At 48.4% G+C, this 57,286-nt stretch carries 36 protein-coding genes (1 of these 36 cut by a window edge); 15 read left to right on the forward strand and 21 right to left on the reverse strand.

Annotated elements, in window-relative coordinates:
* The 4 genes from FHW36_RS24695 to FHW36_RS24710 form a co-directional block, all read right to left on the reverse strand.
* A protein-coding gene (locus FHW36_RS24695; RefSeq protein WP_145673117.1) for a SusC/RagA family TonB-linked outer membrane protein crosses the window boundary here: on the reverse strand, positions 1 to 3,137 show its 5' portion. 22 nt of this gene lie to the left of the window's left edge; only the first 3,137 of its 3,159 coding nucleotides appear in the window; its start codon is at positions 3,135 to 3,137; its stop codon lies off the left edge, out of view.
* A 73-nt stretch (positions 3,138 to 3,210) separates the two neighbouring features.
* Positions 3,211 to 5,265: a beta-L-arabinofuranosidase domain-containing protein gene (locus FHW36_RS24700; protein WP_145673119.1), complete on the reverse strand. Its 2,055-nt coding sequence runs from the start codon at positions 5,263 to 5,265 to the stop codon at positions 3,211 to 3,213.
* A gap of 2 nt (positions 5,266 to 5,267) precedes the next feature.
* Complete coding sequence (locus tag FHW36_RS24705; protein ID WP_145673121.1) at positions 5,268 to 7,112, reverse strand: glycoside hydrolase family 2 protein; 1,845 nt, start codon at positions 7,110 to 7,112, stop codon at positions 5,268 to 5,270.
* Between the two features lie 19 nt (positions 7,113 to 7,131).
* The gene (locus FHW36_RS24710) at positions 7,132 to 8,154 is read right to left on the reverse strand and encodes a glycoside hydrolase family 43 protein (protein WP_145673123.1); all 1,023 of its coding nucleotides are present in this window, start codon (positions 8,152 to 8,154) and stop codon (positions 7,132 to 7,134) included.
* Between the two features lie 183 nt (positions 8,155 to 8,337).
* On the opposite strand from FHW36_RS24710, the gene FHW36_RS24715 reads away from it, so the two are divergent.
* The 5 genes from FHW36_RS24715 to FHW36_RS24735 all read left to right on the forward strand — a co-directional run bounded on the left by FHW36_RS24715 (position 8,338) and on the right by FHW36_RS24735 (position 15,758).
* Positions 8,338 to 11,505 carry a ligand-binding sensor domain-containing protein gene (locus FHW36_RS24715; protein WP_145673125.1) on the forward strand — a complete coding sequence of 1,056 codons (3,168 nt, stop codon included), beginning with the start codon at positions 8,338 to 8,340 and terminating at the stop codon, positions 11,503 to 11,505.
* Positions 11,487 to 12,266, forward strand: coding sequence for a response regulator transcription factor (locus FHW36_RS24720; protein ID WP_145673130.1), 780 nt, complete (start codon positions 11,487 to 11,489; stop codon positions 12,264 to 12,266). Before FHW36_RS24715 ends, FHW36_RS24720 begins: the two co-directional genes overlap by 19 nt.
* A gap of 128 nt (positions 12,267 to 12,394) precedes the next feature.
* On the forward strand, positions 12,395 to 12,943 hold the full coding sequence (locus FHW36_RS24725) for a hypothetical protein (protein ID WP_145673132.1): 549 nt from the start codon (positions 12,395 to 12,397) through the stop codon (positions 12,941 to 12,943).
* Positions 12,940 to 13,299 (forward strand): helix-turn-helix domain-containing protein, encoded by a 360-nt coding sequence (locus FHW36_RS24730; RefSeq protein ID WP_145673135.1) that lies wholly within the window; start codon positions 12,940 to 12,942, stop codon positions 13,297 to 13,299. Before FHW36_RS24725 ends, FHW36_RS24730 begins: the two co-directional genes overlap by 4 nt.
* Positions 13,300 to 13,511: 212 nt before the next feature.
* Positions 13,512 to 15,758, forward strand: coding sequence for a cation:proton antiporter (locus tag FHW36_RS24735; protein WP_145673138.1), 2,247 nt, complete (start codon positions 13,512 to 13,514; stop codon positions 15,756 to 15,758).
* Positions 15,759 to 15,799: 41 nt separating this feature from the next.
* Here the strand turns inward: FHW36_RS24735 and acnA are convergent, their stop codons facing one another.
* Complete coding sequence (gene acnA, locus FHW36_RS24740) at positions 15,800 to 18,526, reverse strand: aconitate hydratase AcnA (RefSeq protein WP_145673140.1); 2,727 nt, start codon at positions 18,524 to 18,526, stop codon at positions 15,800 to 15,802.
* A 221-nt stretch (positions 18,527 to 18,747) separates the two neighbouring features.
* Here acnA and FHW36_RS24745 point away from each other — a divergent pair, with 221 nt between their 5' ends.
* The gene (locus tag FHW36_RS24745; RefSeq protein WP_145673145.1) at positions 18,748 to 19,395 is read left to right on the forward strand and encodes a class I SAM-dependent methyltransferase; all 648 of its coding nucleotides are present in this window, start codon (positions 18,748 to 18,750) and stop codon (positions 19,393 to 19,395) included.
* A gap of 114 nt (positions 19,396 to 19,509) precedes the next feature.
* On the opposite strand, the gene FHW36_RS24750 is transcribed toward FHW36_RS24745, so the two are convergent.
* Positions 19,510 to 20,526, reverse strand: coding sequence for an MBL fold metallo-hydrolase (locus FHW36_RS24750; protein WP_145673147.1), 1,017 nt, complete (start codon positions 20,524 to 20,526; stop codon positions 19,510 to 19,512).
* A 125-nt stretch (positions 20,527 to 20,651) separates the two neighbouring features.
* On the reverse strand, positions 20,652 to 22,451 hold the full coding sequence (locus FHW36_RS24755; protein ID WP_145673149.1) for a chloride channel protein: 1,800 nt from the start codon (positions 22,449 to 22,451) through the stop codon (positions 20,652 to 20,654).
* Between the two features lie 111 nt (positions 22,452 to 22,562).
* On the opposite strand from FHW36_RS24755, the gene FHW36_RS24760 reads away from it, so the two are divergent.
* Entirely contained in the window at positions 22,563 to 23,234 is a 672-nt protein-coding gene (locus tag FHW36_RS24760) for a Crp/Fnr family transcriptional regulator (protein ID WP_145673151.1), read from the forward strand.
* Here the strand turns inward: FHW36_RS24760 and FHW36_RS24765 are convergent, their stop codons facing one another.
* Entirely contained in the window at positions 23,235 to 23,927 is a 693-nt protein-coding gene (locus FHW36_RS24765; RefSeq protein WP_145673153.1) for a Crp/Fnr family transcriptional regulator, read from the reverse strand.
* Positions 23,902 to 24,696, reverse strand: a complete 795-nt coding sequence (cobA, locus tag FHW36_RS24770) for a uroporphyrinogen-III C-methyltransferase (RefSeq protein WP_145673155.1) — start codon at positions 24,694 to 24,696, stop codon at positions 23,902 to 23,904. Before cobA ends, FHW36_RS24765 begins: the two co-directional genes overlap by 26 nt.
* Before the next feature lie 184 nt (positions 24,697 to 24,880).
* Here cobA and nirB point away from each other — a divergent pair, with 184 nt between their 5' ends.
* From nirB to FHW36_RS24810, 8 genes are all read left to right on the forward strand, one after another.
* On the forward strand, positions 24,881 to 27,376 hold the full coding sequence (gene nirB / locus FHW36_RS24775) for a nitrite reductase large subunit NirB (protein ID WP_145673157.1): 2,496 nt from the start codon (positions 24,881 to 24,883) through the stop codon (positions 27,374 to 27,376).
* Positions 27,377 to 27,401: 25 nt separating this feature from the next.
* Positions 27,402 to 27,779: a nitrite reductase small subunit NirD gene (gene nirD, locus FHW36_RS24780; RefSeq protein WP_246121224.1), complete on the forward strand. Its 378-nt coding sequence runs from the start codon at positions 27,402 to 27,404 to the stop codon at positions 27,777 to 27,779.
* Positions 27,780 to 27,860: 81 nt separating this feature from the next.
* Positions 27,861 to 29,183 (forward strand): alginate export family protein, encoded by a 1,323-nt coding sequence (locus tag FHW36_RS24785; protein ID WP_145673159.1) that lies wholly within the window; start codon positions 27,861 to 27,863, stop codon positions 29,181 to 29,183.
* A gap of 17 nt (positions 29,184 to 29,200) precedes the next feature.
* Positions 29,201 to 30,490, forward strand: coding sequence for a NarK family nitrate/nitrite MFS transporter (locus FHW36_RS24790; protein ID WP_145673161.1), 1,290 nt, complete (start codon positions 29,201 to 29,203; stop codon positions 30,488 to 30,490).
* 20 nt (positions 30,491 to 30,510) lie between these two features.
* Positions 30,511 to 34,014 carry a nitrate reductase gene (locus FHW36_RS24795; protein ID WP_145673162.1) on the forward strand — a complete coding sequence of 1,168 codons (3,504 nt, stop codon included), beginning with the start codon at positions 30,511 to 30,513 and terminating at the stop codon, positions 34,012 to 34,014.
* On the forward strand, positions 34,011 to 35,468 hold the full coding sequence (locus FHW36_RS24800) for a rubredoxin (RefSeq protein ID WP_145673163.1): 1,458 nt from the start codon (positions 34,011 to 34,013) through the stop codon (positions 35,466 to 35,468). The genes FHW36_RS24795 and FHW36_RS24800 overlap by 4 nt, the downstream gene beginning before the upstream one ends.
* Positions 35,469 to 35,544: 76 nt before the next feature.
* The gene (locus tag FHW36_RS24805) at positions 35,545 to 36,702 is read left to right on the forward strand and encodes an MFS transporter (protein ID WP_145673164.1); all 1,158 of its coding nucleotides are present in this window, start codon (positions 35,545 to 35,547) and stop codon (positions 36,700 to 36,702) included.
* Positions 36,703 to 36,789: 87 nt separating this feature from the next.
* Positions 36,790 to 37,647 carry a class I SAM-dependent methyltransferase gene (locus FHW36_RS24810; RefSeq protein WP_145673166.1) on the forward strand — a complete coding sequence of 286 codons (858 nt, stop codon included), beginning with the start codon at positions 36,790 to 36,792 and terminating at the stop codon, positions 37,645 to 37,647.
* Between the two features lie 369 nt (positions 37,648 to 38,016).
* Here the strand turns inward: FHW36_RS24810 and FHW36_RS24815 are convergent, their stop codons facing one another.
* The 12 genes from FHW36_RS24815 to FHW36_RS24870 all read right to left on the reverse strand — a co-directional run bounded on the left by FHW36_RS24815 (position 38,017) and on the right by FHW36_RS24870 (position 57,163).
* Positions 38,017 to 39,552, reverse strand: a complete 1,536-nt coding sequence (locus FHW36_RS24815) for a right-handed parallel beta-helix repeat-containing protein (RefSeq protein WP_145673167.1) — start codon at positions 39,550 to 39,552, stop codon at positions 38,017 to 38,019.
* Between the two features lie 61 nt (positions 39,553 to 39,613).
* Positions 39,614 to 40,912 carry an IPT/TIG domain-containing protein gene (locus FHW36_RS24820; RefSeq protein WP_145673168.1) on the reverse strand — a complete coding sequence of 433 codons (1,299 nt, stop codon included), beginning with the start codon at positions 40,910 to 40,912 and terminating at the stop codon, positions 39,614 to 39,616.
* Between the two features lie 31 nt (positions 40,913 to 40,943).
* Complete coding sequence (locus FHW36_RS24825) at positions 40,944 to 42,785, reverse strand: RagB/SusD family nutrient uptake outer membrane protein (RefSeq protein ID WP_145673169.1); 1,842 nt, start codon at positions 42,783 to 42,785, stop codon at positions 40,944 to 40,946.
* A gap of 23 nt (positions 42,786 to 42,808) precedes the next feature.
* Positions 42,809 to 46,252 (reverse strand): TonB-dependent receptor, encoded by a 3,444-nt coding sequence (locus FHW36_RS24830; protein WP_145673170.1) that lies wholly within the window; start codon positions 46,250 to 46,252, stop codon positions 42,809 to 42,811.
* A 180-nt stretch (positions 46,253 to 46,432) separates the two neighbouring features.
* Positions 46,433 to 47,572, reverse strand: coding sequence for a FecR domain-containing protein (locus FHW36_RS24835; RefSeq protein ID WP_145673172.1), 1,140 nt, complete (start codon positions 47,570 to 47,572; stop codon positions 46,433 to 46,435).
* Positions 47,573 to 47,587: 15 nt separating this feature from the next.
* Positions 47,588 to 48,130 (reverse strand): RNA polymerase sigma factor, encoded by a 543-nt coding sequence (locus FHW36_RS24840; RefSeq protein ID WP_145673173.1) that lies wholly within the window; start codon positions 48,128 to 48,130, stop codon positions 47,588 to 47,590.
* Between the two features lie 293 nt (positions 48,131 to 48,423).
* Positions 48,424 to 49,536, reverse strand: a complete 1,113-nt coding sequence (locus FHW36_RS24845; RefSeq protein WP_145673174.1) for an acyltransferase family protein — start codon at positions 49,534 to 49,536, stop codon at positions 48,424 to 48,426.
* 30 nt (positions 49,537 to 49,566) lie between these two features.
* On the reverse strand, positions 49,567 to 50,436 hold the full coding sequence (locus FHW36_RS24850; protein WP_145673175.1) for a PKD domain-containing protein: 870 nt from the start codon (positions 50,434 to 50,436) through the stop codon (positions 49,567 to 49,569).
* Positions 50,437 to 50,448: 12 nt separating this feature from the next.
* The gene (locus tag FHW36_RS24855; protein WP_145673176.1) at positions 50,449 to 51,966 is read right to left on the reverse strand and encodes a RagB/SusD family nutrient uptake outer membrane protein; all 1,518 of its coding nucleotides are present in this window, start codon (positions 51,964 to 51,966) and stop codon (positions 50,449 to 50,451) included.
* 10 nt (positions 51,967 to 51,976) lie between these two features.
* The gene (locus FHW36_RS24860) at positions 51,977 to 55,216 is read right to left on the reverse strand and encodes a SusC/RagA family TonB-linked outer membrane protein (protein ID WP_145673190.1); all 3,240 of its coding nucleotides are present in this window, start codon (positions 55,214 to 55,216) and stop codon (positions 51,977 to 51,979) included.
* Positions 55,217 to 55,420: 204 nt separating this feature from the next.
* Complete coding sequence (locus tag FHW36_RS24865; RefSeq protein ID WP_145673178.1) at positions 55,421 to 56,551, reverse strand: FecR domain-containing protein; 1,131 nt, start codon at positions 56,549 to 56,551, stop codon at positions 55,421 to 55,423.
* Between the two features lie 54 nt (positions 56,552 to 56,605).
* Positions 56,606 to 57,163: an RNA polymerase sigma factor gene (locus tag FHW36_RS24870; RefSeq protein ID WP_186452588.1), complete on the reverse strand. Its 558-nt coding sequence runs from the start codon at positions 57,161 to 57,163 to the stop codon at positions 56,606 to 56,608.
* Positions 57,164 to 57,286: the final 123 nt, after the last annotated feature.

Below are 57,286 nucleotides of genomic sequence, written 5' to 3' on the forward strand. Positions count from 1 at the left end.
ACGTTGATCAACTTATTCTGTGGATACTGTAACCCGTTTTCATCTGCAATCTCAGGTTCTATACCCAGGGATTTCACGTTGTCAATTGAAAACAGGTTATAGGTATTTACATATACCCTGGTCTTCTTGATTTTTACCCTGTCCAGTAAATGCTGTGGCAGCGTATACCCCAGTTCCAATGTTCTTAATCTTACATAACGCACATTGTGCAGCCAGAAAGTAGACGGCTTATTGTAGTTGCTGTGGTCGCCCCGGTTAAACCGCAACGGAGGGTTCTTTCCCGGGATCCATTTGCTGTTCACATCGAAAGGATCTTCGCGGTGCCAGCGATCGTCGTAGAACTGACGAAGCAGGTTACCGCCATTCTGGAATGGCCAGCGCATTTCCCAGTTCTGGTTGTAGGAATACATTGCGCCACCGGAGAAATCGGCTGCAAAGTCGAAACCATTCCATCTTACGCCCAGGTTAAAACCGAAGTTAACGGTAGGATTGCCGGTGGTTTGATAACCAATAGGACGCATATCCCGGTCGTCGATCACATTATCACCATTCACGTCTTTGTAAATAATATCGCCGGGCAACAGGGTTTTATTTCCCTGGCCATCTACGTTAACAGGATACTTACTGATTTCTTCCTGCGACTGGAACTGCCCGATGGCCTCATACCCCCAGTAAATATTGTTCCACCTGTTTTCCTGGGAATTCCGGTAATGATCCCAGGAGTTACCCCACACGGGCTTATAAGATTCCAGGAAACGGCTCCTGGAATAAGAAACGTTACCTCCTACAACAAAATTTACCTTCCTGATATTGGAGGTATAGGCAATGGAAAACTCACCTCCTTTCTGCGCATCGCTGTTTACGTTTTCATCCGGCAGGTTGTAGCCAATTTCACTGGGCACCAGCACATCGTACTTGCGGCCACGCAGCCCGGAACGCTTACGGTTAAACCAGTCGATAGAGCCATATACTTTACCATTCCACAGCTGGTAGTCTATACCTATGTCCGCAATCTTACTTACAAACCACGACAGACGGTTATTAGGCACTCCCTTATCGCGGGAGCCCCTGATCACGGTACCATCCAGTATAACGGTAGAAGTACCGTAAGTATAACCAGGCATATAGTCATACGCGCCAATACCAATATCATCATCTCCCAGCTCACCATAGGAAGCGCGGAGTTTCAATTCTGTCAGCACAGCACTTCCGCCCATCCAGCGTTTGAAGAACTGTTCCTCTGTTAGTCGCCATCCGGCAGAAACAGATGGGAAGAAACCCCATCTTTTATCCGGCGAAAACTTCCAGGAACCGTCGTAACGGCCGGCAAGTTCCAAGAAATATTTATCGCTGAAAGCGTAATTGAAGCGGCCAATATAACCCACGCGGGCCTCGCTCCAGTCTTTGTCGTTATAGGTGTCCATATCGGAGAACTGCAGCAATGGCAACAGGTTGCTTTTAGGTACTGCGTGTACCCATACATCCAGCTCCCGGCGCTTAATGCGCTCAGACACCACGGTAGCGCCGATGGTATGTCTGCCGAAAGTATTGTTATAGTTAATTTGCCCCTGCACTACGTTTTCCAATACTTTGTGTGTACCCCTCTCCCGCCATGGATTGGAGCTTCCCCCGGTACGCAGGTAGGTATCTGTTTGCGGCTGGTAAGTATACGTATCATACGTATATTCGTGTCCGTTCATCAGCTTATCTGCAAAGTAGTACGAGTACATACCTTTCAGCGTCAGTCCTTTGACAGGTGTTTCATAAGAGGCGTTGAAGTTGGTTTGCAACACCCGCCAGTCTTCCGTCCAGTAGCCGGAGATGGCTTTGGTTTGCACGGCCCAGTTCTCTGTATTATGACCTATATCATTTGGGTAAAGTGGGTTATCGTTGGCGTAAGGCCGCTCTGTAGGGCGGTTGCGGAATAAGGCGAAACGTGGAGCCCAGTAGTCATCGCCACCAGGTACGCCGGGATTATCCCTTTCTTCAATACGCCCGTTGATCTGTACGCCTACTTTGATCCGTTTGGCAACCTTGGCGTCCACATTACTTTGTATGTTGGTACGGTTGAAGTCGAACTCTCTGCCCAGCACAGATTTCTGATCCAGGCGGGTAACGGACAAATAGTAGTTAATATTTTCTGTTCCCCCGGTGGCATTTATGTTTACAGCATACTGAGGCGCATTTTTTTTGATGATAAAATCATACCAGTCGAAGCTGCGGTAGCCTTTTTCTGTACCGGCTTTCCACTTGTCCAGTTCTGCCTGGGTAATATCGGTATGCGGGTTCTCCGCATTCATTTCTGCGTCGGCCTTGGCCAGCATCCACTCGTAGGCGTTTACTGTTTTGGGGAAGCGCGACCAGTTTTGCCACCCTGTATAGGCGTCTACGTTAATGGTATTGCTACCGGCCTTTCCTCTTTTAGTGGTAACCACCACTACGCCATTGGCCGCTCTCACCCCGTAGATGGCTGCGGAAGCGTCTTTCAGCACAGAAATACTTTCAATGTCATTGGGGGAGATGTTGTTAAACTGACCGGCATCCTTCTGGATACCATCAATCACATACAATACGTTTCCGAAGTTACGCACCTGGATATTGGCGCTGGCGCCGGGGCGGCCATCGGGCATACGAAAACTCACGCCGGGTATTTTACCCGCCAGTGTAGCGCTCACCGTGGACGCATGTACCCGCTCCAGGTCTTTGCTGGTAACGCCGGAAATGGCGCCTGTGACTGATTCTTTTTTCTGGGTACCATATCCTACCACAATCACTTCTCCTAATCCCTTACTATCTGTTTCCAGTTTTACATGCTGTACATTTTTGTCGCCCGCGGGCATCTCCTGTTTGACGTAACCTACGTAAGAAAAAACCAGTATGGCATTTTTGTCGGGCACCGACAGGCTGAAAGCACCGTTAGCATCGGTGGAAGTGCCTTTGGACGTGCCTTTTACACTTACCGTAACGCCAACCAGGGCCATGCCCTTGTCATCTGTTACTTTACCGGAAACAATGATATCTGCCGGAGCAGCGTGGCCCGTAAGGGCGCAGAAGAGCAGTAATACCGACAGTAACGGGCATAGCCCGGCCAGTATTACCCTCCGCATGGGAATGCGGATACGTAATCGCTTTTTCATAACATTATTTTTGTGTGGTTTATTGGATTATCAGTTTTTCATAACTGTCAGTTTTGGTTGATCTTTCAAATAATTACTTAACAACGGGAAATGCTACGATTCTTACCTTGGTACATCCATACGGTACCAGGCTGATGGTTTCTTCCTGCTCGTTTACACGACCTTTATAAATACCATTTCTATCTGTTACGGGTTGCGGCGCTACATCATCCACCAGCTTCCATTCCGGGATCTTCTTCCCTGTGGCGGTAATGGTTACAGGGGCATGCTCCAGGTTCCAGACAAACTGGTCAGTTACTGATTGCACCTGCGTTATCTTCAGGTATTGTGCGGGTGATTGAATAATTTTTTCCGGGAGACCGTAGTTCCAGTCATTTGTAGGATATACACTGAAATAATCCCCTTCCGCTTCATCATGCCCTTTTTCCCAGCGCTCTCCTAACTTTAACGCATATACGATAGGACCTCTTTCCACGGCACGTGAATTACGGCCCCAGTTGGAGGTACGCACCTGCATGGGCAATTGCAGGATTACCTGGTCGCCGTTGCGCCAATTGCGCTGCAGGGTAATTACCTGGCCGCCTTTTTCACTACGTACTTTCTCGCCGTTAATCATCACCACCGCTTCTTCGCACCAGGCGGGGATACGCAGTTGTAAAGGAAATGCTACCGCCTGTGACATCGCCAGGTCGAAACGTACCTGTTCATCAAAAGGGTAAGCGGTTACTTCTTTAATCGTTACGGCAGTATTTGTTTTTCCTACTTTAGCCGTTACTTCATTGGGACTGTAAGTAAGTGCGGCCAGGCCATTACCGGCGGTGCTGTACCACAGGTGGGAAGCGAATTTCGTCCAGCCCTGGTGCATATTGGCCAGGCAGCAGGTATAACCGCTTTTCATGCCCAACACATTATTCATCTCCCGGTCAAATGGCAGGGAAAAATTAAATACGCCCCTTTTGATATTGACCTGGTTGGCCATCTGGAAATACTGCTTATTGTTGTAGTCGTCGGTGGTTTGCGTTGGCAAGGCATTAAAGGTCATTCGCTCCAGCGCCTCCATATAAAGGGGGTCGCCGGTGATACCGATAATTTCTTCCAGGGAGAACATAGATTCTACGATGGCGCATAGCTCAGTTCCCTGCGTAGGGGCGTTACCGTGCAGGTCTTCATCAGCAGAAAAAATACCCATGGGCAATCCGTGCAGGTACATCAGGTCGGCGAAACCGGTGTGCAGGTCCTGCAGGTACTTCTTGTTGCCGGTACGCTGATAATCCAGCGCAGGCGCCTTGAGTCCCATCCCCACATTTACGCCGTGGCGGCGCATCCAGTGCTGGTCGTTTTGTTGGGCAGCGGCGTCTATCACCCAACTGCGACTGCCCAGCCAGTCGCTCCAGGCAAATGCCTGCGATTGCAGCAGGTTCGCCAATTCCAGCAGTTGCTTGTCTTTAGTGATCCCGTACAGCCATTGTGCGATCATTACATTCTCTGCCCCCCGGGAAGTAGCCCATTCGGTCCATTTACCCAACGGACATTTTTTCAATGCCTGTAGCTGGTAATTAAAGTACCGCGTCATAAAAGATAAAACGCGGGTATCATTTGTCGCCGTATAATACTGTTGTATTACTTTTAGCATCACCATCTTCGGCCACCAATCTTCGCCCTCGTCGGCGTTACTCACGTTGATGGTTACACTACCAGACCGCTCCACATTGGTAACCGGCCCAAAATATCCGGAAGGCCGCTGGTGTTGCAAGGTCCAGTCAATATATCTTTTTACTTTCTGCTGCAGGGCTTTGTCGTCCAGCAGGTACGCCAGGGGCACGGCGCCATCAAGCCAGTAAGGCGTTTCTTCCCATCCATCGCCTTTTCCGCCCAGCCAGCCATTGTCTTGCTTTACCTTATTGTATACCTCATCCAGGTGGCCGGTGCTGCCGTCGCGCATGATTTGCAGCTGATGCCGCAACCATCCCTGGGGCTTGATAGCGCCCAGCGGTAGCGGGCGGTATACAGGCGCTACAAACGACGAGGTGTCTGCACTGGTAACCGGCGGATGCGATGCATCCGCCGGTGTTATTCCCACAGAAAAAACAGAAAGAATCAATAAACCAAACTTCTTTCGTTGTTCCATTATCAGGGTTTTAAGGTTACCAGTGCCGGGTTATATAATTTCTGATGTACCTGTTTCAGTTGTTCAACCGGCACCTTCTGCACTTTACGGTCGTAGGTCATTAAACCGTTGATCTCTACTTCCACATCGGTGGTCTGCGTATATACAGCGGCCGACAGTCCTTGTTTGATCAGTGTTTCCAGGCGATCGGTAAATCCACTGTAACGTTTAAACAGGTCGTTGGCATTCTTAAAGCTCTGGTAACCCCAGTTATCTTTTTGTTGCCATACGTGCCCATCTACCGGCAATCCCAGTCCCCCGAACTCACCCAGCACAATAGCGCGCTTGTCGCCATAAACAGCCGGATCCGGCATAGCTGGCTCAGGGTAATTATGCAGGTCGATGATAGGTCCTACAGGGTAGAAGTTACCACCGCTGGCAGTATTCACCAGGCGGGAAGGATCTTTCTGCATGGTCCACTGGGCAATGTCCATCGTTTTAAACTGGCCCCAGGCTTCGTTGAATGGGGTCCATACTACGATAGACGGATAGTTGTACAGGTGGTCAATAATAGCGTTCCATTCTTTCCGGTAGTAGCCTTCCGATTCGGGCGAGCGATGCTGATCGCTAGCGCGGTCGATAATACCGGGACGCGGTTCCCAGCCATTACCCAGGTCACCGCTGGGCATATCCTGCCATACCAGCATACCTAACTGATCGCAGTAATAATACCAGCGGGCAGGTTCTACTTTGATATGTTTACGGATCATGTTAAAGCCCATGGCTTTGGTTTGCACGATATCGTATTTCAGGGCTTCATCTGTAGGCGCGGTATATAAGCCGTCGGGCCACCAGCCCTGGTCTAGCGGGCCAAACTGGAATACGAAGCGGTTATTCAGCAACATACGTTGAATACCATTGGCATCTTTACCGATAGAAGATTTGCGCATGGCAAAATAACTCTTCACTTCGTCTATTACTTTTCCTTTACGCGTTACCGTTAGTTTGAGATCATACAGGAAAGGTGATGCTGGTGACCACAGTTTAGGCGACGCAATTTTCAGCACGGCATTGTCGCCGTTGATCACTTGCTCGGCAACTTTATTGGCGCCGTCGAAAGCAGCCACTGTTATTACATCCCCGGCTTTTGCATTGGCTACATTGGGTGTTACGGTAAGCGTTTGCTGATCAATATCCGGTGTTTGGCGGGTACCGGCAATATAAGTATCTGCTACAGCTTCTATCCATACCGTTTGCCAGATACCGGTTACAGGCGTATACCAGATGCCTTCTGGTTTTACTACTTGTTTACCTCTTGGCTGCGGGCCTTCATTGGTGGGGTCCCATACCCGCACTACAATGTCTTGTTTGCCTTTTTTAACCAGGGAGGTAATATCCAGTGTAAATGGATCAAAGCCACCTTCATGCTGACCGGCTTCCTGTCCGTTCACATATACGGTAGTACGCCAGTCGGAGGCACCAAAATGCAGCAATATTTTCTTTCCCTGCATAGTGCCGGGTAAGGTAAGCGAGGTATTATACCAGAGTTCATTGTCTTTACCTACGTTGCGGCCTACACCTGACAAAGCCGATTCCACGGCGAAAGGCACCAGTATCTTTCCATCCCAGGCGGCGGGTTTTTCCTTTCCTTTTGGTTGAATGGCATAATTCCACAGGCCATTCAGGTTTTTCCAGTTGCCTCTTACCAGCTGTGGACGTGGATATTCCGGCAGAGTAGCGGCAGTTGATACCTGTTCACTCCAGGGCGTGGCAATTTTACCAGCCACCATTTTCCATTCCTGCTGAGCGTTGGCGGCGTTCCACCCCAACCCTAATGCCAGCGCAAAAAATAGGTACGTCTTTTTCATATGTATACTTATCGTGATTTTATTCTCCGGAAGGTCTTTTTACAGGTGTATTTATTTTCACGGGCTCTCCAAAATCCGGGCGTCCATCGGGTCGCCAGGTAATCTGCTGTATACGCGGATTACGTGCGCCTCCGCAGCCTTGTCCTGCTTTTGAATTGGCATGATAAATAATCCAGTCTTCGCGCCCGTCTACTGATTTAAAAAAACCATTATGCCCTGGTGCGAACGCGCCATTTTCCGGTTTGCTTTTCAGCACGGGTTCAGGCGATTTGGTCCAATTGCCGGGTTGTAAAGGATCTGCATTTTTTTTCAGGGTCATGATACCCAGCGTATAATTTTCTGTCCAGCATCCGCAGGCAGAAAATACCAGGAATACATCCCCCTGGTTATTCTTTAGTATTTCCGGGCCTTCATTCACCCCGTTTTGCTCCCAGGCATACCGGGGAGCCGCTATTTCCACCCGCGGTGATGCCAGGGTCCAGGGGGTTGACATCCGGGCGATATAGAGGCGCTGTACATTATCTTTACCATTATGTCCGCTCCAGATAAAATAACGCTGGCGCCGATACGTAAACACCGTTCCGTCTATCGCAAAATAGTCGGCGGCAGTATCTTTTATTTGTCCCCGGTCAGTCCAGGTGCCAGCAGTAGGATCTTCCGCCGTATTCTCCAATACAAAGGTGTGCTGGGGATGGATACTGTCTGAAGATCCTGCAGTATAATATAAATACCATTTATTGTCGAGCCAGTGCAGTTCCGGCGCCCATACATCCCGCACATTCGGCCCTTTGCGGGGCGGCGTCCATACGACCACTTCCGGGGCTTTGCCCAGTTCAGACATCCGCGCGGTTTTACGGATCACCAGGTTATGCCCGGTGGTATGCAGGTAATAGTAATATCCCTTATGTTGTATCACCCAGGGATCGGGACCACTACCCAACAGTGGGTTGGTGAATTCCCCGGTGGTATCAGCTGCGGCAGCCCTGCAAACACCGGCGATCATTAATAAACATAGCAGGGAAAGTAGCTGGCATACTCTCATAACATGGACATTTAGCAACTGCGTTATTTAAGTGTAAAAATCACGCTTAAACACTTCCTCAAAGAAAGCATTTCCCTGGTTTTTCCGGGCGTCTGTTTATCTCAATTTTTATCTCTTTTGTATCATTTTAGCTTTTAACGGAAAAAACTATAGTTTTAAGCCTCACCAGTTACTTAAATATACATGCCTAAAGGCTATCGCTATATCTTTTTCCTGCTGTTGCTGGCGGTCATCAAAACATACGGACAGGCCGAAAGCTTTGTGCATTACCAGGTGGAAAACGGCCTGTCGCATAATGCCGTGATCTGTACATTACAAGATAAGCAAGGCTTTATGTGGTTTGGCACCATGTACGGGCTCAACCGCTTCGATGGCTATACGTTCCGTGTATTCCAACGTACTGAAAAGCCCGGGGGACTGGGCGCCAACTTCATCCTCAGCCTTTTTGAAGACGATAACGGGCTGTTGTATGTAGGCTCCGACCGGGGCGTATTTGTATATAATCCTCGTACCGAACAATTCCGGGAACTGGATAAAAGAACGAATGGTGATATACATGCCATCACAAAAGACAAACAGGGAAACATATGGATTACCTCTTCGGGGCGCCTTTTCCGCTATTGGCCGGCCACCGATAGTTTATATGCTATACCAACGCCGCTTAATATTTCTTCCATCTGCATTAACAGCGATAACCAGTTATGGGTAAGCAGTATCGATGGTAAGGTAGCCGTTTATGAACCGGCTAAAAAAAACTTCAACACCTTCGATGTATTTTCCCACTCCCCTGCGGTAAACAGCAACTGGATTTCCAAGATTGCCGCCATCGGGAAAGATTCCCTGTGGATCTGTACCACTACCCAGGGCATGAAACTATTTGACACCCGCACGCATACTTACCAGGACTTCTTCATTATTTCTCCCGAAAAAACAGAAATATATGCCAGGGACATCATTTGCCGCCAGCCCGGTGAATATTGGGTAGCTACCGAATCTGGCATTTATGTTTATCATCTCCCTGGTAATAAAGTAGTGAACCTGAGAAAGCGATACAATGATCCTTACTCTGTATCAGACAACGCCGTGTATAGTTTGTGCAAAGATAAAGAAGGCGGTATATGGGCGGGTACTTACTTTGGCGGGGTTAACTACTTCCCGCATCAATATACTTCCTTCGAAAAATTCTTTCCCAAAACCGGTGAAGCGTCGCTCGGAGGCAATGCCGTCAGGGAAATTCATAACGATCAATATGGCCATCTGTGGATAGGTACCGAAGATGGAGGGCTCAATAAATTTACACCGGCTACCGGCGATTTTGTAAATATTAAACCCGTGCCGCCTCCTGCGGTGGGCTTATCACATACCAACATCCACGGCTTACTGGTTACGGGCGACTCCCTCTGGATAGGCACTTTCGAACATGGACTGGATATTATGGATATCCGCAGCGGGAAATTTATCCGGCATTATGCTGCTGGTCCCGGTCCCCACCAGTTGCACAGTAACTTCATTCATTCCATGTTGCAAACCCGCGATGGGCAAATACTCATTGCCACCACGCGCGGGCTATACCAGTATAACCGCCAGCGTGACGATATAGACCCCGTGCCCGAAGTACCCGATTATATGTTTTATGTATCCATCTTTGAAGATCATGCCGGCACCATCTGGCTGGGCACGGTGAGAGATGGATTATATTATTACAACCGGCATACCGGCAAAAAAGGTCTTTACCTGCATGATCCGGCTAATAGCCGGAGTTTGAGCAATAACCGTGTAAACCGGATTTTTGAAGACAGCCAGCATCGGCTATGGCTGGCTACAGACGATGGCCTCGATCTCTTCCATCCCGAAAGCGGGCAGTTTACCACCTACTCCACGCGTCATGGATTTCTCAGTAACATGATTTTTGGTATGCTGGAAGATAAGAGCGGGCATCTGTGGGTAACCACCTCAAAAGGACTCGCTTGTTTTTCTCCTAAAACCGCAAGTGCAGTGGTATTTACACAAGCTAACGGACTATTGAACGACCAGTTTAACTACAACTCTGCCTACCAGGATAGTAGCGGTAATATGTACTTTGGCAGTGTAAAAGGCATGATCCGTTTTAATCCTGATCACTTTCTGCGCAACAATTTCCAGGCACCGGTATATATTACCGGCTTCCAGGTGTATAACAAAGAAGCACAGGTAGGCGATGTGTTAAAAAAATCGATTGCCTATACCGATACCATCGTATTGTCGCACGACCAATCATCGTTTAGCATTGACTTTGCAGCACTCAGCTATACTTCTCCTGAAATGACGGCTTACGCCTATAAGATGGAGGGACTGGATAAAGACTGGACCTTGCTGGCAACCAACCGCAAAGCGTATTTTACACGATTGGCGCCGGGTAATTACCATTTCATGGTAAAAGCAGCCAACAGTAGCGGCAATTGGAGCGTATCGCCGCGGATATTGTTTATAAAAATACTCCCCCCCTTTTGGGCCAGCTACTGGGCTTACGCCGCCTACCTGTTATTATTGGGCGCTATGATATACGCTATGATATCCTGGTACCATCAGCGGGCGTTGCAAAAGCAAAAGCGGCAGATGGAGTTGCTGGAACATGAAAAAGAGAAGGAAATATACCAGGCAAAAATAGAATTCTTTACCCACCTGGCCCATGAAATACGTACGCCACTCACCCTTATCAAAGGCCCTATGGAAAAGGTGATCCGTAAGTCGGAAGAGGTACCGCCCATCCAGAAAAATCTGCGGATTATGGAGCGAAATACCGACCGGCTACTGGAGCTCACCAACCAGTTGCTGGATTTCCGCAAAACAGAGATCAATGGTTTTAGTCTCAGTTTTGTACATACCAACATTTCTGAACTGCTGAAAGAAAACCACCTGCGTTTTACCCCGGCGGCGGAGCAAAAAAATATTCGTTTTAAAATAGAATTATCATCGCTCCACTTCTTTGCTTATGTAGATGCAGCCGCATTACAAAAAATACTGGACAACCTGGTGAACAACGCCATCAAATATGCGGCTACCCGCGCATCCTTACACCTGTTGCCAGTAAGCCCAACAGATACTACCTTTACCATTCTGGTAAAGAATGATGGGTATATTATTCCTCCGGAGATGAGAGAAAAAATATTCGAGCCGTTTTTCCGGGCTAAGGCCACGGAGGCGCAATCCGGCACCGGGCTTGGGTTATCATTATCAAAGTCGCTCACCCTGCTCCATAAAGGCAGCCTGGAGCTGCTGCCCACAGAAGCGGGACTCAACATTTTTTCCCTTACCTTACCTATTCACCAGGAGATAGAATTTAATTTGAGTACATGGAAAACAAACCGTTAATATTACTGGTTGACGATAATGAAGAAATACTGTCCTTCATTGCCGATGACCTGGAAGATAAATATAAAATAGCCACGGCCCTGAACGGTGCCGCTGCCCTGGAACTATTACAGGAGCAACCGGTACAGCTGGTGATCAGCGATGTAATGATGCCGGTAATAGATGGTTTTGAATTGTGCCGTATTATTAAATCGCGGGTAGAGTCGAGCCATATCCCCGTGATACTGCTCACCGCCCGCAACACCATGCAGTCAAAGATAGAAGGACTGGAGCTGGGCGCCGATGCGTATATTGAAAAACCTTTTTCACCGGAATTTCTACAGGCACAAATAGCCAGTTTGCTGAGCAACCGGCATAAAATAAAAGCCTACTATGCCAGCACGCCACTGGTACACCTGAGAAGCATGGCGTACAACAACGCCGACGAGCAATTCCTGGAGAAGCTGAACGACCAGATTAATCAACATCTCACCGATAGCCACCTCGATGTGGAACAACTGGCCGACCTGATGAATATGAGCCGCCCTACCTTTTATCGAAAAATAAAAGCTATTTCAGATCTCACCCCGCATGAGCTGATTAATATTGCGAGGCTCAAAAAGGCGGCGTCATTATTATCTACCGGCGCCTATAAAATCAACGAAGTAGCGGAGCTGTGCGGCTTTGCATCGGTGACAAATTTTGGTAAGAATTTTCAAAAACAATTCGGGATACTACCTTCCCGCTATGTAGCACAAATACTATCAGAAAAAGGACAGTAGCGAAATTTTTTCGCGAAAAAATTCAGTACTTTTGCTGAAAGCTGCATCTGTAAACCTATTGCAGCGATTTCCATTCCCATAAAATCAAATTGTTACCTGATTTATCAACAGTTAACCTTTCGATTTTTATGGAGATTAAACCTATCTTTATTCCCATCACTCATGGTAATTCCGATGGATTGTATTCGATGCATTATTTAAACTCATCCTGTAGTGAGTATAACTGCACCATGAATTTTTGGCGAAACAGATATTCATTATCTGCCTTTTTTGAGCACAATATCGCTGATCTTGAAAGCGGTTTTTGGGGAAACATCAGTATTAAAGATGCCGTTGATACCACTATTGATGAGGCGGATGTATTTGAAACAACGCTTGTCCGCTATTGCAATGACAGAACACGTAACCTGGAGTATATCTTTCAACCATTGTTTAACAGTGAGTACCGTCTAATTTCGCTTCAAAAAAGCAAAGCGAAATTACGGAGAAGTTGGCTGAGATTATATGCATTACGATTGGACAGGAATTGTTTCATTATTACCGGTGGCAGTATCAAGTTGACGCACAATATGGATGCCTCACATCTGCAAAAAGAGCTAGTAAAACTGGAAACCACGAAAACATTCCTGCAATCGAAAAATATTTTATTTCCTGAAGATTTAAATCCAATGTCATGAACGAATTAAGAAAAAAACTAAATGAACTAACTGCTGGTGATGATGGCAAAGAATCCGTGGAGTTCTTTGCCCGGGTAGCCTTCCGGGAAGCCAATAAAGACTGGCTGGTAAAATCTGGAGACATCATCATGACGGTTATCGCCGTGATGTCGAAGTTAAAACTTACACCGGCTGACATGGCAAAACGGATGAATATCTCTGAAGAGGAAATGTATAAAATACTCCGGGGCGATGAAAACATGACCCTGCAAACAATTGTGCGCATGGAGAAAGTATTTGGCATCGACCTTATCAAAGTGGTCAAATCTTCGGTCGCAGTTAAAGCCGTTGAAAGGAAGCATTTCCAGCTCTCCTGATGACCGCAGAAGCCCGCCCGTAAAACATATACCCTATCGTTTTTCTACCACTGTTACCGTTTGTTACCAAAACTTTGTCTTGATTCCCCGCAGGAAAAACGATATATTAGCAATCATTCAAAGATCCGGAAACTGGCATCTGACACATATGTGCGCTGATTTTTCATCGCCATAAACGTACAACACACGAACCTTAAATCGATTTTTACTGTATGCATCTACCATCATTGATCATTGACCTGGCATTAATTTTAGGAGCGGCGGGAGTTATTACTTTATTATTCAGAAGGCTGAAACAGCCGATGGTGCTAGGGTATATTATCGCGGGATTCATTGTAGGTCCGAACTTTCATTTATTTCCTACCATCGGGGATGCGGCGGGAATAAAAACCTGGTCGGAGATAGGCGTTATTTTCCTCCTGTTTTCCCTGGGGCTGGAATTCAGTTTCAAAAAGCTGATGCGGGTAGGAGGCACCGCCACCATCACCGCATTTGTAGAAATAGCCTGTATTACCGTGGCCGGATATTTTACCGGTCAACTCATGGGCTGGGGATTTATGGACAGCCTTTTCCTGGGAGGATTGCTGGCCAGTTCTTCTACTACCATCATTATACGTGCTTTTGAAGAATTGGGTATCAAGAAAAAATCCTTTACCAAAATCGTATTCGGCGTACTGGTAATAGAAGACATTGTGGTGATCCTCATGATGGTATTACTGTCTACTATGGCGGTAAGCCGCCAGTTTGAAGGCACCGAAATGCTTTTTACCATCGGTAAGCTCATGTTTTTCCTGGCCATCTGGTTCCTGGCAGGTATCTTCCTGTTGCCTACCTTCCTGAAAAAGATGGAGCGCCATATGAATGGCGAAACATTATTAATACTCAGCATTGCACTTTGCCTTGGCATGGTAATCCTGGCCACCAAAGTGGGATTTTCAGCAGAATTGGGCGCATTTATCATGGGTTCTATCATTGCCGAAACCACGTCGTCCGAAAAAGTTGAACACCTGATACAGCCAGTAAAGGATTTATTTGGCGCTATCTTTTTTGTATCGGTAGGGATGCTCATCAACCCGGAAATGATCGTGGAATACCGGTGGCCGGTGCTATGGATCACGTTATTAACATTAAGCGGGAAGTTCCTGAGTACTACACTGGGCGCCCTCTTATCCGGCCAGCCACTGAAACAGGCGGTGCAGGTGGGTATGAGCATGGCACAGGTGGGAGAATTTGCCTTTATCATTGCCACGCTGGGGCTAAGCCTCGGCGTAACCAGCGAGTTCCTGTTCCCCGTAGCCGTGGGCGTTTCAGCGGTTACTACCTTTACCACCCCTTATATGATTAAGTTTTCCCTGCCGCTATACAACTGGCTGGAAAAGATCATCCCCTCCCGCTGGCTGGATGCGCTGAACCGGTATAGCGCCAGTTCACAAACCTTACAGGCCGAAAGCGACTGGCGGATCGTATTACGCAGCTATGTAAGGGTGATTGTGCTCAACAGTGTGATTATGCTGGCTATTATCCTGCTCAACACTTATTACATTGGCCCATTTGTGCTGAAGTACCTGCACAATACTTTCTGGGCGCGGCTGGTATGCGTGATCATTGGCATTGCCATGATGTCGCCTTTTATCTGGGCACTGATGGTGCAAAAAATATCCAGTATCTCTTACAAGGCGCTGTGGCTCGACTCTAAATATAACCATGGCCCATTAGTAGTGGTGGAAGTGGTACGTAATACTGTGGCCGTATTGCTCGTGGGCTTCCTGGTAAATCAATATTTCCCGTTCTGGCAGGCACTCTTAGGCACAGGTATGGTACTGGCCTGCGTGCTGCTGGTGCTACGCTCCCAATTGCAGAAATATTATAGCCGTATAGAAAAACGTTTCCTCGCTAACCTCAACGCCCGGGAAGATGCAGATGCTGCCGCTAAAAAAAAGGCCGCCGCCGACCTGCTGCCCTGGGATGCCCAGGTATCAGAAATTGAAATCGATCCCTGGTCGGAGTTGGTAGACAAACCATTGATAGAACTGGAACTGCGGGAAAAATATGGCATCAATGTAGGCGCCATCAAAAGAGGAAATGTTACTATTTACGCACCTACCCGTGACGAGAAACTTTATCCACATGATGTGATTACCGCCATTGGCACAGAAGCCCAGCTGGAAGAATTTAACCGGGTGGTAACTTCCCTTAACATAGAAAGAAGCGATGATGTAGCTGATGAAAATATCGGTTTAACCAGCCTCGTGGTGGATGAACACAACGGTCTGAAAGGCCAGACTATCCGCAATTCCGGCATCCGGGAAAAAACGAAAGCCCTGGTGGTAGGCATTGCCCGTGGTGGGGAAAAGATCCTGAACCCGGCCTCTGAAACCGTATTTGAATGGGAAGATGTAGTGTGGCTGGTAGGCAACCGAAAAAAAATCCTGGAGTTTTCCAGGAGTAAGGATAAATGATAACCACAAAAAGTGACGGGTGAATGCCCATCACTTTTTGTTTATGCTTTTTGTAAAAACGCTCTTAACACATATTGGAGGATACCGCCATGGCGATAGTATTCGATTTCTATCGCTGAGTTCAATTTACATTTTACTTTAAATGTAACCGGGTCGCCCGATGCCGGGGTAGCCGTTACCGTTAATTCTTCTCCCGGTGTAAGCCCATCAGTAATACCATGGATAGTAAACAATTCCGTACCGGACAATTGCAGCGTAGCTGCGTTTTCGTTCTCCAGGTATTGCAGCGGCAGCACCCCCATTCCTACGAGGTTGCTGCGGTGAATACGTTCATAACTCTCTGCGATCACCGCTTTTACACCGAGCAGATTAGTTCCCTTGGCGGCCCAGTCGCGGGAAGAACCGCTACCATATTCCTTTCCAGCCAATATAATAAGCGGTATTTTGTTGGCGGCGTATTGCATAGCTGCTTCATAAACAGGCAACACCGTTCCGGTAGGTATGATAGTGGTAAAGCCGCCTTCCTTCGGCGATAATTCGTTTTTAATACGCACGTTGGCAAAGGTGCCACGAATCATTACTTCATGGTTACCGCGCCGGGAACCGTAAGAATTAAACAAGCGCGGATCAATACCCCGATCCAACAGGTATTTACCAGCGGGCGTATCTGATTTAAAAGAACCTGCAGGAGAAATGTGATCCGTAGTCACCGAATCACCCAGTTTCAATAAAACGCGGGCGCCATTGATATCTTCCGGTGCAGCCGGTTGTGCCGGCAATCCATTAAAGAAAGGCGCTTCCCGGATATAGGTTGAGTCCTGGCTCCAGTGATAGTCCTTTCCCGAAGGCGCCAGCAACCCACGCCACTGCTCATCGCCATCAAAAATAACCCGGTATACATCTTCAAAATCTTCCCTTTTCACGGCGGCAGCTACAGCTTCATTAATTTCTTCCTGGGTAGGCCAGATATCCCGCAGGTATACCGGTTCCCCGTTAGGATCGTAGCCCAATGGAGCTGTCAGCATATCCACATCTACACGGCCGGCAATGGCGTAAGCCACTACCAGCAGAGGTGAGGCCAGAAAGTTCATCTTTACCTGCGGATGCACCCGGGCCTCAAAGTTCCGGTTGCCCGATAATACCGAAGCTACCACCAGGTTGCCTTTGTCTACCGCCTCTGCAATGTGTGGTGGCAACGGACCACTGTTACCTATACACGAAGTACAGCCATATCCAACAATATGAAAACGCAGCGCTTCCAGTTCGGCCAGCAAACCGGAACGCTTCAGGTATTCGGTTACCACTCTCGATCCCGGCGCCAGGCTGGTTTTTACCCAGGGTTTTACATACAATCCCCGGCTGATCGCTTTCCGTGCCACCAGGCCGGCACCTATCATTACGCTGGGATTGGACGTGTTGGTACAACTGGTAATAGCGGCAATTGTGATGGCGCCATCGCTTAATACGTATTCCTCGTTTTTCAGCTTAATACGTACCGACTTCAGGTAATCCAGTTCCACCGCCACCTCTTCTGTTTGCTTCTGTATCTCGTAGGTAAACGCGGTACCGGAGCCTCCTTCCGCCAACCAGGCCGTATCGCGGCGTTTGCCTTCCGGTGTATACATGCGTTTGAATTCTTTATTGAGCAACGTTTCAAACTCGTTGTGCAGATCCCGCACCAGGATACGGTCCTGCGGGCGCTTAGGCCCCGCTACGGCAGATTGTATCTGCCCAAGGTCCAGCTCCACGATATCAGAATAGGTGATCTGCTCATTGCCATACCGCCAGAGCATATTGTCTTTGCAGTAAGATTCCACCTGTGCAATCTCGGGCTCCGGGCGATTGGTACGCCGCATATATTGCAAGGTTTGCTGATCAATTGGAAAGTAGGTAACGGTACAGCCAAATTCGGGCGACATATTGGAGATGGTAGCACGGTCGGGTACCGATAAGTGATCCAGGCCATCGCCAAATACTTCCACAAACTTATCCACCACACCATATTTACGCAATAGCTGGGTAATGGCTAATACCATGTCGGTAGCAGTTACGCCTTCGGTCAGGCGCCCGGTGAGCTTTAACCCGATTACCTGGGGACAGGAAAAATAAATGGGTTGACCCAATATAGCCGCTTCTGCTTCTATACCACCTACGCCCCAGCCCAATACGCCGATACCGTTTACCATGGGCGTATGAGAATCGGTACCCACCAGGGTGTCGGGAAACAGCCAGCCATCGCGGCTGATCACACCTTTGGCCAGGTACTCCAGGTTTACCTGGTGACAAATGCCCATGCCGGGAGGCACCACCGTAAAATTATCGAAAGCCTGTTGCGCCCATTTCAGCAGCTGATAACGTTCTTTATTACGCTCATATTCATAGGCCACATTTTTTGTATAGGAATAATCGGTACCGAAAAAATCTACTTGTACGGAGTGATCTACGACCAGGTCGACCGGGATAGCCGGGTTAATTTTGGCGCCGTCCTTTCCTTTGCGGATCACTTCCGCCCGGATAGAAGCGATGTCTACTACAGCGGCTACGCCGGTGAAGTCCTGCATCAGTACCCGTGCAGGTTTAAAGGGAATTTCCTTGTCGGTGCCTCCCGGCTCCCAATTCACCAGGGTGTCGAGATGCTCATCAGTGATAGCAAAGTTGTCGTGGTTCCTTAATACATTTTCCAATAGAATCCTGATAGAAAAAGGCAGACGGGAAATTTGCCGTCCTTCCTTTTCCAGTTTGCTGAGAGAAGCGATACTAGGCTGCATAGTGAGAAATTGTTTTATAGAAACAATACCGCTGGTAATTTGTTTATCAAAAATCACCGCGAAAGGCAGAAAGCTGTCGCACTGAAATACTGGCAACAGCGGGTAACATTACACTATAAATATACCTTATTATAAATGGTTTGTGATGGGTTCATCAGAAAATAACCCTGCTATCGCGATGCATGGCGGAAGCCTAGCTTTAATGATAAATACACCTCAAAATGACCGTACAGCTAAAAGTACCCGCTACTTCCCGCCTTGTGCTGGAAGCCGCCATGCAGCTTTACACTTCGCCGCTGCAACAACAATATATGGCTGCTATCGACTTCAGTGAAACCAGTCGTATTTTTTACGAGCTGCAACGCAGCTTTCCACAGATCATAGACACCATTTGCCTGCGTAAACAAAGTATACGGGAGCTATTGAAAACACAGCTGACTGCCATTTCCATGCCGCAAGTCGTTATCCTGGGCGCCGGGCTGGACCCATTATCTTTATATCTCCTGGAAAATTACCGGGAAAATATCAGCCGCATTATAGAAGTAGATAATGGGTATATAGAAGAAAAACAACACATCTATCATCACCTTATTCCTGTGGAGGCGCAAATACAATTTGTCAAATGCGATGTTACCGATACAGCGCTGCTATGGAGCAAACTCCTGGAAAAGGGATACCAGGAAAACATTCCCACTATTATTATTTTTGAAGGCGTGATACATTACATCAGTAATGAAGCATTTATCCAGACCATGCAGCTGTTTAAAACAGCGGATCACCGCAATCATGTGATGCTGGATTATTCGGTATCGGAAGAAAACCTCGTCCCCTCCTTCCTGCCCACGTTCTGCCCGGCGAAGGAATTATAGAGATGTTGAGTTTTGCCATTTGAGCAGAAAGCATAAAGCATAAAGCTATTATGGAGAATGATTTTAGCGAATATTTAAAATCGCGCTGGGCCTTCTCCATAATAGCTTTATGCTTTATGCTCCTAAAAACCATGGTTCATCGGGATAAAACTCATCCACTACCACGGGCTGTCCTATTTTAGGCGTGGTGATCTTCATGTCGCGCGCGGCAGCGCTGGCAGTGACCCGTTTGGCCGATTCATTCCACGGATGGTTGGCCAACGCAAATTTAGCCCAGTGTACGGGCAGCAATACTTTCCCTTCCAGGTCGATGGCCGCCTGTACAGTTTCTTCCGGCTTCATATGGATAAAAGGCCAGTTATCATTGTACTGGCCACATTCCAGTATCACCAGGTCGAAAGGACCGTATTTATCACCAATAGCCTTGAAATGGGTGTCGTAGCCCGAATCGCCACCTATAAATAATTGATAGCCGTATATCTGTAACACAAAAGAACTCCACAGGCTACCACCGCGCTTTAGTCCCCTGCCGGAAAAATGTCGTGCAGGCGTAGACGTTAGTGTAATATCCGACGCCACTTCTCCGCTTTCCCACCAGTCGAGTTCATGAATATTATTGTCCTTTACCAGGCAGGACTGTAGATCGCGGCCCACGCCCAGTGCAGTGTAAATCATTTTGGTATGAGGCTTCAGCTGGGCCAGTGTTTTTTTATCGAGATGATCATAGTGATTATGCGTAATAATCATCAGGTCTATTTCCGGCATATCTGCCGGTGTATAGGCATCTGCGCCGGGAAAAGCCTTGATCATAAAAGACATGGGCGATGCGCTGCCGCTGAATACCGGGTCTACCAGGATATTGAAACCTTTTACATGTACCAGGTAAGAAGAATGTCCGAACCAAACGATCACCGGCTTTTCGGAGTACAGCGTTTTCAGGTTCGTTTTTACAGCAGGCAGCGGCATGGGGGGCCGTACATCTGCCGGGCGCTGAAAGGTTTCCTTCAGCATCTGGTAATAGGTAACGTCGTCCGGCTTCATGGGAGTGGGCGAAAAGTTCTGAAAAGCGCCTTGCTTAAACTGTGGCGACAACCGGATCCTGTCTTTTATAGAAGATAATTTTTGCGGCATATCTTAAAGTTAAGAAACTTGTGATAGAAGGAAGACGGATACCCGCGCCGGATATTTTAGGATAGCATAAAAAAGACCTGCCCCGAGGGGCAGGCCTGCATTCAACCTATCTTTAAGCAGGCACTTTACCGTGCCAACAATCTTTTACCCCTGGCCATGAGGCGCAGCAGGCGGGTGTTTCCGTAAAAGGCAGAATGATATTTTGCATCGGCCCGGCGGCGTTCACCATAAGCTCTTAATACGGCATCGGCGGTAACGATACCGGTTATTTTCTTTTCTTCATCCAGTACCGCCAACACATCCGGCGGATAACTGTCGAATAACTCTGTTACCAGGTTAATATCGTCGGAGGCATATACATAAGGTGCAGCAGCTTCCAGGTATTGATGAACAGCCGTTTGACCGGCCTTGATCAATGTTTCCCGGTTGAGGTAGCCTTTAAAATGTCCGGCTTCATCTGTTACCAGGAGGTATTGGTAGTAATAGGCACTGTTTTGTAGCAACAGCTGTTGTGCCTGTACCAGGGTCATGTCGTAACGGAGCATCGTTAGCGGGCGGCTGATCACTGATGCCACGTTGATGAGCTGCATCACATCCGGAGTATACTCATCCGGTGCGGTAACGCCACGGCGACGAATTTTTTCCGTCATGATACTCCCTTTCATCAGGAAGAAGGAAACGAAGTAAGCCGCTGTACAAGCGCCGATCAATGGTAGAAGTCCATGTGGCTGCCCGGTCGTTTCCAATGAAAAAACGATGGCGGTGAGCAAGGCGCGGGAGGCGCCGGCAAACATGGCAGCCATGCCAATGAGCGCGGCGGTAGCAATGTTGATATCACTACCGGGGAATAACTTCTGTACCACTATACCCATTAGTGCACCCAATGCACCGCCAATAGTGAATAACGGGGCCAGGGTACCACCGGAAGTACCACTACCCAGCGAGATGACCCAGGAAATATATTTCAGTACGCAAAGCGATATCACCAGGGTTAAAGGCACGTTACCCGTGAGCAAGCTGGTAATATTATTATACCCTACTCCCATGGTATGTGGCGCGTAGTAACCTACCACACCTACGACAACCGCACCTAAAGCGGGCCACCACATCCAGTGGATAGGCAGTTTTTCAAACATATCTTCCACGAAATATACCGATTTTGATACATAAGCCGCTACTACACCTACTGCTGCGCCCATGAGCACATAAGTCACCAGCGCAATGTCGGATACAGCAGGAATGTCGGGCATCGCAAATACGGGGTGGGAGCTGAATAGCAGGATGTGCATACCGGCGCCGGTAATACAGCCAATGGCTACCGGGATCATAGAACGGGGCGAAAACTCAAACAACAACAGTTCAATCGCCAGCAAAATAGCGGCCAGCGGGCTTCCGAAAATGGCGGCCATACCCGCACAGGCGCCGGCTGCCAGCAATACTTTTCTTTCGGCAGAAGAAATATGGATTACCTGGCCGGTGAAAGAGCCGATAGCTCCTCCCGTAGCGATAATGGGACCTTCCGCGCCAAAGGGACCACCCGTACCAATAGAAATAGCGGCAGATATAGGTTTCAATAAAGTAATAACCGGCGGGATCTTGCTTTCATTCAGGATAATGTTTTCCATGGCTTCGGGGATACCGTGTCCGCGGATGGCCTTGCTGCCAAAACGGGCCATGATACCCACTATAACACTACCAATAACAGGTACAAGTACCACCAGCCAACCCAGCTGATTGCCGGCTGGCCCTTCTTCTCCGAATGAAAACCTTCCATAAAACGATAAATTGGTGATCAGATTGATCAACAGCACCAATCCCTTTGCCACGAAGCCTATTACCAACGCATTGATACATGCCTGTATACTGAGATAAAACACTCTACGGGACATATTTCCGGCAAACTTCTGCTCTTTTTTATGATTCATAATATATAAAATAACAACCCATTTTTAAAAATCATCACAAAAATATGATCTAAATCATATTAAATCCTATTTTCTCTATGAAAAAGGCAAAAAAACATTACGTTTGCAACCATGAAGAAAGCCGGGGCCTGCGATTTAAAGACTTGTTTCCTTTGCCAGTTCAGCATTCCTGAGTGGATTGCCGCTGTAGGAGACCATAAACAACATCTCTCTTATAAGAAAAATGAAACCATCTTCCAGGAAGGTAGCCCGGTAAAGGGGATCTATTTTTTATATGATGGGAAAGTAAAAGTGCATAAACAATGGGGGCCGGATAAGGAGCTGATTGTACGTTTTGCGCAGAAAGGAGATATCCTGGGGCATAGGGGCCTGGGTAGCGGCGAACGCCTGTATACCGTGTCTGCTACGGCATTGGAGGATACCACGGTGTGTTATACCGACCTGGCATTTTTTGAAGCATCACTGAAAGTAAATCCGCAACTCACCCTCAAACTGATGCAGTTTTACGCCGATGAACTACAAGAAGCAGAAAGGAAAATGCGCAACCTGGTGCATATGGATGTAAAAAGCAGGCTGGCAGACGCTTTGCTTGATATCAGCCGGCTGCATAACGATATCCAGTTTACCATCAGCCGCCAGGATCTGGCATCTTTTGCCGGCACCACTTATGAAACTATTTACCGCAATCTCCAGGAATTTATACAGGAGAAATTAATTGCGGTAGATGGCAAAAGCATCACCATTCTACAGGAAAAGAAATTGAAAAAATATATTACACTTTGATCATTGTATGTCGGTCAAACGAAGCAACATCGCTTCATTCAGGATAGTATAGTTTTTTCCCGATACCGCTACCAGCCGCTCTGCAATCAGCTCATTCAATATGCGGAACGTGGTTTCATAAGTAGCCCCGATATAAGAAGCCAGGTCCTGCTTACTCAGTGCTATGTTGATAAATCCATCTTTATTAAATCCGAATTTGTGTTGTAATAACAGCAAAGCATTGGCCATACGGCCTTTTACCGACATGTGGGCGAGATTGCGCATTTGCTTTTCGGAAGATTGTAACTCCTGTGCATAAAATAACATCAGCTCGTACAGCAGCGCATGATTGATTTTCAGAGATGCCTGGAAAAAATCCATCTCTATAAAACAAACCTTTACCGGTGCTAATGCCGTAGCCGACACAGGGTAAAACTGCTCCAGTCCCCCGATACCCCGGTGCCCTACAATATCTCCTTTCTGCGCAAAACGCACAATCAGCTCCTTATCTGGCCCCCAATGTTTATGCACTTTCATTAGTCCTTCGTGAATGAAGTAAATGCCAGCCACCGGGTCGCCTTCGTTAAACAGCGTTTCACCTTTTTGCAGGATAAAATTATGGCGGTGCAGCGCTACTGCCGGCGCCCATTCCTTGAGCGACAGCCGGCACAGGAGGCAGGTTTTACCATCACAGCCTTGTTTGTCTTTCTTCATGTACCAGTCGATTATTTAGTTGTTGCACCGCTGTAGCCGTGAGCAGGGCATGCAGGTTCACTACCTCGCCTACCACGATAATAGCCGGGTTGCTCATCCCTTCAGCCGTGGCTCTCCAGGCAATATCCGCTACAGTGCCGATGACCATTTTTTGTTGTGCGGTAGTACCATCCTGGATGATAGCCACCGGTGTGTTCTGCTTACCGTGGGCGGCAAACAGCTCCATGATTTCTGGGAGCTTACTCATCGCCATCAGTATAACTACCGTGGCAGTGGAGCGTGCTGCCAGGGCAATATCGTCCGAAATATCACCGGAACGGGTGGTGCCGGTAGTTACCCAGAAGCTTTCAGACATTCCCCGGCAGGTGAGCGGGATAAACTGCGAAGCGGGCACCGCTATAGCACTGGAGATACCCGGAATAACTTCCACCCCAATACCATGATCCCTTGCCGCTGTGATTTCTTCCACTGCCCTGCCAAATACGAAGGGATCGCCGCCTTTGAGTCGCACCACATGCCCGTGCGCCATCGCCATTTCCACAATGAGGTGGTTAATTTCCTGCTGCGATAAGGCGTGGCATCCATACCGTTTACCCACAAACCGGATAATGGCGCCGGGGCGGGCATGGCCCAGTAATGATTCATTGACTAATGCATCATATAATATGACATCAGCCCGATGAATGGTATTGACGGCTTTCAGCGTGATCATTTCCGGGTCTCCGGGACCTGCTCCAACTAAAGATAGAAAGGGATTCGATACTGGCATACACATTACATTTATATTTATATATTAAATTTAACACCATCGATATATAAATTTAAAACAAAATCGCTTAATTTTATAACCAACATCATACACCCACCTTAAAAATCATCTCCAAAACTTGAAATTATATTATATTAAATAATTTATAATATATCTATTTTTTCGGACCCATAAATATAATCTAATGAAAGTAGTAGTCATCGGAAACGGCATGGTGGGCTATAAATGCTGTGAAAAGCTGATTGCGAGGTCCGCCTCCTCCCCGCTCGAACTGGTTGTATTTGGAGAAGAACCCCGCCCTGCCTACGACCGCGTACATCTTACCTCCTGGTTTGACGGCAAAACAGCCAACGACCTTCTCCTTGCACCACTTAGCTGGTATACCGACAATGGTATCCGGCTTCACCTGGGCGACCCGGTCATGCAAATAGACCGGACACACAAAACCGTGACCTCTTATAAAGGCATCACCGAACCGTATGATTACCTGGTAATCGCCACCGGCTCTGCGGCATTTGTGCCGCCGGTACCGGGCATGGATAAAAAGGGTGTCTTTATTTACCGCACCATAGAAGACCTGGAAATGATGAAGGCCTATGCGCCACAGGCCAGCTGCGGCGCCGTTATCGGCGGCGGCCTCCTTGGACTGGAAGCAGCGAAAGCCTTGCTCGACCTCGGCATCAGCAATACGCATGTAATCGAATTCTCACCCAGGCTGATGCCCCGGCAGATAGATGAACAAGGTGCTGCTATCCTGCAACATAAACTACATCAACTTGGATTGAAAATACTCACCGGCAAAAACACACGGGAAGTAATGGGCAATGAAGCCGTTACCGGGCTACAGTTTGCAGACGACACCATCCTGCCTGCTGATATCGTAGTCGTATCCGCCGGCATCAAACCCCGCGACGAGCTGGCCAAAGCCTGCGGCCTCGCTACTGGCCCCCGCGGCGGCATCATTGTAAACGAGCAACTGCAAACCAGCGATCCATTTATATATGCCGTCGGAGAATGTGCCCTTCATAATAATATGATCTACGGCCTGGTTGCTCCCGGCTACGAAATGGCGGAAGTAGCCATTTCCCACATGTGCAGTGACCATAAAGCCTTCACCGGCTTTGACATGAGTACCAAATTAAAACTCATCGGCGTAGATGTAGCCAGCTTCGGCGATCCGTTTCCCGCCCCCGATACCTGCCATAGTATTGTATTTGAAGATAAATACAAAGGCACCTATAAACGCATCAACATCACGCCCGACGGGCAGTTCCTGCTGGGAGGTATCCTCATTGGCGATGCCGCAGCCTATAACCTGCTGCTGCAAACCGCCCGTAATAAAATGGTACTCCCCGCCAACCCGGAAGAACTGCTGCTGGGAAGTCGCGGTACGGCCGACAACGGCGCCGGCGTAACCGCCCTGCCCGACGAAGCCATGATCTGCAGTTGCGAAAATGTAAGCAAAGGTACTATCTGCCAGGCGGTAACCGACGGTCATGAAACGCTGGACGACGTAAAAAAATGTACAAAAGCCGGTACCTGCTGCGGTGGTTGCACCCCTATGGTAAAAGACCTCATTACCGCTACCATGAAAGCACAAGGCAAATATATCCGCAACGTGGTATGTGAACACTTTGCCTACTCCCGCCAGGAAATGCTGGATCTCATTAAACTGAAATCGCTCCGCTCCTTCGATGAAGTACTGGACCACTACGGCTCCGGGGAAGGATGCGAAGTATGTAAACCAGTGGTAGCCTCTATCCTCGCCAGCCTGTGGAATGATATGATCCTGGACAAAGGCAACGATACCGCCCAGGATTCCAACGACCGCTACCTGGCTAATATACAGAAGGGAGGCACCTATTCCGTAGTACCAAGAATTCCCGGCGGAGAAATTACACCCGAAAAATTAATTGTTATCGGGGAGATTGCCACTAAATATAATCTCTATACGAAAATTACCGGCGGACAACGTATCGACTTATTTGGCGCCCATCTCAGCGACCTCCCAGACATCTGGGAAGAACTGATTGCCGCTGGCTTCGAAAGCGGTCACGCTTACGGGAAAGCACTCCGCACCGTAAAAAGCTGCGTAGGCTCCACCTGGTGCCGCTTCGGACTGCACGACAGCGTTAGCTTCGCTATCCAGATAGAAGAAAGATACCGGGGACTGAGAGCGCCGCATAAAATCAAATCCGCCGTATCAGGTTGTATACGCGAATGCGCCGAAGCCCAGTCGAAAGACTTCGGCATCATCGCTACCGAAAAAGGCTGGAACCTGTATGTATGCGGCAACGGCGGCTCCAAACCACAGCACGCACAACTCCTGGCAGCCGACCTCGACAGCGATACCTGCATCCGGTACATCGACCGCTTCCTGATGTTCTACATTAAAACAGCCGATCCGCTTACCCGCACGGCCACCTGGCTCAACAAACTGGATGGTGGTATGGACTACCTCCGCAATGTAGTGGTGAATGATAGTCTCGGTATCGCCGAACAACTGGAAGCCGCCATGCAACTGCTGGTCGACAACTACAAATGCGAGTGGAGAGAAGTGGTGGAAAACCCGGAACTGCGTAAACGTTTTTCTCACTTCGTAAATGCACCGGCTGATAAAGACCCTACTGTAAAATTTGAAACCATGCGGGCACAGAAGAAAGCCGCAGAATGGAAATAATTTCTTTACACAAAAATATATGGCTATGTCTACTACTCACACTACCACCGGCACCTGGTTCTTTGCCTGCAAAACAACTGATGTACCCACCAATGGAGGCGTATGCGTAAAGTACAATGATGAACAGATTGCATTATTCTTTTTTGCCCGCAGAAATGAATGGTATGCAACCCAGAATCTTTGTCCGCACCGCCGCCAGATGGCCCTCAGCCGCGGCATGACCGGCACCGTGCAAGATGAGCCCAAAGTAGCCTGTCCATTTCACAAAAAAACCTTCTCCCTGAAAGACGGCCGTTGCCTCTCCGACGAACATGAATGTTCCCTCACCACCTATCCTGTAAAGATTGTGGATGACCGGGTATACATCAACGTAGCAGAGATACCGGTTATGGCAGAAGTATAAAAGACGAAACCCGGCAGCTGGCAGGCTGACCGGGCTTCTGATTCGGAAATGATTGGCTCATTCAAAATCAACCAAAGTTACATGAAAAAATGGTTCTCCCGCAGGGTATCTATGATACTCCCCGGACTACTGCTGTCGCAGTACGGCTATGCCCAGCTTTCGCTGGGCGCCCAACTCCGGACTCGCACCGAATTGCGCGATGGACAAGCAGCGCCACAGGTACAAGGCGCCGCTCCGGCTTTTTTTACCTCCCAGCGCACCCGGCTCATCGCAGGATTTAATGCCTACCGGATTAAACTGGGACTAACAGTACAGGACGTACGTGTATGGGGACAGGATGTATCCACCATTAACCGCACGACCACGCCCGACAACAATGGCTTTATGCTACATGAAGCCTGGGCCGAAATACTACTGACCGACACCATCGTAAAAAATAAGGCACTGTCACTGAAAATAGGCCGGCAGGAACTGGTATACGACGACAGCCGCCTGCTGGGCAACCTCGACTGGCTGCAACAGGGCCGGCGCCATGATGCCGCCGTGCTGAAATATGAAAGCAACAGCTGGGTGATGCACGCTGGTGCAGCTTTCAACCAGAACAAGGAAAATGCTTCTGGCACCCTGTACAATGCCACGCCTCCGGGTAATTACACGGCCAATACCAATGGGGGCAATGCCTATAAAAGCATGGAATTCCTGTACGTATCCAGGAAGCTGCACGCAGGCACCCTGTCTTTCCTGTTCCTGGCCGACCAGTTCTCCAAATATCATACAGACAGTGTGGAACATGTAGCGGTAAAAGTATGGGAACAAGGCACCCATCAGCGTATGACCACCGGTCTGTTTTATACACAACAGTTCAATCGCATCGCCTTCACCGCCGCCGCCTATCAACAGTTTGGTACTAACGCCAACGGGCAAACGATAGATGCCCGCCTGTTGTCCGCCTCCTTCTTATATAGTGTAAGCCCGGCCTTCACCGCAGGTGCTGGCGTGGATTATACCAATCCGGATTTTGACCCGTTGTACGGCACCCCGCATAAGTTCTGGGGTAATATGGATTATTTCTACGTAGCCAGTGGCTTTGGCAACAAAGGGTTACAGGATTACTATATCAAAACCCGGCTGAAATCCGGTAAGCGCTGGGCTTTCACCGGCGATGTACATGAGTTTTACAGCGCCGCCGCCATTGCAGGCATGTCGAAACAATTTGGTACAGAAGCAGATGTAACGGCCAACTACACCCTCACTAAGATGGTGGGCCTGGAGGCCGGCTACAGTCACTTCTGGAATACCAGTACGCTCACTTCTCCTGCGGTAAAAAATATCAGGAATGCTGCCAGTAACAGTAACTGGGCTTACCTGTCTGTCAACATCTGGCCTGAGTGGCTGATTAAATAACCCGAAAAATTACTACTATGGCTGCTCCGCTAGATAAAATAAAACTCTTTAGTCTGAATACCATACAGATGCGCACGTTTCACATAACGTGGCTGATGTTTTTCGTTTGCTTCTTCGGTTGGTTTGGCCTCGCGCCGTTGATGCCAACCATCCGTACCGACCTGGGACTCAGCAAAGCACAGGTAGGCAATATTATTATTGCTTCTGTATCGGGTACCATCATTGCCCGGTTAATCATAGGCCGGCTCTGTGATACCTGGGGACCGCGCAAAACAGCCATCCGGCTGCTGCTGGTAGGTTCCATTCCGGTGTTCCTGGTGGGACTATCGAGAGACTATACCTCTTTCCTGCTATTTCGTTTAGCCATCAGCGTGATCGGTGGGTCTTTTGTGATCACGCAGTTTCATACTTCCCTGATGTTTGCACCGTCCATCAAAGGCACTGCCAACGCCATTACCGGCGGATGGGGTAATTTGGGTGGCGGTGTTACCAACATGGTGATGCCCGTAATTTTTGCCGCAATCGTCGGTTTTGGTTACAGTAATGCTTCGGCCTGGCGATATGCGATGATAGTACCGGGACTGATGATGCTGGGGGTAGCCTATTTATATTATCGTTTCACCAAAGATACGCCCAATGGCAACTTTGATGAAATCGGTCATCACCGCAAAAACGGAAAAACAGACTGGTCGATATTGGCCGACTGGCGTATCTGGGCACTCACCCTGGCATATGGGATGTGCTTCGGTATGGAAATTACTTTCGACAATGTGGCGTCGCTGCATTTCGTGGATACCTTTCATCTTTCTCAAGGCAGCGCGGGGTTCTGGGCGGGCATATTTGGTTTTATGAACCTTTTTGCCCGGGCATTGGGTGGCATTATATCAGACAAAGTAGGCGCTAAATCAGGCATGAAAGGCAAAGGATGGCTCCTGGCCCTGATGCTGCTGGCGGAAGGAATCGGATTATTATTATTTGCCCAGGCAGGCTCGCTGGTGATCGCCATTATGGCGATGCTGAGTTTTGCCCTGTTTCTCAAGATGGCCAATGGTGCTACCTACGGCATTGTGCCTTTTATCAATGAAAAAAATGCGGGACTGGTCAGCGGTATCGTAGGAGCCGGTGGCAATATGGGGGGCATGTTATTCGGATTCCTGTTTAAATCAGACAGCATCACCTACGTACAGGCGTTTACGTATATCGGATTTATCGTGATCGGCGTTTCCTGCATCGTGATGCTGACAAGATTTGTTCGCCAACCGGCCACCAGCGAAGCACCGGTGAATGCGCCCGTAGCAGTATCCTAACTCATTTTTAAAATTCCGGCATGCAAGCAACATTCAAAACCACCTGTTGTTATTGTGGGGTAGGTTGTGGTATCGTAGTAGAAAAAGACCGGCAAGGTAAGCTGCATGTAGCAGGTGATAAAACGCACCCGGTAAATAAGGGTATGCTTTGTTCCAAAGGTATGAACCTGCACTATACGGTAATGGATACTTCCGACCGGCTGCTGTATCCTGAAATGCGCTATCACCGGGATCTTCCGAGGAAAAGAGTGAGCTGGGACCAGGCATTGGAAAGAACTGCTGCCGTATTTGCCGCCATCATAAAACAACATGGTCCCGATGCCGTAGCTTTCTACGCATCGGGGCAGTGTTTAACAGAGGAATACTATGTGGTAAATAAGCTGATCAAAGGATTTATTGGCAGCAATAACATCGATACCAATTCCCGCTTATGTATGAGCAGCGCGGTAGCTGCCTATAAGATGGCCCTGGGAGAAGATGCCGTACCCGGCACCTACGATGATATAGAACAAGCTGATTGCATTTTTGTAGCCGGCGCCAACCCCGCCTGGTGCCATCCCATTTTATGGCGCCGGGTAGAAGCCGCCAGGGCCGCCAACCCGGCGATGAAAATCATAGTTAGCGATCCGCGGATTACCCAAAGCTGTGCGATAGCTGACCTGCACCTGCAGGTAAATCCCGGTACCGACATCGTTTTACACCATGCCATTGGCCGTGCGCTCATCACCGCCGGTCATACCAACAGCCAGTTTATCCAGGCACATACCAATGGTTACGATCAGTACAAGGATATTGTGATGGAACGCAGCATAGAGGAAGCTGCTGCCATTTGTGGTATTACCCCGGGGGAGATATATACCGCAGCGGACTATATCGGCAACGCCACCGGCTTCATGACTTTCTGGACCATGGGACTGAATCAAAGTGTGGTTGGTGTGAACAAAAATCTGAGTTTGATCAATCTGCACCTGATCACCGGCCATATCGGTAAGCCCGGCAGCGGGCCATTTTCATTAACCGGTCAGCCTAATGCCATGGGCGGTCGGGAGGTAGGTGGTTTATCCAACCTGTTGCCCGCCCACCGCGTACTCAGCAATCCCCTGCACCGGGCAGAAGTACAGGCCTTCTGGGGAGGTACCACCCTGTCGGATAAACCGGGACTTACCGCCACGGAAATGTTTACCGCATTGAACGACGGCCGCTTGAAAGCCATCTGGATCATGTGTACCAATCCGCTGGTAAGCCTGCCGGATGTACGCTTTGCAGAAGCCGCGCTGCAAAAGGCAAAATTTGTAGTGGTGCAGGAAATTTCCAACAAGCCGGAAACCCTGCGTTACGCCGATGTAGTGCTGCCTGCCGCCGCATGGACAGAAAAAGAAGGCACCATGACAAACGCCGAAAGACGCATCAGCTATCTGACCAAAATTACCGATGCCCCCGGAGAAGCATTACCGGATGCGGAAATTATCTGTCGCTTTGCCCAAAAGATGGGGTATCACGGTTTCGACTATACGAATATGTCAGCAATCTATGATGAACATTGTCGCCTCACCGCCGGTACCCACATCGACATCAGTCACCTGAACTATAGCACCCTTAAAGCAAAGCGCAGTGTACAATGGCCATACCATACCGGCAGTGGCACTCCCCGCCTGTTTGAAGATCATGCATTTTATACACCGGATCAGCGCGCGATTATCCATAGCTTTGACGACGCGAATCACTCGGAACCGCTCAGTCCCGAACGCCCGCTGATACTCACTACCGGCCGTATACGCGACCAGTGGCACACCATGAGTAAAACCGGCAAGGTGAGCAAACTAAAACAACATATTGCCTCCTCTTTCCTGGAAATACACCCCGAAGATGCCCGGCAGCGCCACATCAAAGAAGGCGATATTGTAACGGTGAGCAATGAACGGGGAAATGTGCGGGTAAAAGCACAGCTCAGCAGCAGCATCAAACAGGGCGTAGTTTTCTTACCCATGCACTGGGGCAAAATTTTAAACAGCGATCTGCATCGCGCCAATAACCTCACCAACCACTTACTGGATCCTATTTCCAAGCAACCAGATTTTAAATATTCGGCCGTACAGGTACAACGCTACCAGAAGCCAAGACAAAAGATAGTGATCATAGGCGCCGGGGCCGGGGCCTGTGGTTTTGTGAAATCGTACCGGGAGTTGAATACCACCGATGAAATCGTGGTGTTCAGCAAGGAAAACTTGCCGTTTTACAACCGGGTAATGCTGCCCGATTATATCAGCGGCACCCAGGCATGGAAGCAGCTGGTGAAAATGACCCGCCAGGAAGAAGGCGCACACCGCATTACGCTGCATCGCGGGGTGAGCATTACTCATATAGACCGCAGCAACAAACAGGTAACAGACAGTAACGGCCACGTACATACGTATGACATACTCCTGATGGCTACCGGCAGCCGGGCAGCCACCCTACGCGATATTCCGCCTATTCCCGGCATCTTCACCATGCGTACCCGCATGGATGCCGATGCCTTCAAACAACATATACATCCTTCCGGAGGGAAGGTAATGATCGTGGGTGGTGGCTTATTAGGGATAGAGCTGGCAGCATCTCTCAAAGAAATTAATATAGACGTAGGCGTTATACAGCGTACTTCCCGGCTCATGGACCGGCAGCTCGATACGCTGGGAGGGCAACTCCTGTACGAAGAGCTCACCGACCGCGGTATCGACATTATTTACAACGATGAAATAGACCGGTTCATCGGGCAAACCCAGCTGGAAGGTATTCGTATGAAAAGTGGCGTGTACATTCCCTGCCAGGCAGTGGTGATGAGCATAGGCACCGTGCCCAATATAGAACTCGCGCAGGCGGCTCAATTGCAGTGCAACCGGGGCGTAGTGGTAAATGAATACCTGCAAACCAGCGATCCGGATATTTATGCCATTGGCGAAATGGCGGCTTTCAATGGGGTATTGTATGGCATCACCGCGGCTGCCGAGCAACAGGCTGCCGTGGTAGCCCAATATCTCAACGGCGATATCAGCCAGTATTACCAGGGATCTCTCTTCATGAATATCCTGAAGATGCATGGTACCGACCTCTGCTCACTGGGCATGGTAGAAACACCTAAGGATCCGGCTTATGAAGAAGTAGTGTTTATCGACAAGGCCAAACGCTATTATAAGAAATGTATTATACACCAGGACAAGCTTGTAGGCGCTATATTGATAGGGGACAAATCCGAGTTCATTGAATTCAGGGACCTCATCCAGCAGCGGATTGAGCTGTCGGATAAAAGGCTGGAGTTATTACGCTCCGGGAAAAAAGGTACGCCGGTGATCGGCAAGCTGGTATGCTCCTGCGGTAATGTGGGAGAAGGGAATATTTTGGAGAAAATTAAAAGCGGCTGTCATACCCTGCCGGCTTTATGCCAGGCCACTGGCGCCGGCATGGGCTGTGGTAGCTGTAAACCGGAGGTAAAAGCATTACTGGAAAAATCTATTGCTAAAACAACCACCGAATTGGTATCATCATGACAAAACATAGCCATACCCTGTCTGTTAATTTCACCGGTGGCATTATATCACCGGGCTTCTTGCTGGAGTTGCTCGAAACCGCTACCGATGCGCAGGCTACCCATGTACGTTTTGGACTAAGGCAACAGCTGTTGATAGATATTCCTGATAAACATCTCGACACTTTCAAACAAGCGTGTACGGCCAAACAGATTTTTTTTGCTACGCAGCCCAATATGATGAGCGCCTATCCGGCGGCAGGCATCTTTGTACAAAACAGCTGGCTCAGCGAAGGTATTTACAAAGATGTGTTTAACCTTTTTGAAGAAATGCCGTCGCTCAAAGTGAATATCTGCGATAGCGGACAAACATTTGTACCGCTGTTTACCGGGCATATCAACTGGATCACGTCTTCGTATACCCATTACTGGTACCTGTACCTGCGCTTGCCTGGCAGTCAACAATTATATGTATGGCCCGAACTCATCTACACCAATCATATTGCCGAAGTAAGCAAAGCGGTGGAATCATTCCTGCTGGCTGGCCATTCGCCGGAGCAGGCTTATGCCACGGTGAAGGACAGCTTATCGTACATCTCCCGTGCTAAAGACCGCGACCTCGATTTACCGGCCTTTCATCTCCCCTACTACGAAGGATTTAATAAATACGACAACAACTACTGGCTGGGCATTTACCGGCGGGATGAAGATTTCCCTATCGACTTTCTGAAAGAAGTATGTACTATTTGCCTGGAAACCCGCACGGGTCAACTTTATGCTACTCCCTGGAAATCGCTGATCATCAAAAATATTGATGCGCGGCATCGCCCTTTGTGGGATTACGTATTGGGTAAACATGGTATCAATGTACGTCATGCAGCCAATGAGCTGAACTGGCAGGTAGAAGATAATTGCGAAGATGGGCTCATATTGAAGCGGCATGTTATCCGGTATTTTGACACCGCCGATGTACGTACCTATGGGCTTTGTTTCAGTGTAAGAGTGAGGCATCCTGCCAGTCTTTTTGGTACGGTAGTTATCCGGCGGCAGGAAAATAAATACGGCAGCAAACTGAAGTACATGCAGCGGTATGATATCCTGTATACGGCAGATTACAACGCCAATTCGGCGCAGCTGATGGTATACCGGGAGGCGGTAACCAAAGAACAGTTGGGGCCCTATATTGTGGCGTTGTGCAAAACTTTTTATGAGCAGCGTAGCGCCGCCAACGTATTGCAGCATTATGTAACCGAGCAGGCCTCACTAACAGTGCATGCAGTGGAAGAAAAGCAAGTATATCAATGCACCACCTGTCTTACTGTGTACGATGAAGCGGTAGGCGATGCAGAACAGGGCGTGGCAGCGGGCACCCCGTTTACCAGCTTACCAGCTGACTATGGCTGTTCCATATGCGCCGCGCCGGTGGCGGATTTCACGATGGTCCGGGAATCCACGCTGCTGGCACAGCCTGCTTAATGTCGGATATACCCTTAAAAAGAGCGCCGGAGTTTCCCGGGGTTTGTCTAATTTTGCATCCTTCAGTACGCAGATCATGTTAGCAAATATTCACAACGAAACCGATGCCAGACAGTACAGGATTGCCACTTCCGTATTCTTCTTCATTTCCGGATTAGGTTATTCATCCTGGGCATCCAGGATTCCCTCTATACAGCAGCAATTACATTTAAATGAGGCCCAGCTGGGAGCAGTGTTATTTGCCTTGCCGATAGGACTGATGCTCACGATGCCTATCACCGGTAAATTGTTGGGGAGCTTCAGCAGTCGCAAGATCATGGTTTTTGGGGCGATGATATTCAACATCGTACTGAGTTTGCCGGGATTTACCACCAACATCTGGCAGCTGGCCCTGGTATTATTCTGTTTCGGGTCGGCCCGCAACCTGCTCAATCTCTCCATGAATGCGCAAGCTGTACAGGTACAGCATTTATATCCACAGTCGATCATGACCACCTTCCATGGGATCTGGAGCGTAGCCGGGTTTACCGGCGCGGCTATCGGCTACCTGATGGTGAGCATGAATATAGCGCCTTCCTGGCACCTGCTGATCGTAAGCGTATTACTACTGATTTTCACGATATATTATACCCCCAAAACCTTCCCCGACCAGCCGGTAAAAGAAACCGTGAAACGGGCGGCCTTTGCACTACCCGACAAGTCATTGCTAAAGTACTCGCTGATCTGTTTTGCCTGTATGGCCACAGAAAACACCATGTACGACTGGAGCGGGCTATATTTTGAAAAAGTAGTAGGCGCCAGCAAATCTACCGCAGTAGCCGCCTTCGTGATATACATGGTGGCCATGACTACCGGCCGTTTTGCCGGCGACCGCCTGGTAAAAAAATTAGGGATCAAACCCATCCTGCTATATAGTGGTTGGTTTATTTTAAGTGGCTTATTACTCACCATCCTCCTGCCCTACCCGGTTCCCGCAGGTATCGGATTTATACTGGCCGGCTTAGGCGTAGCCTGTGTGGTACCGTTGGTATTCAGCCTGGCGGGTAAGTCCAAAAGCGCCAACAGTGGGCAAACGCTGGCATCTATCTCCACCATTGGCTACCTGGGCTTCCTGGTAGTGCCTCCGCTGGTGGGCTTTGTAGCCCAGGCCACCAGCCTGCGTTGGTCATTTGCTATCATGGCGTTATGCGGACTCCTGATTGTATGGATGGTAAAGGGTATCAAGGCAGAATAGCGGAAAACCATTTTTGGTGAAGCGCAACTTAATTTCTAATTTTTAGCGGCATTAGTAGTCAATCTTGTTACCTATCACCCGAAATTTATGGAACAAAACAACTACCCAGCAGCACCAGATAATACCGCCGTGCGCGTGGCTTTGTGGAGAGCCTTACATGTAGTCATCGATGCGCCGCCGCATATCCTGGAAGACACTATAGGATTACAGCTCATTGCACCGGATCCCAACTGGCGTGAACGGCCCGATATGGATCCCGTTTTCACCCGGGGGCTAAGGGCTTCTATTGTAGGCAGGGCCAGGTTTATAGAAGACCTGCTCATCGAACAGCATAAAAAGGGCGTTACCCAGTATGTGCTCCTCGGCGCCGGCCTCGACACCTTTGCGCAACGCAGACCAGATATTGCCTCCCAACTCCGGATATACGAAATAGATCAACCGGGTACCCAGGCCTGGAAACAACGGCGCCTTGAGGAACTGGGATTCCACCTCCCCGATTCATTGCAGTTTGTACCGGTCAACTTCGAAATATCTTCCTGGTGGGAGGAATTGACCGCCGCGGGATTTGATACCGGTCAACCTGCTGTAGTAGCCTGTACCGGCGTTAGTATGTATCTTACCCAGGAAGCTATTGCGGCCACCCTGCACCAGGTAGCGCAACTCGCCAAAGGGTCTATACTGGCCATGACTTTCCTATTGCCATCAGAATTACTGGCGGAAGCAGACAGGCCGTTGCTGGATATCGCTAAAAAAGGCGCTGCCGCCGCAGGTACTCCTTTTCTCAGTTTCTTTGCGCCCGGCGAAATCGCCGCAGCAGCCCGCAGCGCAGGGTTCAAACATGTAGCAATCGTTAACACCGAAAATATCACCGAACAATACTTTACCGGCAGATCAGATGACTTACGTCCCATTACCGGCGAAGAATTCCTGTTGGCTGTTACCTGACAATAATAAACCCGCCCAAAAAAGGACGGGTTTACTCAACTAAAACGAGACTTGAGCAATTGGATATCCGGCTATTAGCATACCCAAAAAGTTTCCCCAAAGGGATATACACTACCAGCAGCTTGCTGCCGTATTGTTAACTGTTAATGCCTTACTGATACCGGAAATAAGAATATAGCTACGTTGCCGTTTAAACAGGGTTTCATTTCCATGGTGTACAGATTCTGGTAATTGTAATGTACATTAATACCCAGATATCAACAATCACGTAAAAGGGGGATTTTTGTAGTTCAACGCCGGAGCCTGCAAAAGAAAAAGACCAGCCTTATAACGGCCAGCCCTTTATCTTCTTAGGGGTTTATGATGCGTTTATTGGTGTGCGCCTTTGCTAATCTGGTTGTTTACTATCCTGGCCTTACCATCAATATCCAGGCTTCCGTTCACCGCTGCTGAAATCACCACCCCGGTGTTTTTTGCGGGGGAGTTAGCAGTAATGTGCAGATCGGGCGTAGTGGTGCTAACCAGCAACGGATCTGCTCCGTAAACCGAAGCTGCATCTACACCGGCAGTAGTTTTCCACATATTAAAATCGGTTATAGCAGGACCATTGGTGTTTCCCCAGATCCATTGTGGCGTACCGGTGGTATAAAAGAGGTTATTGTCTATTACGTTGCCAGCGCCGGTGTTGGTGTATTTATGCACAAATACATCTACCGGTCTCGCATATACGATGTTGTTCTTAATAATGTTGTCGAAGCATTGCTCTGTCAGCCTGATTTCTCCTTCTATTTCCCCAAATGCACCTGGTTCGCGGTTATTCATGAATAGGGTGTTATTTACTACATAACAGTTGCGCGTGCCGCCGGAAGTATATCCCAGGTAACCACCCAGGTAAATGCCGGTTCTCCAGCAGTTAAATACAAAGTTATTCCTTACGATACAATCGCGGGTAGGATACGCATCATTTTCACTTACGATGCCTATTCCACGATCAGCCTCATGTATACGGTTTCTTTCCACGGTAATATTCCTGGCGCCATCTACATAAATAGCAATTGCTCCGTGGCCATGTATGCCTCCGATGGGGCCACGGGTCATATCAATGTTGTATAATTCGTTATCGCTGATCACACCGTTGCGGGCATAATTGAACGCAGGGTTGCTGTTGGCCGCATATCCACCGGCAGCATCGATTCCAATGTTTTCTGTGTTATAGATGGTATTACCGCGAATGGTAAACCCGTCTACATACCCATTGATGGTCAGGTTTTCGCTGTAGCCGGTTTTGGTATCATGGATCACATTGTTTTCCACCAGGATATTTTTCATCACATCGGCTGTATTGCCGATGATTTCAATGCCATGTCCACTTCTGCCATCGGCAGGAGCAGCATTGTGCTCAATGTTATAAATGCGGTTATTACGGATGATAATATTGCTGGAACCTGCATCGGCTGTAATCCCATTAACGTTGGCTCCTGGCGCACTGCTTTTCAGGTTGCAGATATCAAATCCTTCCAATACCACATAACTGGCGCGACTAATCGTTACCAACGATTCCTTTCCACTCACGGATAACCCGGTACCATCAATCACGGCTTTTTCGCCTGTATAGGCTTTGAGTGTAATTAATTTATCGAGTCGCCCGGATTGAGGGAAGGTCACCTTTTCATAATAATTACCGGCCCTTACAATAACGCTATCGCCGGGGATGGCTTTCAGCAAGGCAGCATTGATAGTGCGCATAGGTGCGCTCAATGAGCCGTTGGCAGCATCGTTGCCGCTGGTTGCAACGTAGTAAGTATGTGTTTTAGCCACTACCGGTTCCGGTACAGGCGAGCCGCCTTTACTGCAGGCTCCCGCCAGCAATGCGAATAAAAAGAGATGCATAGTATTGTTAAACATACGATTAAAAATATAAGGCTGCAATATTCCTATTGCAGCCCCGGGTTTACATTTGATGGCTTTACTCTGTGACTATCTTTCTTACCCTGTTATTATTCTTATCTAAAACGTATACAATTCCATTTTTATCTACCGCTACGCCCATGGGCATATTGAATGCAGCGGCGGTGCCAATGGCATCTGCAAACCCTCCGCTGCCGCTGCCGGCAAAGGTGCTGACGTCCCAGGTGCCGGCCTTGATATAGCGGACACTTTCATCCACATTGGCGCCGTAACTACCATTACCTGCCACGAAAATATTGCCACCCGCATCGATCGCAAGTCCCCAGGGATTGGCAAAACGGGCTGCCGTACCTACACCGTCTACATAAGCAGGCGTACCGGTAGCACCGGCAATTACGGTAGGCTCCCAGGTATCAGCTTTCAACTTGATAATAGTATGTTCGCTATTGCTGGATACATACAGGTTACCAGCCGGATCAAATGCAAGTCCTCCCGGCGCCGCAATGGTAGCAATATTCACGCTGCTGCCATCCGGCTTCATTTCAAATACACCGCCACCACCGGTACTGGAATAATATATTTTTCCGTTTGCTTTATTGACGGTTACGTTCCAGGGCTCCTGCACGGTGCCCCCTATTCTCGACGTAGTGCCATCCGGCGTAATTTTCCGGATACTCCAGGTGCCGGGATCGGCAGTATATACATTACCCGCCGCATCAATGCCCAGGCCGTAGGGGATGCTAAACGTGGCGCCGGTGCCCACACCGTCTGAACCTCCCGAATTGCCCGGGTGCCCTGCCAGGATAGATACCTGCCCGGTTTTATCGATTTTACGGATGCAGGCATTCCCCGGATCAGCCACGTATACGTTGCCGTTATCGTCGGCTACAATACCCATCATTCTCAACCAACCAGGATTGCTGAAAGTAAACATGGCGTCTGTAGGACCACCATCTGCATAACCGGCTTTACCATTACCCGCCAGTGTAGTCACCGTATGGGTGAATACATAATTGAAAGTACCGGCAGATTTGCCGCTGTCCTTCCCGATGGTCACCACCACGTTACCGGAACCGCATCTTTTTGGCACTACTGCCATAATCTGCTTTGTGTTGGCGCCCACGATGGCACAGCGGTTACCGTTAATAGTAACGCTGATTTGGCTGGTATCTCCCGAGAAATTATCTCCCGTAATTAAAATTTCTGTGGTACCTCCTCCGGTAGTGGGAGTAAAGTCGGATATCGTGATGGGCGACCCTACCACATGCTGCAGCCCTTCGTCTTTCTTGCAACCTGTTAATATGGCCGACATTAAAAAGCAACCGGAGAGTATATATGTATGCAATGACCTGATCATAGCAATGATTTAAAATTGAATGAATAAAATTTTACCAGCCGGGGTTTTGTACCAATGAACGATCCCTTTCCAGGTCACCCTGTATAATCGGAAACAGGTACATCTTATCGTTCCATACTCTTTTCTGGAACAGGGTGCGCTTATAAAAACCCGTGAATGAAAATCCAAGTCCCTGGTCGTTGGCATTTACATCCATTCCATAGATGGTCTGATTTTCCGGATTACCCAGCATTTTCCGGCGCAGCATGGTAAAGCAACGATCACTTTCAAAGCAAAATTCTACCTGTCTTTCTCTCAGTATATACTTCCGCATGGCCAGTTTATTACCTACCGCATCCGGATAGGTGGTTTCAATACCTGGCAGTCCCGCCCGGGTTCTTACCATATCCAGGTAGGTAACAATATCCGGGTTAGTAGGATCGTATTCGTTCAACGCTTCCACGTAATCCAGTAATACCTCGGCATAACGGATAAGAATATACGGAGAGCGGTAAGCGGTGACATCATTGCGGATATTATCACTGGAGCTCACCCGCTTCAAGGGCAGGTAACCGGTGAGGTTATTGCTTCCGGCTGATTTTTGCCCGGATTTACCGCTGTAGTAAAACTCCACCCGTCCTTTCCCATTGACGTTATTGTCGGAAGAATAATAATTCTTGTCATCTACCGTCACTGCCGGTACTACCGGGCGGCCATTGTAGGCGATGTAAGCATAAAAGCGTGGCTCCCGGTTGGCGTACATGTTCCAATCGCCCTGGTGATGTCCCCAGTCATAATCATCATCTGATTGTGCAAATCCTGTTTCCACATAGTTGGAAGCCGGGTCATCGATGGTGCGGCCATTCTTCATGTAAAAGGCATCTACCAGGTTTTGCGTGGCATTATACATATTGTAACCTCCGGGACCAGGAGAAACACATTTGGTATAACCCCAGCGGCTCCAGTCGATGCTGCCCAGGATGATTTCATCATTCCAGGTGGTCAGGAACAAATCCCGCACAGAGAGGTACGGATCGAAAGAGGAACCACCATTATCCAGGTTGGTGAACAACTTATAGTGTGCAGAGTCGATGATATCTTTTGCGGCTTTAGCGGCAATTTTCCATTTATTCACATCGTAACCCACCGGCGCCAGCTGCTTGCCATCATTATTTTTGAAATTGGTAAACGCAGGATTTCCGTTCCATAATTCACTCGCCGCCAGTTGCGCTACTTTTTCCTTTACGGCCATGCAAGCGCCTTTGGTAGGCCTTCCGAGGTTGCCGGAGGAATTCCATACACCCGGTAAGCCGGCAGCGGCTTTATCCATTAACCCATTGATATGTGCCACGCATTCATCGAATGAACCGCGGGAGTACTTGGTAAAATCTTCATCCTGCCCAATCAGTTTGGATACAATGACAAACGGGCCATATTTTCTTAGCAGCTGATAGTAGAAGTATCCCCGTAAAAAGTTATTCTCTGCCTTATACTGATCCTTCAACGTTTGGCTCAACTGGCTCTCCGGCACTTTATCCACATTCTGGTCAAAGATGATCGACTTACGGATGAAGCCATACATATAGCCCCAGCTGTCCCAGTTGTTGCCATCAGAAGGGGTCCAGTTGCCCGATACCATAAACCTTACTCCCACCGTGGGAATGGCCACAGAAGTTTCATCGGCAAAGCCCATCGACGCCCAATCGCCACCATCAGGACCGCGCATGCCGGTGTACACATTATTCAGATAGGCTTCGGCGTTAGCCCTGGTTTGCCATATCTGGTCTTCCGTTAAAAGATTATCGGGTTTCTTATCCAGGTACTTGCTGCAAGACGCCAGGCCCATGGCGATCATACCACAGCAAAAAAGTAACAGGTATTTATATCTGGTCATAAACGTATTCTTTTTTGTCTTGATTAGAATTGCGCTCTCACGCCAACGGTCACTGTTTTCGGATAAGGATACTTAGCGGAGTTATTGCCCAGCTCAGGATCCCATAATTTAAACTTTGTGAAAGTGAGTAGGTTGGTGCCTGCACCGTATACTTGTAAACTGCTGATACCACGGCGTTTCATCTGGGGAGTGATAAAAGAATAACTGAGTGACGCCTGCCGGAGCCGCATGAAACTACCATCTTTCAACCACCACGTGCTGTTCTGGTAGTTATTATCATTTACACTGGCTACCGTTAACCGGGGATAGTGCGCATTCGGATTCGGATTATCCGGCGACCAGCGGTTCAACATATCAGATAAACCATTGGCGGTATATTGTCCCATACCGGCAAAAGGTATTACGCCTACACCTGGCGCGCCATCCTGGCCGTGAGAAATATCGGCGCCATTAGCCATGATACCTACATCCGCCACACCGGCAAATACACCCGACAATTCAAATCCTTTGTAACCAATATTGAAACCATATCCGTAAGACCATACAGGAAAAGAGGATTTATTTAAGTAGGTAGCATCATTGGCGGTAATTTTTCCATCACCGCTGAGGTCTTCGTATTTGATATCCCCTGGGAATACGGTTCTGAGTTGAGTGGGGCTTTTATCTACATCATTCTGGTCTTTGAATAATCCCAGGCTTTTATAACCATAAAAGGCATAAGCGCTGGTACCTTCCCGTTGCTGATAAGGAAAAATTGCCTTGGGATAATCAGCATATAATACTTTGTTACGGGCATAGGTAACGTTACCGAATAAACGGATGGTCACATCTTTACCTATATGATCCGTGTATTCTACGCTACCGTCCACCCCTTTATTTTCCAATTCGCCCAGGTTACCATAAATATCAATACCTCCATAACCTGCAATAGAAGAGAGGGAGTTGCGGCGTACCAGGATATTGGTTCTTTTATCGCGGAAAGCATCGAATACAAAACTCAACTTATTCCAAAAACCTATTTCCAAACCCACATCTGTTTTAGCAGACTTTTCCCAGGTGAGGTTTTGCGTTCCGATAACAGAAGCGGCAATTCCGGGGTAATAAGTTGGTGACCCGGAACCACCGAAAGATGTACCGGAAGCATCATTGATATAGGTGAGATAACCAAACCTGTCGCCATTACCGATCAGGTCATTACCAGTCATACCATAGGAACCACGGATTTTGAGTAAGCTGATGGTTTTAGTGAGTGGCTGGAAAAAGCTTTCCTTTGAAATTACCCATCCGGCAGAAGCGGCAGGGAAATACCCCCAACGTTTTCCTGTTTCAAAGTTTTCAGAGCCAGTGGCGCCCATGTTTACCTCTGCCAGGTATTTGTCGAGGTAAGAATAGGTAACCCTGGCCGCAGCATTCTGGCTACGATAAGGAATGGCAGTTTTCAGATCTCCTGCGGAACCAATCACCCGGTTCCTCAAAGCACCTACCAACAAAGCGCCAATATTATGCTTGCCGAAGCTGTGATCATAGGTGAGGTTACCTTCCAGGTACATCATACGTTCACCGCTGGACGAGCTACCGTAACCCAGGTAAGTACTACCGGTACGGGTGCGTTCAAAATTCAGCGAGCCATCTTCATTCCGGCTGCCAGCATACCATAGATCGTTTAGTCCTTTCCGGGAGTTGTCGAACTCGCCGTAGGTATCAAAAGAGAATTTAACGTTAGCGCTCAATCCGGAAGTAAACATATCCAGCTTTTGGTTGAGGTTTAATACGGATTGTACCGAAGGTCTGAACTCTGTACTATACCCCGCATTCTGCACCATATTAAAGGGATTAGCGCCGCCATTGTTACGTGGGCCGGCCCATTTATCGCCGGGGTATTTTACCGGGAAAGAAATCGGGTTAGTACCATACGCCGCATACCAGATGCCGCCGGCCGGATTGCCCGGGTAACGGCTGTTTACCAGCATGGAAGCGAGGTTGAGGGAAAGTAGTGTTGTTTTGGTGACGTTCAGATCTACGTTACTTCTGAAATCGTATCGCTTAAAATTAAGGTTGGGGTTATAAGCTGTTTTGGTGACTTTATACTGACCTTCCTGGTCATAAAATGACATCGACACATAATAACGCATCGCTTCGCCACCGCCGCTTACATTCACATTGGCATTAGTCATGGAAGCCCACTTTTTATAAATTGTGTTAATCCAGTCTACGTTCGGATACAGGTAAGGATCCAGTCCGCTCGCTGTTTTCCGGATCACTTCATCGGAATAGGTAGGTTGGTTACCCATGTTTACCTGCGCTTCATTATATAACTTCATATAACTAACGCCATCCAGCATTTTAGGGAGTTGTGTGAGTCCGCTCATACCCGTTTCTGCTTTGGCAGATACTTTGGGCTTACCGGCTATCCCCCTGCGGGTAGTAATGATCAACACACCGTTAGCGCCTTTGGCGCCATATACTGCCGTAGCAGATGCATCTTTCAACAGGGAAATACTCTGGATATCTTCAGGGTCAATATTATTGAAAGCACCACCATAGGTACTGTTTACATCTTCTCTTTGCACGCCATCTACGATGATCAGGGGCGATGTGCTACCGGTAAAGCTCCCAATACCGCGAATGGTGAAGTTGGGGTTATCATAACCTGGTTCACCACCGCCGCTCTGCATGGAAATGATACCTGCCACTTTACCTACCAGCGCATTGGTGAGGGAGCGTACCGGCGTTTTCATGTCTTCCATATTTACAGAAGCTACAGAACCTGTTACAGTTACTTTTTTCTGGTTACCAAAACCCACTACCACCACTTCTGTCAGTTTATCCACCTTAGCGGTTAAACTGATTTTCATGGTCTTTTGATTATTCACCCTCACTTCTTCCGTTTGCATTCCCATCATGGCTACACGCAGGATATCATTGCGGTTGGCGCTGATGGAAAAAACGCCCAAAACGTCCGTAACGGTACCTTTCTTGGAGTCTTTCACCGTAACGGAAGCACCAGGTATCGGACTACCATCGGCATCCATTACCTGGCCCCGTACCAGCCACTCTACCTGTTTATCCTCTGCTGCCGGCGCCGCCGCAGAAACGGGTTCGGCCGGCGCTTCTTTTTTGTCCAGCACAATGCGGTTCCGCTGCAGTACATAGCTGATATTTTTATTCTTAAAAATAAAAGCCAATACATCGGCCAGTTTGGCCTGCTGAAAATTCAGGCTGATTTTTTCGGCATCATTGAGCAGTTGGTTACTGTATACCAGTGTAAGGCCGGTTTGTTTTTTAATAGCCCGGAACACCTGCAGCAGCGATACATCATTGCCGGTAACGGTAACAATAGATTGCAGGGAAGGAGTGGAAGTCTGGGCCTGTACAGGAAAAAACGTGATACATACCAGGCTGCACAGTACCAGCAGACGTACCATTGTTCGCATAGCCAGGTAGCGTTGGCGTATACTTTTTCTCATTCGGGAATTGTTTACAAGTTAAAATGATTGGATAGCGATTGGTTGACAAAAGCTTTACAATACAACTACTCCGGTTTTATGAAAACGGGTGACAGGAAGTAGTAACTTTTTTTTCAAATCCGTAAAATGAGCCGTGGGAACGGTATACGTATCGGAAAATACTTTGGGGAAGGATGTGATTTATCTCAATGTAATTTCATTACCAACTACCTGGTAGTCGATATGAGCGGTTGTTTTGAGGTCGGATAAAAAGTCTTCGAGGCGTTTTCTGTCCATTAAACCGGTGACCGATTTCCCGGCCATTTTTTCCTGGTCCAGCACGAAACGTACGCCATAAAAGCGGGAGGCGGCAGACAGGAGGGCCGCCAGGGGCATGTGGTGATAATAATATACCCCATCGCGCCAGGAAAGCACTTCTTCTTCATCGAAATGACTGGTGGTAAAACCCGCAGCTGCATTATAATCAGCCTGGATGCCGGGACTTAGGGGTTGCTGCGCCCCGTCTTTAGCGCTGGTAACTACCTTACCACTTACCAGCGATGTTTTCACCATGCCGGCCTGGTAAGTATTAATGTTAAAAGCGGTACCCAATACCTGTACCTGTGTTAAAGCGGTGCGTACTACAAAAGGACGGCGGGCATCTTTTGCCACGCTGAAATAAGCTTCTCCCTCTACATATACTTCCCTCGTTGACTGTCCGAACATAAAGGGGAAGCGCAGTCTGGTGGCGGCATTGAGCCATACTTCCGTACCATCAGACAGCGCCAGCTTATATGTTTCTCCCACGGGTACTTCCAGGGTATTGAGCATCGTATCAGCGGAAGTATATTGCAGGGCGCCCTGGCTGGTATTCAGCGTAGCGTTGTTTAAGGCAATGGTTTGATGCGTGGAATCTCCCAGCACAACGGTTTGTCCTTGTCCCAGTACCAGCTTTACCGGCTCTTTGGCTTGCCGGAGTAAGGCGTTGGCAGTTAATGGAGCAGGATGACGCTTGTTAATCAGGAAGAACACCGCCCCGCTGCCGATCAACAGTACAACCACTGCAGCAGCTGTGGCTATCCTTCTCCAGGTAATCACCGGGCGGGCAACGGGCAGCGCTCTGTGCTGTTTCACCTGCTCAAGAGAAGCACTGGAATCAATGCGTTGCAGGTAGTCGCCGGCATGCATATTGGCCGCTTCCTTCGACAGTAGTTGCCACTCTGCATAGAAAGCCGGATCATTCTGCAACTGCCGCTGCACATAGCTTTCCTCTTCCGCAGAAAGTGTTCCCGACAGATGTTGTATGTATAGTTCAAATATTTTTTCCTGCGATGTTTCCATGTTAACAAAACCGGGTTAATATCCCTTATGAATGACTGCGTGACGCAATACCTTCAATCCCCGCTTCAAATGGGTTTTGAAGGAATTAATACTGATTCCCATCTCATCTGCTGCCTCCTGGTAACGCTTCCCTTCCATATACACCATTTGTATGGCAGAACGTTTTTGTATAGCCATCTCATTGATAGCCGTCAGTGCCTGTTTATAATAGTCTGGTGAATTTTCTGCCTGCCCGGTACAGGTGACGTCCTGCAACTGGGTAAAGGCTACCTGCTGTTCCCGCTCCGCTTTCTGCCTTTTTAGATAAGTCAGACAGCGGTTCTTCACCGCCTGGTGGAGGTATCCTCTTATATCGCCCTCAAAATGAAGGTATAACTTTTTATCCCAGATGTCCAGGAAGAATGTCTGCACCAGGTCATTGGCTTCTGCATCATTCCGCAAAAACCAATACGCATTCAGGCAAAGCAGCTTATGATATTTCATAAATAAATCATCATACGCCGTGGCATCTCCTTCTTTCAATCGTTGCACTAATATGATATCTGAACAATGATCCATTTAATAAGAAAGCCTTATTGATGATAATACTTTACACGTGGCATAAAAACATGACATCAGGTATACTGCATAGCAGATAACCCGTTACAGGTGACAATGATACTTTACAAGTGCTGGAAGAAAATTTCTCCCATTGTTCACGCTATGATTATACTATTACGATTACTAAGATTTTGGTAAATGAGTGCTTAAACTTGAATCAAGATAAATAATAAAAATGTAAAAACATAAAAAAATAAAAGCTCCGGTAAAGATACCGGAGCCTTTTTTCCATGGGGGTTTCAGTAGATAGCTTATAATTTGAAAAATATTTTCCGTTTATACAGCCAGTAGCACAATCCCCATTCCAGGGCCAATACCGCGAAGGCATTCGCTACGTTCTGCAGGGACTCCGGCAGGCCTGCCATCCCGGTAAATCCTTTTACAAAAATACCGGTGGTTGGATTTACCCATTGTCCTCCTACGGTTTCAAAAAAAAGGTAAATAAAAATAGCGTTCATCCCTACCACGGTGGCGATCCAGGCATAGCGCGTCTGCTGTTTTACATCGATGATCCAATACAGGAACGCCAGTAATAACATTATCCAACCCCCAGATGCCAGCGTAAAGGAAGCGGTGGCAATCCGTTTGATAATGGGCGTTATGCCGGCCCAATCAAGTCCGAAGCCAGCCGCCAGCCCCAATATACCCGCTATCAGCAGGATACGGATCTTTTGCCCGGCGGCACGGTTACTGATCAGCAGCTTTCCTGCCAATACGCCCCAAATGGTATGCGCCGCAGTGCTAATAAAATTGATGGTCACCCATCCTCCCCCATCATTTAATTTACCCATCAGTAACATATCTACATATGATCCCAGGTTATGGTCCTGCACAAAAGGCTGATCATAGCCCGGCAACAGCACGAAACGATAGAGTAAATCAATGGCCAGCAATAATAACAGGCTTACGCCCAGCTGGAAAACATAGGAACGTCGTATAATCAGGTAAGCAATCAGGGTAGTAATGGATAACTGTGTAAGTACATTCCATAACTCCCACACTAACCGGCCTGCATATACGCAATGGAGGGCGGTACCAAATATAAACAACTTTAGACAACGAAATGCAATATGCCGGAAATTTTGTGCCCAGGTAATCCCTTTTTGCGTTTTGTAATAATAAGAGATATACATCGCCGATCCCGCCATGGTCATAAACGCCGGCTGCACCAGGTCCCAGGCACGCAGCCCATTCCAGGGATGATGAAAGAACTGCTGCATCACCGCATCCCATATCCCGGTTGGGTGCAAATGCTCCAGCGATCCGTATATATGGGCACTTTCTGCCGCCAGCAAAATCATAATACATCCACGCATCACATCCAGGGAAATCAATCGTTGGTTGACATTGGTAGTAGTATTCATAGTACAGATTGGAGTGCTTAAATTAATCATTTATTCCGGCATATTCAATAAAAAGGAAGGCGCCCCTTCATCCGGGATAGTGCCCAACTGCGTGCCCCAGTCGCTGGTAGTAGCCACCATACCCAAACGTATAGCCGCCCCCGTAAAGCCCTTTATTTTGGAGCGATCCAGCTTTCCTTCAAACCGGATCACCCCATTGGCTTCCTGCACGGTGCCGATACTGTAAAAATCGGTACCCGACTGCTGGTCAAAACTGAAACTGGTTTGCGCCCCTGTATGGTAATACATGGCCATAGGAATAGCGGCAGTAGCCGGTTTCAGCAACAGCTGCCCTTCCAGCAGCACATCATATCCCCCGCCGGTAAATAACGCTGTCAGCAACCCGGTACCTGCACTGTTGTCACTATCTATATATACATCAAAAATAACCCCGTCGGCCACCTTACCCGTCATTTCCACATAGAAATACATGCTCTGTCCGTCGTAATCAAATTTGGCCTTCTTAAACACCCCGCCCGCTGGTCCGGCCGTGATCATGTTCTGGCTGATAGTATCCCAGTCGGCCAGGCTGTTATCATTCAGTTTTACCGGCGAGGTTTTGGAGATACGTAACACTGTAGAACCATCGGCCACCACACCCGCAGCAGACGTGGCATACAGGGTGGGCACATACTTTCCTTTTCCCTTATAGGTGTGCACAGGGCTCTTTTCCGTAGAAGTAGTACTATCCCCAAAATCCCATTTCCAGGAGGTAGCTCCTGTGGAGGTATTGTTAAACGTAACGGTATAACCATCTACATTCACCGTATACACTACCAGCGGCGCCGGCTCGTTATTGTCTTTCTTACAGGCAGTGGCCGCACAAAGCAGCAGGAATATATAAAGCAGTTTCTTTTGCATGTTCAGGAAGTTTTAAAGATTCTGGGTACACAGTTTATTCGTTTCTACCTCGTCGATCGGGATGTAGTAAACAATTTTCGGATTATCCGGCGGTATCAGCATCCCATTGTAACCGGAAGGATTGGCAGCGGGATTAATATCCGATTGCTTTAACCCCGGCAAATGATAACCCCAGTAAGTTCTGTTCATCACCCGTTTATTACGGTAAACATCATACGTACGATGTCCCTCAAACGCCAGCTCCAGGCGCCGTTCTTTCAATACCAGGTCCAGCGCCGTTTTACCCGCCGGCACCTGCTGATGATATAACGCACCGGATAGGCCGCGGTTCGACCGGATCATGTCTACGTCGTTGAGCGCCGCGGCAGTATTACCTAACTTTGCTTCTGCCTCTGCTTTGTTGAGGTACATTTCCGCCAGGCGGAACAAGATGGGTGAACTCAACGTGGGACTTCCACCCTGACCGGAAAATTTAGAGATGTAATAAATATCGATACCATTCTTTTGTTGCACGGCGCCGTTACCATCTTTCAGTGGCACAATGTATTTCCAGCGCACATCTTCCGGATTGGCCGACATGGTATCTCTCAGCGAAGCGGAAGCAAATTCTTCGCCCCAGCCAGAGTTACCATCTGAATAGATCATAGAGGCAATAGAACCAAATTTCTTGTAGTCATCTATCGGGGTAAACGCCACACAAAGAATGGTTTCGCTGGCAGCGGTAGCATTGGCAAACATATCCGGATACGTAGCCGCGGTAGTCAATGTAAACCGGCCGCTTCCTATTACTTTATTGGCATAGTAAATGGTGCTGTCATTTTTCCCTTCGTACAGGTAAACCCTGGAAAGCAGCGCCCACGCGGCTTCCCGGGAAGCGTACTGCGGCCCCCGCGATTGGTTCATTAACTCCGCCGCTTTGCTGGCATCGGCTATCACCTGTGCATATACCTCTGCAACAGTAGCTCTTGCCTTTTGTGCCGGGTCACTGGTAGATGTACGCAAAATCACGCCCGGCGCGGACGCCTGTTGTGTATACGGCATGGCAAATAACTTCACCAGGTTTAAATGACTGAGCGCCCGCAGGAAATAACACTCGCCCAGCATCTGTTGTGTGGTCGCATCCACGTTCTGCAGCTTGTTCACCGCCTCTATCACGGTATTGGCATCATTGATAATTTTGTAAGAGATATACCAGAAATAACGGGTATTCGTTTGCGTGGGAGAATGATCTAGGGAGAAGCTGTAAAACAAAGGATCTTCTGTGGTTTGTCCACATACAATATCATCGCTGGCGAAATCCGACAACTGGAAATACTGCCGCAGGTACATGTTATTATCATCGGTGGTACCGTTGAAAGGCACATGGTCTTTCAACAGCGAATAAGCACCATTCACGGCATTCTTTAACCCATCTGCGGAGCCGGTAATCGTTTCGGTACTCAGGGCATCGCTGGGATTTACATCTTTCATACAACCGGTTTGCCATAACAGCAAGGGCAGTAGCATCAATATTATAATGGCTGATCTCATGGTGAGCGGTTTAGAATCTGAAATTAATATTGAACAGGTACTGGCGGTTATTCGGATATTTGAAATCCGATACGCCCGGCATCACCTGGGAGCCCGGCGTAATCGTAGTTTGCGGGTCCTGTCCGAGGAAATTGGTAAACGTATGTACATTGTCGGCTGTAAAACCTACCGTAATGCCATTCAGCTTCATCCTGGTTACCAGCGCATGCGGCAACTCGTAGCTCAGGCTGATATTACGCAAGGCAAAGAAACTCCCGTCCTTCAAAAAACGGGTAGATGTTTGGGTGGAATTGGCCGAATTTTGCGGGCTGGGCTCCGTAGCGTCATCACCTGGTTTAGCCCAGGTACTGCTGCCTTTAGGCAGGTTTGCCTGGTTGTAGTAAGGTTCATTGCCATCGTTTTCTACGAAACGCAGGTTGTTGCTATACACTTTATTACCCGACAGGAAATAGATATTCACTCCCAGCGAAATACCATTGTAAGTAAAAGTATTGGTCATCCCTCCCTGGAACCTGGGCAGCGCGGACCCCACTTCCTGGTAGGTAGCACTGGCATAGTCAGAAGTAGCTTTGGTAGTACCATCTTTGTTCACCACTTCCCACAGCGGCGCGCCCGTTTGTTTATCTACCCCCAGCCATTTAGGCATATAGAATTCATAGAGATTGCCGCCATTGCGGTATATCTGCGAAATACTCCAGGTGGACTGCGTATTGATAATATTGGCAGGGAACTTTTGCAGCTTGTTGGTATTGAAGTTGATATTGAAATCGGTGTTCCATTGAAACTTACCGCTGCGGATATTCACAGTATTCAACCCCAGTTCCACCCCATTATTCACCAGCTCGCCCACGTTCTGCCATTTGGTTTCGAAGCCTACTGATAAGGGTTGGGACACCTGCAGCAACAGGTTTTTGGTAACGTTGTTATACACATCTACGCTCAGGTCGATCCGTTTAAACAGGCTGATATCAATACCTCCATTCCATTGATATTTGCTTTCCCAGGTAAGGTCCGGGCTGGGCAGCTGGGAAGGCGTAGCAGCGCTTTGCCCGTTGTACTGGCTAGCAAGTGAAAACAACGCCAGGTAACGCGACGACCCGATGTCTTGCGTACCAGTAACCCCATAGCTGGCCCTTAATTTCACGTTAGTGAAAATGTAATTATCTCTCAAAAAATCTTCATTACTCATTAACCATGCGGCCGACACCGAAGGAAAGGAAGCATACCGGTTGCCGGAAGGAAAATTGGAAGAGCCATCTACCCGGAAGGAGCCAGTGAGGAAATACTTATCCTGGAAACTGTAGTTTACCTGGGAGATAAAAGACTGTATAATAGCTTCATTCAGGCTGCCAGACACCTGCTGGTTATTAGCCACCGTGTTCAGCACTTTTAGTCCTACCGGCAATCCCTTACCAGAGGCACCCATCACATCGGTATTGCTGCCTTCAAAGGCAACACCGGCAAGGCCACTGATATGATGGTCACCGCGATGAAAGTCAACTTTCAACAGGTTATTGGATACATATCCATAATTGAGCGTACTCAGTTCACTCAAATAGCCGGTAGCATGATATTGCCCAGCCACCAATGGCGAATACCAGGTTTTATTCTTGTTATACCCTAATGATAAACGGTTGGTGCTCACGAAAGACAACCAGTTGGTAATGCCAATATTCAATCCCATATCATAGTTCACATCAAAATTCTTGTACGGATGTTCTGAATTGCTGATCGTATGAATGGGATTCACTTTATCGCGCGACCACCATTTGAACGCCGCATTGCCATCTACGTACAATGGCTTTCCCATACTGTCGTATGGATTATCCCAGGGCATATTCAGAAACGCATAGTACATATCATTGTAATCGTATGTTTTACCAAAAGAGCCGCTGAGGTTAATATTGTTGGTGAGACTGATCCGCGGAGAAAAATGATAGGTAGAATTGGCTCTCAGGTTTACCCGTTGGTAGTTGGTATTCATGAAAGTACCTTTTTCGTTGTAGTAAGACAGGCCCAGGTAATAGTCGGCTTTCTCTGTTTTGCCGGCGGCCGACAGGTATATGTTTTGCATAGGTGCGCGGCGGAACATGTCGGTGAGCCAGTTATAATTCTGATTGCGGAGCGACAAGGGCCGTTCGTTGTAAAATTTGAGCAGGTCTATTTTATAGGAGTTGTTGGTAGCGCCGGGAATATAGTCGCGGTAATATTCTTTTTGCCGTTCATACAATTCGTTGCCATTCATCATATCCATTGTTCCGAAGTCGGGTGTGCGGAAGCCGGTGGTAATCTTTGCCTGGAATTGTGTTTTACCCGATACTGCTCGTTTCGTGGTGATGATGATCACCCCCGCATTAGCCTGGGAACCGTACATGGCGGTGGCGCCGGCATCTTTCAATACTGTTACACTTTCGATATCGTTAGGGTCGTAGTTGCCGCCAATGATACCATCTACCACTACCAGTGGGCTCTGGGAAGCATTGACAGAAGAGATGCCACGGAGACGGATTTCGGCGGCGGCGCCGGGAACACCGGAGCTGCTTACCACCTGCAGGCCTGCTACCTTTCCCTGCAACATGGTTCCCACATCATTGGTAGTAACATCTTTTAATTTGGCGGCGTTGACCACAGTAACGGCGCTGGTTAGTTCACTTTTTTTCTTATCGGAATAACCTACCACCACCACCTGGTCGAGCTGACTGCTACCGGTTTTCAGGATCACCTGCATGCCGGGATGAGCGGGGAGTTCCTGTTTATCGTAACCGGTATAGGTAAAGATGAGTATTTCACCTGGATTGGCGGCCACGGTAAATAGCCCGGCTGCATTTGTAGCATTTCCGCGGCTGGTGCCTTTTACCAGGATAGTAGCGCCGGGCAGGGGTACTCCATCGGCCGACCGGACCGCCCCGCTTATTTTCCCGATGGTGTCTGCAGGCGGAGGAACAGTGACCGGGGGCGATAAAGGGCGGATTACAAATACGCCATTGCTCACGGTAAAAGTAACCGGCTGGTGTTGCAGGCATTGCTCCAACACCGTTTCCACATTGGCATTGTTAACGTGCAGGGTAACAGGCACCGTATTTTTCAACACCGATTCATTGTAAACAATAGTGGCGCCTGACTGCAGGATTATTTCTGCAAATACTTTCTGTAACGGCATGTTTTTCACAGAGAGTGTGACTTGTTGTGAAAAACTCCTGGCGCTTACATGTAAGCAGGCTACCAGGATAAGCCAGGTGGTCATTTTCATCACCCGCAAAATTTTGGTTAATAAAAGTCCCTTGGGGAGAAAAGGTATCTCCTTAAATTTTAAATACATACTTTTAATAAGGTTTAGAATTCTTAAATGATCTTTCGCTGATCTTACAGGATACTGGACTTTCGCCGGGGGTGTGTCACCACCTCCGGTTTTTCCATTGTTCAAAAGTTATTTCATACGTTTTTGTTTACAGGTTTACGGTAATACCATTACTTGCTTTCCATTGATTTTAAAATGATTGTTGCCGTTTTCTTCGAGTACGCGCAACACGGCTGATAAATTAAGATTCCGGCTGATACCGCCCCCGTACAGTTCTTTTCCGGGAACAGTGTTATATACAATTTCCACATCATACCAGCGGGCTACTTCCCGAAGGATGGTGGGGAGATCCATATTATTGAAGACGAACAGCCCGTTTTTCCAGGCCATAATTTTATTCACATCGGCAGTACTGATGCGCAGTTGTCCTGCTGTGGGCGACCAAACCGCCTGCTGTCCCGGCTGCAATATTTTATCGTGCACTTTTATCTTTCCATCAAGCAGGGTAGCATTTACAGTAGGTTCATCGGCGTATGCCATTACATCAAAGCGGGTACCCAGCACCTGTACGTCCAGGTCGTTGGTTTGTACGTGGAAAGGCAGGGCAGCGTTGGGGGCAATTTCAAAATAGGCCTGGCCCGTGAGCAAAACCTTCCTGTCTGTTCCTTTAAAGGCGGTGGGGTAACGCAGGGAGGAAGCAGAATTAAGCCATACTTTGGTACCATCCGGTAATGTCACCTGGTACTGGCCGCCGCGGGGAACGCTGAGGGTGTTATACACCACTTCTCCGGCGCTGTTATTGGCCTGGTAGGCCAGTTGCCCGGGAGAGCTCTTCACTACACGTGCGCCGCCCTGTTGGCTCAATGCGCCATTGGCGGCATCATCCAGGGTGATAGTGCTGCCATCGGCCAGGGTGAGCAAGGCTTTCTTTTGGGCTGGTGCAATCTCCCTTACGGGGATATGAACCGCTATCTCATTTTTGGGTATAGTCTTATACCGGTACCACAAAGCAGTAGTGCCGGCCGCAGCGATCAACAGGGCCACTGTAGCGGCCACCGCATAACGGCGGTAACGCGGCATTGCTTTGATGGGCGCTTCCGGTTGCATAACGGGCAACAGCCTGCTAAGCAGGCGTTGTTTCAATTGCGCGGGATCTTCTCCCGGCTCCAGTGACAACGGCACTTCACTATCATCGAAACTGTGGTACCAGTCTTCCAGCGCACTTATTTCTTCCGGCGTAGCGCGGCCTTTCAGGTAACGTTGAATCAGGTCTTTCAGGTGCTGCATACAGGTAGAGTACAGAAATGCAATGGTTACCCTTAGTATGGGGAGATATTTTTTTTAGAAGAAGAAAGAAAAATAGGGATATACATCTTTCAAACGTATCCGCAGGTGTTTCAATGCCTTGGTGAGATGGGCTTCTACTGTTTTTTCGGATAGCTGGAGGGCGGCCGCAATTTCTTTATTGTTGTACTGGTCGCGGCGGCTGTATAAAAATACCAGGCGGCATTTTTCAGGTAATTCGTCAATGGCATTCCCCAGTCTTTGCCGGAGCCGGTAAAAATCGAGCAGATCGCTGTCCGGCGTGGATACCAGCTGCTGTACATCCGGATTATCGAGTGGTTGATCGGGTAATAAGCGGCTGATCTGGCGGAATACCGCATAGCGGGTGGCGGTGGCCAGGTAACCGGAGAGATGGCGTATGTCGAGTTCTTTACGTCGCACCCAGAGGCTGGCCAATACTTCCTGTACTACATCTTCTGCGGCGGTACGTATGCGTAGGCGATTATAGGCAATGGCGTATAGCTTTTCCCAGTAGCGATGAAATATTTCGGTATAAGCGGCTTCATCGGCCTGTTGTAGTCGTTGCAATAGCGCTATGTCACTTAGTTCGTGCAAGTATCCCTCTTTGCAATAAATGTAATAAAAAAGAGGCTGTATCATAAATAAATGGTACAGCCCTTTTTTTATTTTTGGTATTTATCGGGCGTTTATCCACGTTTCAGGTGGAGAAATATATTG

The organism is Chitinophaga polysaccharea (genome assembly GCF_007829335.1).
In the GTDB taxonomy this organism is placed as follows: domain Bacteria; phylum Bacteroidota; class Bacteroidia; order Chitinophagales; family Chitinophagaceae; genus Chitinophaga; species Chitinophaga polysaccharea_B.

What these genes read in the sequence shown, in the direction of transcription:
- FHW36_RS24765 (WP_145673153.1), bottom strand. Translation starts at nt 23,927, where the DNA reads ATGAAGAAAGACAAACAAGGCTGTGATGGTAAAACCTGCCTCCTGTGC.
- FHW36_RS24725 (WP_145673132.1), top strand. Translation starts at nt 12,395, where the DNA reads ATGGAGATTAAACCTATCTTTATTCCCATCACTCATGGTAATTCCGAT.
- FHW36_RS24800 (WP_145673163.1), top strand. Translation starts at nt 34,011, where the DNA reads ATGACAAAACATAGCCATACCCTGTCTGTTAATTTCACCGGTGGCATT.
- FHW36_RS24830 (WP_145673170.1), bottom strand. Translation starts at nt 46,252, where the DNA reads ATGAGAAAAAGTATACGCCAACGCTACCTGGCTATGCGAACAATGGTA.
- FHW36_RS24715 (WP_145673125.1), top strand. Translation starts at nt 8,338, where the DNA reads ATGCCTAAAGGCTATCGCTATATCTTTTTCCTGCTGTTGCTGGCGGTC.
- FHW36_RS24860 (WP_145673190.1), bottom strand. Translation starts at nt 55,216, where the DNA reads ATGAAAATGACCACCTGGCTTATCCTGGTAGCCTGCTTACATGTAAGC.
- cobA (WP_145673155.1), bottom strand. Translation starts at nt 24,696, where the DNA reads ATGCCAGTATCGAATCCCTTTCTATCTTTAGTTGGAGCAGGTCCCGGA.
- FHW36_RS24790 (WP_145673161.1), top strand. Translation starts at nt 29,201, where the DNA reads ATGGCTGCTCCGCTAGATAAAATAAAACTCTTTAGTCTGAATACCATA.
- nirD (WP_246121224.1), top strand. Translation starts at nt 27,402, where the DNA reads ATGTCTACTACTCACACTACCACCGGCACCTGGTTCTTTGCCTGCAAA.
- acnA (WP_145673140.1), bottom strand. Translation starts at nt 18,526, where the DNA reads ATGCAGCCTAGTATCGCTTCTCTCAGCAAACTGGAAAAGGAAGGACGG.
- FHW36_RS24730 (WP_145673135.1), top strand. Translation starts at nt 12,940, where the DNA reads ATGAACGAATTAAGAAAAAAACTAAATGAACTAACTGCTGGTGATGAT.
- FHW36_RS24750 (WP_145673147.1), bottom strand. Translation starts at nt 20,526, where the DNA reads ATGCCGCAAAAATTATCTTCTATAAAAGACAGGATCCGGTTGTCGCCA.
- FHW36_RS24760 (WP_145673151.1), top strand. Translation starts at nt 22,563, where the DNA reads ATGAAGAAAGCCGGGGCCTGCGATTTAAAGACTTGTTTCCTTTGCCAG.
- FHW36_RS24815 (WP_145673167.1), bottom strand. Translation starts at nt 39,552, where the DNA reads ATGTTTAACAATACTATGCATCTCTTTTTATTCGCATTGCTGGCGGGA.
- FHW36_RS24720 (WP_145673130.1), top strand. Translation starts at nt 11,487, where the DNA reads ATGGAAAACAAACCGTTAATATTACTGGTTGACGATAATGAAGAAATA.
- FHW36_RS24825 (WP_145673169.1), bottom strand. Translation starts at nt 42,785, where the DNA reads ATGACCAGATATAAATACCTGTTACTTTTTTGCTGTGGTATGATCGCC.
- FHW36_RS24755 (WP_145673149.1), bottom strand. Translation starts at nt 22,451, where the DNA reads ATGAATCATAAAAAAGAGCAGAAGTTTGCCGGAAATATGTCCCGTAGA.
- FHW36_RS24840 (WP_145673173.1), bottom strand. Translation starts at nt 48,130, where the DNA reads ATGGATCATTGTTCAGATATCATATTAGTGCAACGATTGAAAGAAGGA.
- FHW36_RS24785 (WP_145673159.1), top strand. Translation starts at nt 27,861, where the DNA reads ATGAAAAAATGGTTCTCCCGCAGGGTATCTATGATACTCCCCGGACTA.
- FHW36_RS24745 (WP_145673145.1), top strand. Translation starts at nt 18,748, where the DNA reads ATGACCGTACAGCTAAAAGTACCCGCTACTTCCCGCCTTGTGCTGGAA.
- FHW36_RS24810 (WP_145673166.1), top strand. Translation starts at nt 36,790, where the DNA reads ATGGAACAAAACAACTACCCAGCAGCACCAGATAATACCGCCGTGCGC.
- FHW36_RS24845 (WP_145673174.1), bottom strand. Translation starts at nt 49,536, where the DNA reads ATGAATACTACTACCAATGTCAACCAACGATTGATTTCCCTGGATGTG.
- FHW36_RS24855 (WP_145673176.1), bottom strand. Translation starts at nt 51,966, where the DNA reads ATGAGATCAGCCATTATAATATTGATGCTACTGCCCTTGCTGTTATGG.
- FHW36_RS24705 (WP_145673121.1), bottom strand. Translation starts at nt 7,112, where the DNA reads ATGAAAAAGACGTACCTATTTTTTGCGCTGGCATTAGGGTTGGGGTGG.
- FHW36_RS24820 (WP_145673168.1), bottom strand. Translation starts at nt 40,912, where the DNA reads ATGATCAGGTCATTGCATACATATATACTCTCCGGTTGCTTTTTAATG.
- FHW36_RS24835 (WP_145673172.1), bottom strand. Translation starts at nt 47,572, where the DNA reads ATGGAAACATCGCAGGAAAAAATATTTGAACTATACATACAACATCTG.
- FHW36_RS24805 (WP_145673164.1), top strand. Translation starts at nt 35,545, where the DNA reads ATGTTAGCAAATATTCACAACGAAACCGATGCCAGACAGTACAGGATT.
- FHW36_RS24795 (WP_145673162.1), top strand. Translation starts at nt 30,511, where the DNA reads ATGCAAGCAACATTCAAAACCACCTGTTGTTATTGTGGGGTAGGTTGT.
- FHW36_RS24850 (WP_145673175.1), bottom strand. Translation starts at nt 50,436, where the DNA reads ATGCAAAAGAAACTGCTTTATATATTCCTGCTGCTTTGTGCGGCCACT.
- FHW36_RS24865 (WP_145673178.1), bottom strand. Translation starts at nt 56,551, where the DNA reads ATGCAGCACCTGAAAGACCTGATTCAACGTTACCTGAAAGGCCGCGCT.
- FHW36_RS24735 (WP_145673138.1), top strand. Translation starts at nt 13,512, where the DNA reads ATGCATCTACCATCATTGATCATTGACCTGGCATTAATTTTAGGAGCG.
- FHW36_RS24700 (WP_145673119.1), bottom strand. Translation starts at nt 5,265, where the DNA reads ATGGAACAACGAAAGAAGTTTGGTTTATTGATTCTTTCTGTTTTTTCT.
- FHW36_RS24710 (WP_145673123.1), bottom strand. Translation starts at nt 8,154, where the DNA reads ATGAGAGTATGCCAGCTACTTTCCCTGCTATGTTTATTAATGATCGCC.
- nirB (WP_145673157.1), top strand. Translation starts at nt 24,881, where the DNA reads ATGAAAGTAGTAGTCATCGGAAACGGCATGGTGGGCTATAAATGCTGT.